The sequence below is a fragment of the Hydrogenophaga intermedia genome, assembly GCF_000723405.1.
GTDB classification, from domain to species: domain Bacteria; phylum Pseudomonadota; class Gammaproteobacteria; order Burkholderiales; family Burkholderiaceae_C; genus Hydrogenophaga; species Hydrogenophaga intermedia.
Window position 1 is genome coordinate 55,019 of record NZ_CCAE010000011.1, and the last position, 52,098, is coordinate 107,116.

68 protein-coding genes (1 of these 68 running past the window's edge) are annotated in these 52,098 nt (G+C 67.6%); 33 read left to right on the forward strand and 35 right to left on the reverse strand.

Annotated features, from left to right (window positions below):
- The 6 genes from BN948_RS09325 to BN948_RS09350 all read left to right on the forward strand — a co-directional run.
- Window positions 1-663 carry the 3' portion of an NADP-dependent oxidoreductase gene (locus tag BN948_RS09325; protein ID WP_009518616.1) on the forward strand. 354 nt of this gene lie to the left of the window's left edge, so 663 of the gene's 1,017 nt are visible here — the last part of the coding sequence; its start codon lies off the left edge, out of view; it ends in the stop codon at window positions 661-663.
- 16 nt (window positions 664-679) lie between these two features.
- Entirely contained in the window at window positions 680-2,332 is a 1,653-nt protein-coding gene (locus BN948_RS09330; RefSeq protein WP_009518615.1) for an isovaleryl-CoA dehydrogenase, read from the forward strand.
- A 413-nt stretch (window positions 2,333-2,745) separates the two neighbouring features.
- The gene (locus BN948_RS09335) at window positions 2,746-3,684 is read left to right on the forward strand and encodes a glutathione S-transferase family protein (RefSeq protein WP_035621426.1); all 939 of its coding nucleotides are present in this window, start codon (window positions 2,746-2,748) and stop codon (window positions 3,682-3,684) included.
- Complete coding sequence (locus BN948_RS09340) at window positions 3,681-4,124, forward strand: GNAT family N-acetyltransferase (RefSeq protein ID WP_009518613.1); 444 nt, start codon at window positions 3,681-3,683, stop codon at window positions 4,122-4,124. The genes BN948_RS09335 and BN948_RS09340 overlap by 4 nt, the downstream gene beginning before the upstream one ends.
- 53 nt (window positions 4,125-4,177) lie before the next feature.
- Window positions 4,178-5,083, forward strand: coding sequence for an SDR family oxidoreductase (locus BN948_RS09345; protein ID WP_009518612.1), 906 nt, complete (start codon window positions 4,178-4,180; stop codon window positions 5,081-5,083).
- A 6-nt stretch (window positions 5,084-5,089) separates the two neighbouring features.
- Window positions 5,090-5,647 carry a methylated-DNA--[protein]-cysteine S-methyltransferase gene (locus tag BN948_RS09350; protein WP_009518611.1) on the forward strand — a complete coding sequence of 186 codons (558 nt, stop codon included), beginning with the start codon at window positions 5,090-5,092 and terminating at the stop codon, window positions 5,645-5,647.
- Here the strand turns inward: BN948_RS09350 and BN948_RS09355 are convergent.
- The gene (locus tag BN948_RS09355) at window positions 5,644-6,705 is read right to left on the reverse strand and encodes a DUF72 domain-containing protein (protein WP_035621353.1); all 1,062 of its coding nucleotides are present in this window, start codon (window positions 6,703-6,705) and stop codon (window positions 5,644-5,646) included. The two genes, BN948_RS09350 and BN948_RS09355, sit on opposite strands and share 4 nt — an antisense overlap.
- A gap of 8 nt (window positions 6,706-6,713) precedes the next feature.
- A complete protein-coding gene (locus BN948_RS09360) occupies window positions 6,714-7,685 on the reverse strand; it encodes a GlxA family transcriptional regulator (protein WP_009518609.1) in 972 nt (323 codons plus the stop codon).
- A 114-nt stretch (window positions 7,686-7,799) separates the two neighbouring features.
- Between BN948_RS09360 and BN948_RS09365 the strand changes: the two genes are divergently transcribed.
- The 6 genes from BN948_RS09365 (at window position 7,800) to trhO (ending at window position 14,844) form a co-directional block, all read left to right on the forward strand.
- Window positions 7,800-8,345, forward strand: coding sequence for a cysteine hydrolase family protein (locus tag BN948_RS09365; protein WP_009518608.1), 546 nt, complete (start codon window positions 7,800-7,802; stop codon window positions 8,343-8,345).
- 76 nt (window positions 8,346-8,421) lie between these two features.
- Window positions 8,422-10,755, forward strand: a complete 2,334-nt coding sequence (locus BN948_RS09370) for a Tex family protein (protein WP_009518607.1) — start codon at window positions 8,422-8,424, stop codon at window positions 10,753-10,755.
- Between the two features lie 61 nt (window positions 10,756-10,816).
- Window positions 10,817-11,644, forward strand: coding sequence for an HDOD domain-containing protein (locus BN948_RS09375; RefSeq protein WP_009518606.1), 828 nt, complete (start codon window positions 10,817-10,819; stop codon window positions 11,642-11,644).
- 106 nt (window positions 11,645-11,750) lie between these two features.
- Window positions 11,751-12,614, forward strand: coding sequence for an HDOD domain-containing protein (locus BN948_RS09380; RefSeq protein ID WP_009518605.1), 864 nt, complete (start codon window positions 11,751-11,753; stop codon window positions 12,612-12,614).
- Window positions 12,615-12,649: 35 nt separating this feature from the next.
- Window positions 12,650-13,747, forward strand: coding sequence for a patatin-like phospholipase family protein (locus tag BN948_RS09385; protein ID WP_009518603.1), 1,098 nt, complete (start codon window positions 12,650-12,652; stop codon window positions 13,745-13,747).
- Between the two features lie 41 nt (window positions 13,748-13,788).
- A complete protein-coding gene (gene trhO, locus BN948_RS09390) occupies window positions 13,789-14,844 on the forward strand; it encodes an oxygen-dependent tRNA uridine(34) hydroxylase TrhO (RefSeq protein WP_009518602.1) in 1,056 nt (351 codons plus the stop codon).
- On the opposite strand, the gene BN948_RS09395 is transcribed toward trhO, so the two are convergent.
- Both BN948_RS09395 and BN948_RS09400 read right to left on the reverse strand, forming a co-directional pair.
- The gene (locus BN948_RS09395) at window positions 14,793-17,027 is read right to left on the reverse strand and encodes a winged helix-turn-helix domain-containing protein (protein WP_009518601.1); all 2,235 of its coding nucleotides are present in this window, start codon (window positions 17,025-17,027) and stop codon (window positions 14,793-14,795) included. The genes trhO and BN948_RS09395 overlap by 52 nt on opposite strands.
- Window positions 17,028-17,118: 91 nt before the next feature.
- On the reverse strand, window positions 17,119-18,261 hold the full coding sequence (locus BN948_RS09400) for an iron-containing alcohol dehydrogenase (protein WP_009518600.1): 1,143 nt from the start codon (window positions 18,259-18,261) through the stop codon (window positions 17,119-17,121).
- Between the two features lie 84 nt (window positions 18,262-18,345).
- On the opposite strand from BN948_RS09400, the gene BN948_RS09405 reads away from it, so the two are divergent.
- Both BN948_RS09405 and BN948_RS09410 read left to right on the forward strand, forming a co-directional pair.
- The gene (locus BN948_RS09405) at window positions 18,346-19,332 is read left to right on the forward strand and encodes an alpha/beta hydrolase (protein ID WP_009518599.1); all 987 of its coding nucleotides are present in this window, start codon (window positions 18,346-18,348) and stop codon (window positions 19,330-19,332) included.
- Between the two features lies 1 nt (window position 19,333).
- Window positions 19,334-20,203 (forward strand): YbgC/FadM family acyl-CoA thioesterase, encoded by an 870-nt coding sequence (locus BN948_RS09410; protein ID WP_009518598.1) that lies wholly within the window; start codon window positions 19,334-19,336, stop codon window positions 20,201-20,203.
- Here BN948_RS09410 and BN948_RS09415 read toward each other — a convergent pair.
- Window positions 20,190-21,011 (reverse strand): NRDE family protein, encoded by an 822-nt coding sequence (locus BN948_RS09415; RefSeq protein ID WP_009518597.1) that lies wholly within the window; start codon window positions 21,009-21,011, stop codon window positions 20,190-20,192. The genes BN948_RS09410 and BN948_RS09415 overlap by 14 nt on opposite strands.
- 1 nt (window position 21,012) lies before the next feature.
- Entirely contained in the window at window positions 21,013-21,927 is a 915-nt protein-coding gene (gene ygfZ / locus BN948_RS09420; protein ID WP_009518596.1) for a CAF17-like 4Fe-4S cluster assembly/insertion protein YgfZ, read from the reverse strand.
- Window positions 21,928-22,003: 76 nt separating this feature from the next.
- Here ygfZ and mltG point away from each other — a divergent pair, with 76 nt between their 5' ends.
- From mltG to BN948_RS09460, 8 genes are all read left to right on the forward strand, one after another.
- Entirely contained in the window at window positions 22,004-23,011 is a 1,008-nt protein-coding gene (gene mltG, locus BN948_RS09425) for an endolytic transglycosylase MltG (RefSeq protein WP_009518595.1), read from the forward strand.
- A 5-nt stretch (window positions 23,012-23,016) separates the two neighbouring features.
- A complete protein-coding gene (gene tmk / locus BN948_RS09430) occupies window positions 23,017-23,655 on the forward strand; it encodes a dTMP kinase (protein ID WP_035621428.1) in 639 nt (212 codons plus the stop codon).
- A gap of 166 nt (window positions 23,656-23,821) precedes the next feature.
- On the forward strand, window positions 23,822-24,829 hold the full coding sequence (locus BN948_RS09435) for a DNA polymerase III subunit delta' (protein ID WP_009518593.1): 1,008 nt from the start codon (window positions 23,822-23,824) through the stop codon (window positions 24,827-24,829).
- 95 nt (window positions 24,830-24,924) lie between these two features.
- Window positions 24,925-25,296, forward strand: a complete 372-nt coding sequence (locus tag BN948_RS09440; protein WP_009518592.1) for a PilZ domain-containing protein — start codon at window positions 24,925-24,927, stop codon at window positions 25,294-25,296.
- A 73-nt stretch (window positions 25,297-25,369) separates the two neighbouring features.
- On the forward strand, window positions 25,370-26,176 hold the full coding sequence (locus tag BN948_RS09445) for a TatD family hydrolase (protein WP_009518591.1): 807 nt from the start codon (window positions 25,370-25,372) through the stop codon (window positions 26,174-26,176).
- Window positions 26,177-26,199: 23 nt separating this feature from the next.
- Window positions 26,200-26,868: an ankyrin repeat domain-containing protein gene (locus BN948_RS09450; protein ID WP_009518590.1), complete on the forward strand. Its 669-nt coding sequence runs from the start codon at window positions 26,200-26,202 to the stop codon at window positions 26,866-26,868.
- A gap of 108 nt (window positions 26,869-26,976) precedes the next feature.
- Complete coding sequence (locus BN948_RS09455) at window positions 26,977-27,462, forward strand: tripartite tricarboxylate transporter TctB family protein (RefSeq protein WP_009518589.1); 486 nt, start codon at window positions 26,977-26,979, stop codon at window positions 27,460-27,462.
- 21 nt (window positions 27,463-27,483) lie between these two features.
- Window positions 27,484-28,995 carry a tripartite tricarboxylate transporter permease gene (locus BN948_RS09460; RefSeq protein WP_009518588.1) on the forward strand — a complete coding sequence of 504 codons (1,512 nt, stop codon included), beginning with the start codon at window positions 27,484-27,486 and terminating at the stop codon, window positions 28,993-28,995.
- A gap of 89 nt (window positions 28,996-29,084) precedes the next feature.
- Here BN948_RS09460 and BN948_RS26590 read toward each other — a convergent pair whose 3' ends face one another.
- Together BN948_RS26590 and BN948_RS09465 are read right to left on the reverse strand one after the other, a co-directional pair.
- Complete coding sequence (locus tag BN948_RS26590; RefSeq protein ID WP_138820236.1) at window positions 29,085-29,312, reverse strand: hypothetical protein; 228 nt, start codon at window positions 29,310-29,312, stop codon at window positions 29,085-29,087.
- Window positions 29,313-29,386: 74 nt separating this feature from the next.
- A complete protein-coding gene (locus BN948_RS09465; protein WP_009518587.1) occupies window positions 29,387-29,833 on the reverse strand; it encodes a hypothetical protein in 447 nt (148 codons plus the stop codon).
- Between the two features lie 328 nt (window positions 29,834-30,161).
- Between BN948_RS09465 and BN948_RS09470 the strand changes: the two genes are divergently transcribed.
- On the forward strand, window positions 30,162-30,515 hold the full coding sequence (locus BN948_RS09470; RefSeq protein WP_035621359.1) for a hypothetical protein: 354 nt from the start codon (window positions 30,162-30,164) through the stop codon (window positions 30,513-30,515).
- Between the two features lie 119 nt (window positions 30,516-30,634).
- Here BN948_RS09470 and BN948_RS26595 read toward each other — a convergent pair whose 3' ends face one another.
- From BN948_RS26595 to BN948_RS09560, 23 genes are all read right to left on the reverse strand, one after another.
- Window positions 30,635-30,799, reverse strand: a complete 165-nt coding sequence (locus BN948_RS26595) for a hypothetical protein (protein WP_156037834.1) — start codon at window positions 30,797-30,799, stop codon at window positions 30,635-30,637.
- Window positions 30,796-30,939 carry a hypothetical protein gene (locus BN948_RS26600; RefSeq protein ID WP_156037835.1) on the reverse strand — a complete coding sequence of 48 codons (144 nt, stop codon included), beginning with the start codon at window positions 30,937-30,939 and terminating at the stop codon, window positions 30,796-30,798. The genes BN948_RS26595 and BN948_RS26600 overlap by 4 nt, the downstream gene beginning before the upstream one ends.
- Window positions 30,936-31,103, reverse strand: coding sequence for a hypothetical protein (locus BN948_RS26605; RefSeq protein WP_156037836.1), 168 nt, complete (start codon window positions 31,101-31,103; stop codon window positions 30,936-30,938). Before BN948_RS26605 ends, BN948_RS26600 begins: the two co-directional genes overlap by 4 nt.
- Before the next feature lie 3 nt (window positions 31,104-31,106).
- Window positions 31,107-31,388 (reverse strand): hypothetical protein, encoded by a 282-nt coding sequence (locus BN948_RS09475; protein WP_138820234.1) that lies wholly within the window; start codon window positions 31,386-31,388, stop codon window positions 31,107-31,109.
- A 10-nt stretch (window positions 31,389-31,398) separates the two neighbouring features.
- The gene (locus BN948_RS09480) at window positions 31,399-31,665 is read right to left on the reverse strand and encodes a hypothetical protein (RefSeq protein WP_035621363.1); all 267 of its coding nucleotides are present in this window, start codon (window positions 31,663-31,665) and stop codon (window positions 31,399-31,401) included.
- Window positions 31,666-31,673: 8 nt separating this feature from the next.
- Window positions 31,674-32,339 carry a glycoside hydrolase family 24 protein gene (locus BN948_RS27260; RefSeq protein ID WP_238327229.1) on the reverse strand — a complete coding sequence of 222 codons (666 nt, stop codon included), beginning with the start codon at window positions 32,337-32,339 and terminating at the stop codon, window positions 31,674-31,676.
- Window positions 32,340-32,342: 3 nt separating this feature from the next.
- Window positions 32,343-33,026, reverse strand: coding sequence for a hypothetical protein (locus tag BN948_RS09490; protein WP_035621366.1), 684 nt, complete (start codon window positions 33,024-33,026; stop codon window positions 32,343-32,345).
- Between the two features lie 2 nt (window positions 33,027-33,028).
- Window positions 33,029-33,445: a hypothetical protein gene (locus tag BN948_RS09495; protein WP_035621369.1), complete on the reverse strand. Its 417-nt coding sequence runs from the start codon at window positions 33,443-33,445 to the stop codon at window positions 33,029-33,031.
- Window positions 33,442-33,819: a hypothetical protein gene (locus tag BN948_RS09500; RefSeq protein ID WP_035621370.1), complete on the reverse strand. Its 378-nt coding sequence runs from the start codon at window positions 33,817-33,819 to the stop codon at window positions 33,442-33,444. The genes BN948_RS09495 and BN948_RS09500 overlap by 4 nt, the downstream gene beginning before the upstream one ends.
- Window positions 33,816-34,016, reverse strand: coding sequence for a hypothetical protein (locus tag BN948_RS09505; protein WP_035621372.1), 201 nt, complete (start codon window positions 34,014-34,016; stop codon window positions 33,816-33,818). Before BN948_RS09505 ends, BN948_RS09500 begins: the two co-directional genes overlap by 4 nt.
- A gap of 4 nt (window positions 34,017-34,020) precedes the next feature.
- On the reverse strand, window positions 34,021-34,260 hold the full coding sequence (locus BN948_RS09510) for a hypothetical protein (RefSeq protein WP_035621374.1): 240 nt from the start codon (window positions 34,258-34,260) through the stop codon (window positions 34,021-34,023).
- 15 nt (window positions 34,261-34,275) lie between these two features.
- Window positions 34,276-35,103 carry a major capsid protein P2 gene (locus BN948_RS09515; RefSeq protein WP_035621377.1) on the reverse strand — a complete coding sequence of 276 codons (828 nt, stop codon included), beginning with the start codon at window positions 35,101-35,103 and terminating at the stop codon, window positions 34,276-34,278.
- 36 nt (window positions 35,104-35,139) lie between these two features.
- On the reverse strand, window positions 35,140-35,292 hold the full coding sequence (locus BN948_RS26610; protein ID WP_156037837.1) for a hypothetical protein: 153 nt from the start codon (window positions 35,290-35,292) through the stop codon (window positions 35,140-35,142).
- 150 nt (window positions 35,293-35,442) lie between these two features.
- A complete protein-coding gene (locus BN948_RS09520; RefSeq protein ID WP_035621379.1) occupies window positions 35,443-36,051 on the reverse strand; it encodes a hypothetical protein in 609 nt (202 codons plus the stop codon).
- Complete coding sequence (locus BN948_RS09525; RefSeq protein ID WP_035621381.1) at window positions 36,048-36,611, reverse strand: hypothetical protein; 564 nt, start codon at window positions 36,609-36,611, stop codon at window positions 36,048-36,050. Before BN948_RS09525 ends, BN948_RS09520 begins: the two co-directional genes overlap by 4 nt.
- Window positions 36,608-36,937, reverse strand: coding sequence for a hypothetical protein (locus BN948_RS09530; protein WP_035621384.1), 330 nt, complete (start codon window positions 36,935-36,937; stop codon window positions 36,608-36,610). Before BN948_RS09530 ends, BN948_RS09525 begins: the two co-directional genes overlap by 4 nt.
- Window positions 36,927-37,130, reverse strand: a complete 204-nt coding sequence (locus tag BN948_RS09535) for a hypothetical protein (RefSeq protein ID WP_035621386.1) — start codon at window positions 37,128-37,130, stop codon at window positions 36,927-36,929. Before BN948_RS09535 ends, BN948_RS09530 begins: the two co-directional genes overlap by 11 nt.
- Window positions 37,105-37,896: a DNA adenine methylase gene (locus tag BN948_RS09540; RefSeq protein WP_051756064.1), complete on the reverse strand. Its 792-nt coding sequence runs from the start codon at window positions 37,894-37,896 to the stop codon at window positions 37,105-37,107. The genes BN948_RS09535 and BN948_RS09540 overlap by 26 nt, the downstream gene beginning before the upstream one ends.
- A gap of 2 nt (window positions 37,897-37,898) precedes the next feature.
- Window positions 37,899-40,037, reverse strand: a complete 2,139-nt coding sequence (locus BN948_RS25610) for a replication endonuclease (RefSeq protein ID WP_051756067.1) — start codon at window positions 40,035-40,037, stop codon at window positions 37,899-37,901.
- Between the two features lie 178 nt (window positions 40,038-40,215).
- Complete coding sequence (locus BN948_RS26615; RefSeq protein WP_156037838.1) at window positions 40,216-40,386, reverse strand: hypothetical protein; 171 nt, start codon at window positions 40,384-40,386, stop codon at window positions 40,216-40,218.
- Window positions 40,383-40,727, reverse strand: a complete 345-nt coding sequence (locus tag BN948_RS09550) for a hypothetical protein (RefSeq protein WP_035621388.1) — start codon at window positions 40,725-40,727, stop codon at window positions 40,383-40,385. The genes BN948_RS26615 and BN948_RS09550 overlap by 4 nt, the downstream gene beginning before the upstream one ends.
- The gene (locus tag BN948_RS09555; RefSeq protein ID WP_035621390.1) at window positions 40,724-40,945 is read right to left on the reverse strand and encodes a hypothetical protein; all 222 of its coding nucleotides are present in this window, start codon (window positions 40,943-40,945) and stop codon (window positions 40,724-40,726) included. The genes BN948_RS09550 and BN948_RS09555 overlap by 4 nt, the downstream gene beginning before the upstream one ends.
- Before the next feature lie 2 nt (window positions 40,946-40,947).
- Complete coding sequence (locus BN948_RS09560) at window positions 40,948-41,184, reverse strand: hypothetical protein (protein WP_035621392.1); 237 nt, start codon at window positions 41,182-41,184, stop codon at window positions 40,948-40,950.
- A 228-nt stretch (window positions 41,185-41,412) separates the two neighbouring features.
- Between BN948_RS09560 and BN948_RS09565 the strand changes: the two genes are divergently transcribed.
- Entirely contained in the window at window positions 41,413-41,718 is a 306-nt protein-coding gene (locus BN948_RS09565; protein ID WP_035621394.1) for a hypothetical protein, read from the forward strand.
- 544 nt (window positions 41,719-42,262) lie between these two features.
- On the opposite strand, the gene BN948_RS26620 is transcribed toward BN948_RS09565, so the two are convergent.
- On the reverse strand, window positions 42,263-42,409 hold the full coding sequence (locus BN948_RS26620) for a hypothetical protein (protein ID WP_156037839.1): 147 nt from the start codon (window positions 42,407-42,409) through the stop codon (window positions 42,263-42,265).
- A 606-nt stretch (window positions 42,410-43,015) separates the two neighbouring features.
- Here BN948_RS26620 and BN948_RS09570 point away from each other — a divergent pair.
- A complete protein-coding gene (locus BN948_RS09570; RefSeq protein ID WP_009518536.1) occupies window positions 43,016-43,492 on the forward strand; it encodes a 3'-5' exoribonuclease in 477 nt (158 codons plus the stop codon).
- A 30-nt stretch (window positions 43,493-43,522) separates the two neighbouring features.
- Window positions 43,523-43,675 (forward strand): hypothetical protein, encoded by a 153-nt coding sequence (locus tag BN948_RS26625; RefSeq protein ID WP_009518535.1) that lies wholly within the window; start codon window positions 43,523-43,525, stop codon window positions 43,673-43,675.
- A gap of 230 nt (window positions 43,676-43,905) precedes the next feature.
- Here the strand turns inward: BN948_RS26625 and BN948_RS09575 are convergent, their stop codons facing one another.
- Window positions 43,906-44,295: a hypothetical protein gene (locus BN948_RS09575; protein ID WP_035621396.1), complete on the reverse strand. Its 390-nt coding sequence runs from the start codon at window positions 44,293-44,295 to the stop codon at window positions 43,906-43,908.
- A gap of 295 nt (window positions 44,296-44,590) precedes the next feature.
- Between BN948_RS09575 and BN948_RS25615 the strand changes: the two genes are divergently transcribed.
- From BN948_RS25615 to BN948_RS26630, 6 genes are all read left to right on the forward strand, one after another.
- Window positions 44,591-45,109, forward strand: coding sequence for an HAD domain-containing protein (locus tag BN948_RS25615; protein ID WP_051756070.1), 519 nt, complete (start codon window positions 44,591-44,593; stop codon window positions 45,107-45,109).
- 112 nt (window positions 45,110-45,221) lie between these two features.
- Window positions 45,222-45,629: a hypothetical protein gene (locus tag BN948_RS25620; RefSeq protein ID WP_051756073.1), complete on the forward strand. Its 408-nt coding sequence runs from the start codon at window positions 45,222-45,224 to the stop codon at window positions 45,627-45,629.
- Window positions 45,630-45,638: 9 nt separating this feature from the next.
- On the forward strand, window positions 45,639-46,376 hold the full coding sequence (locus tag BN948_RS09590; RefSeq protein ID WP_035621398.1) for a metallophosphoesterase family protein: 738 nt from the start codon (window positions 45,639-45,641) through the stop codon (window positions 46,374-46,376).
- A 3-nt stretch (window positions 46,377-46,379) separates the two neighbouring features.
- Entirely contained in the window at window positions 46,380-47,207 is an 828-nt protein-coding gene (locus BN948_RS09595) for a metallophosphoesterase (protein WP_035621400.1), read from the forward strand.
- Window positions 47,208-47,209: 2 nt separating this feature from the next.
- Complete coding sequence (locus BN948_RS09600) at window positions 47,210-47,476, forward strand: hypothetical protein (RefSeq protein WP_035621401.1); 267 nt, start codon at window positions 47,210-47,212, stop codon at window positions 47,474-47,476.
- A 649-nt stretch (window positions 47,477-48,125) separates the two neighbouring features.
- Window positions 48,126-48,746, forward strand: coding sequence for a class I SAM-dependent methyltransferase (locus BN948_RS26630; RefSeq protein WP_035621403.1), 621 nt, complete (start codon window positions 48,126-48,128; stop codon window positions 48,744-48,746).
- Window positions 48,747-48,755: 9 nt separating this feature from the next.
- Here the strand turns inward: BN948_RS26630 and BN948_RS09615 are convergent, their stop codons facing one another.
- Together BN948_RS09615 and BN948_RS09620 are read right to left on the reverse strand one after the other, a co-directional pair.
- Window positions 48,756-49,667 carry a hypothetical protein gene (locus BN948_RS09615; RefSeq protein WP_009518532.1) on the reverse strand — a complete coding sequence of 304 codons (912 nt, stop codon included), beginning with the start codon at window positions 49,665-49,667 and terminating at the stop codon, window positions 48,756-48,758.
- A gap of 56 nt (window positions 49,668-49,723) precedes the next feature.
- Window positions 49,724-50,776, reverse strand: coding sequence for a DNA-binding protein (locus tag BN948_RS09620; RefSeq protein ID WP_009518531.1), 1,053 nt, complete (start codon window positions 50,774-50,776; stop codon window positions 49,724-49,726).
- A 125-nt stretch (window positions 50,777-50,901) separates the two neighbouring features.
- Between BN948_RS09620 and BN948_RS09625 the strand changes: the two genes are divergently transcribed.
- On the forward strand, window positions 50,902-51,969 hold the full coding sequence (locus BN948_RS09625) for a site-specific integrase (protein ID WP_035621404.1): 1,068 nt from the start codon (window positions 50,902-50,904) through the stop codon (window positions 51,967-51,969).
- Window positions 51,970-52,098: the final 129 nt, after the last annotated feature.

Here is a 52,098-nt window from a genome sequence, read left to right on the forward strand (position 1 = left end):
CACGTGCCGCTGAGCCACTACCTGGGCGCCGTGGGCATGCCGGGGGTGACGGCCTGGTATGGCCTGGTGAAGATCATCAACCCCAAGGCCGGCGAAACCGTGGTGGTGAGCGCGGCCACGGGCGCCGTGGGCAGTGCCTTCGGCGCGCTGGCCAAGGCGCGCGGCTGCCGCGCGGTGGGCATCGCGGGCGGGCCCGAGAAGTGCAAGTACGCGGTGGAAGAGCTGGGCTTCGACGCCTGCATCGACTACCGCCTGCACAAGGACATGTACTCCCTGGCCAAGGCACTGAAGGAAGCCTGCCCGAACGGCATCGACGGCTATTTCGAGAACGTGGGCGGGATGATTCTGGACGCCGTGCTGCTGCGCATGAACGCCTTCGGCCGCATCGCCGTGTGCGGCATGATCGCCGGCTACGACGGCCAGCCGCTGCCCCTGGCCAACCCGGCGCTGATCCTGGTGAACCGGCTCAAGGTGGAAGGCTTCATCGTGAGCGAACACATGGAGGTGTGGCCCGAGGCGCTGAAGGAGCTGGGCACGCTGGTGGGCACCGGCAAGCTGCGTCCGCGCGAGACGGTGGCGCAGGGCATCGCGTCGGCGCCCGAGGCTTTCCTGGGTCTGCTCAAGGGCAAGAACTTCGGCAAGCAGCTCGTCAAGCTGATCTGAGCGCAAGGAGGTTCACATGCAGGCGACGCACGAGGTCTTCAACCAGCCCGCGCCGCTGGTGGATGTGAACCTCTTCGAGACCAACCGCGCCCTGCAGGCCGCGCTGGCCTTCAACGCGCCGGGGCTGGACACGGCCGGCCTGCGCGCCCTGGGCGCCACCGTGGGCAGCGCGGAGATGCAGACCCACGCGCGCCTGGCCAACGTGTTCACGCCGCAGCTCAAGACGCACAGCCGCGTGGGCGAGCGCATCGACCAGGTGGAGTTCCACCCCAGCTACCACGCGCTGATGCGCGAGGCCGTGGGCGCCGGGCTGCACGGCCATGCATTCGCGCCCGAGGAGACCGCGAGCGGCACCGCCCACCTGCGCCGTGCCGCCGGCTTCATGCTCTTCACCGAGCTCGAGCCCTCGGTGCTGTGCCCCATCTCCATGAGCTACGCGGTCACGCCCGCGCTGCAGGGCAACGCGGCCATCTACCGCGACTGGGCGCCGCAGCTCACCAGCCGCGCGTACGATCCCACGCTGAAGGTCTGGCGCGACAAGCCCGGTGCCACCATGGGCATGGGCATGACGGAGAAGCAGGGCGGCTCGGACGTGCGCGCCAACACCACGCGCGCCGAACCCGCCGGCAGCGACGGCTGGGGCCAGCGCTTCAGCGTCACCGGCCACAAGTGGTTCTTCTCGGCGCCCATGTGCGACGCCTTCCTCATCCTGGCGCAGACGGCTAGCGGGCTGAGTTGTCTGTTCCTGCCGCGTGTGTTGCCCGATGGGAGCGTCAACGCCATCCGCATCCAGCGCCTGAAGGACAAGCTGGGCAACAAAGCCAACGCCAGTTCCGAGGTGGAGTTCCACGGCGCCAGCGCCTGGCTGGTGGGCGAAGAAGGCCGCGGCGTGCCGCAGATCCTGGCCATGGGGACCATGACGCGCCTGGACTGCGCCCTGGGCACCAGCGGCCTGATGCGCCAGGCCCTGTCCATCGCGCTCAACCACACCACGCAGCGCAAGGCCTTTGGCAAGGTCCTCATCGACCAGCCGCTGATGAAGAACGTGCTGGCCGACCTCGCGCTCGAATCCGAAGCGGCCACCGCGCTCGCTTTGCGCCTGGCGCGCGCCTTCGACCGCCAGCACGACCCGCATGAGCAGGTGATGGCGCGCCTGCTGACGCCCGTGGCCAAGTTCTGGATCTGCAAGCGCGGCAGCCACTTCGCGCAGGAGGCCATGGAGTGCCTGGGCGGCAATGGCTACGTGGAGGAGGGTGGCGAGGGCATCATGGCCCGCATCTACCGCGAGATGCCGCTCAACTCCATCTGGGAAGGCGCGGGCAACATCATGGCGCTTGACTTGCTGCGTGCGATCCGCAAAGCCGACGCCGCCGCCGCGCTGGCCCACGAGTTGGCGCCCGCCAAAGGCATGCACGCCGCGCTGGACCACCTGGCCGCGCGATTGCCGCTGCGTGTGGAGGAGATGGCCACCGAGATGGAGGCCCGACGCCTGGCGCAGGACGTGGCGCTGGCCGTGCAGGCCGCGCTGCTGGCGCAGACCGCGCCGGCCGAGGTGTTCAACGCCTTCTGCGATTCGCGTCTGGGGGGGCATTGGGGGTACAGCTTCGGTTCGCTGTCGTCCGGTGCCGATGTGGACACCATCATCTCGCGTGCCATGCCGCGGGCTTGAGCTTGGTCTTCGATGAACATGCTTGACGTTCGGTGCGCTCGCAGGCGGCTGCCTCGCAGGATCGGGCGCCAGGGCGCTCTGTTCCGCGAATGTCCCCCGGACCGGCTGCGCCGGTCCTCCTCCTTTATTTCGCTACACAGAGCGCCCTGTCACCCGACCCACCCACACAGCGATGGAGTGCCCACCGTTCGTGTGCCGGCATGGTTGCAGGCCGAGGACACTGGGTGCCCTGCGCAGCAAAATAAAGGAGGAGCCAAGGGCGAAGCCCTTGGCGGGGGACATTTGCGGAGCAGGGCACCCAGTGGCCTCGGCCATCGCCAACCCGCCCGCGAGAAGCCCCCAACAAACTTCATCCCCAGCAGGCAGCAAGGCCAAGCATGATTGCCGAGACACCAGCCATGCACGCCACCACCATGCACGACCTGATCCTTCATCACTACCCCATGTCGCCCTTCGCCGAGAAGGCGCGCCTCATGCTGGGCCACAAGGGCCTCGTCTGGCACAGCGTGTACATCCCCACGGTGATGCCCAAGCCCGACGTGGTGGCGCTCACCGGCGGCTACCGCAAGACGCCGCTGCTGCAGATCGGCGCCGACATCTACTGCGACACCGCGCTCATCGCCGATGTGCTGGAACACCGCGAGCCCGAGCCGCCGCTGTTTCCGGTGCATGCGCGCGGCCTGTCGCGCGCTGTCGCGCAGTGGGCCGACTCCTCATTGTTCTGGGCTTCCATGGGCTACACGCTCAGTCCCAAGGGAGCGGCCAAGATGTTCGCCGGCCTGCCACCCGGCGAGGGACAGGCCTTTGCCGCCGACCGCGCCACCATGCGTCAGAACATGACCCTGCTGCGCCCCGCCGACGCCACCTGCGCCTACCGCAGCTACCTGCGCCGCCTGGCCAACATGCTCGACGAGCAGCCCTATCTGTTGGGCGAGGTGCCCTGCATCGCCGACTTCGCGGCCTACCACCCGCTGTGGTTCACGCGCAAGCTCAACCCGGGCCTGGCCGACATCCTGGACGCCACGCCCGACGTGCTGGAGTGGATGGACCGCCTGGCCGCCATCGGCCACGGCCGCAGCGATCGAATGAGCAGCGCCGACGCCGTGGGCATCGCGCGCGCGGCCACGCCCGAGCCGATCAAGGCCGAGGAGGTGTTCCAGGACGACCACGGCATTCCCCTGGGCAGCCGCGTGACGATCGCCGCCGAGGCTTTCGGCACCGAGACCAGTGAAGGCGTGCTGCTCGCTGCCACGCGCACGCGCTACACCATCGAACGGCACGACGATCGCGCCGGCACGGTGCACGTGCACTTTCCGCGCGTCGGGTACGTGCTGCGCGAGGTGAAGGCTTGATCGCCTGGCGTTGCGCGCGCTTCGACGAGTTGTCCGCGCGCGAGGTGTACGAGCTGATGCGCCTGCGCAGCGAGGTCTTCGTGGTCGAGCAGCGCTGCGTCTATCTGGATGCGGACGGTGCCGACCCCGGCTGCTGGCACCTGATGGGCGAGGACGGTGATGAACTGCAGGCCTACGCGCGCCTGGTGCCGGCGGGCCTGAAGTTCGCCGAGGCCAGCATCGGCCGCGTGGTCTGCGACCCGTCGACGCGCGGCACCGGCCTGGGCCATGCGTTGATGCGCGAGGCCGTGGAGCGCGTGCGCGCGCTGTGGGGGCCGGGGCCCATCCGCATCGGCGCGCAGGCGCATCTGGAAGGCTTCTACCGGCAGCACGGCTTCCTGCCTGACGGCGCGCCCTACGACGAGGACGGCATTCCCCACATCGAGATGCTGCGCCCCTGAGGCGTTGGGCCATCGAGCAAGACAAGCGAATACACACAGAAGGAGACGACACCATGATTCAGGATTTCGAGGGCACCACGGCCGTGCTCACCGGCGCGGGCTCGGGCTTTGGCCTCGAGTGCGCGCGCATCGGCGCGCAGCGCGGCATGAAGCTTGTGCTGGTGGACGTGCAGGCCGACGCGCTGGAGCGCGCCGAAGCCGAGATGAAGGCGGCTGGCGCGACCGTGATGGCGCGGCGCGTGGACGTGTCCGACGCTTCGCAGATGGAGTCGCTGGCCGAGGAGGTGTACCGCCTGTTCGGCGCGCCGCACTTCGTCTTCAACAACGCGGGCGTGGGCTCGTCGGGGCTGATCTGGGAGAACTCCGTGCGCGACTGGCAGTGGGTGCTGGGCGTGAACGTCTGGGGCGTGGTGCACGGCGTGCGCCTGTTCACGCCCATGATGCTGGACGCCGCCAAGGCCGACCCGAACTGGCGCGGCCACATCGTCAACACCGCCAGCATGGCGGGCCTGCTCACGCCGCCCAACATGGGCATCTACAACGTGAGCAAGCACGCGGTGGTGGCCTTCACCGAAACGCTCTACCAGGACCTGCGCCTGGTCACCGACCAGATCGGCGCCAGCGTGCTGTGCCCGTACTTCGTGCCCACCGGCATCAACCAGAGCCACCGCAACAAGCCGGCCGAGATGGCCGACGAACAGCTGACCCGGGCCCAGGTCATCGGCCAGGCCATGAGCGACAAGGCCGTGGGCTCGGGCAAGGTGACGGCGGCGGAGGTGGCGCACAAGGTGTTCGAGTCCATCGAGGCCGACCGCTTCTATGTGTTCAGCCACCCCAAGGCGCTGGGCAATGTGCGCTCGCGCATGGAGGCCATCGTGAACGTGCAGAACCCGCCGGACCCCTTCATGGAGCGGCCCGAGGTGGGCGAGCAATTGCGCGCGGCCCTGCGGGGCGCTTGAGGCGCCATGGACTCGCCGGCCGAGCGCGGGCACTGCCTGTTCACCACCGCCATCGGCACCTGCGGCATCGCCTGGGGGCCGGCGGGCATCGTGGCCGTGCAGTTGCCCGACGCGGGCCACGAGGCCACGCGGCAGCGCCTGCTTCGCAACGCAGGCGAGGAGCTGGCGGCCGCCGAGCCACCGCTTCCGGTGCAGGCGGCCATCGCGGGCGTGCAGGCGCTCATGGCCGGCGAACGGCGCGACCTGCTGGAGGTGGCGCTGGACATGGACCGCGTGAGCGACTTCCACCAGCGCGTCTATCACTTCGCGCGCCGCATTCCGCCCGGCCAGACGCGTACCTACGGCGAGGTGGCGCAGGCCCTGGGCGACCCGCAACTGGCGCGCGCGGTGGGGCAGGCCATGGGGTCCAACCCCTTCGCACCCATCGTGCCCTGCCACCGTGTGATGGCGGCGGGCGGCAAGCCCGGCGGCTTCTCCGCGCGCGGCGGCGCGGTGACCAAACTGCGGATGCTGGGGATCGAGGGCGCGCTGGAGCCGGACCTGTTCGGGCCGGACGGCGGTTAGGCGCTCGCCAGCCGCTCCGCCAACGCCCGCGCCGACAACGGCGCGCAACCCTCCGCCTTGTTGCTGATGGTCACGTAGGCGTTCTGCCCCGCGCCGGTGACGCCGCGCACCGTGCGAACGATGAGTTCGCGCGTGTCCTCGTCCACGTCGTGGATGCGGTCGTACGGCGCGTACTCGCGCTGCGCGTCTTCGTAGCCGTAGGCGCCGTGCAGGGGGTTGAGGTTCCAGCGGCACACCAGCGGGCCGGGCCACAGGGCGCGCAGCAGCGGTAACTGGTCCGCCATGCGCGGCATCTTGGCGTGCAGGCCCAGGCAGTAAGTGGCGCCAGCCTCGCGCAGCACCTCGGCCAGCGCGGGGGCGATGCCCGGGGCGAGCCATTCGGGATCGCGCACCTCCACCGCCACCACGCCATCGGGCGTGGCGCCGCGCACGTCCGGCAGGGCCTTGAGCATCGCGCGCAGGCGGTCCAGCAACAGCGGCAGGCGCTGCAACTGCATGAAGGGCAGGGGGCTCAACTGGAAGACGAGTGCGCCGACCTTGTGGCCCATGCCGGCGAGCGCGGGCTCGATGAATTCCTTCACGGCGACGTCGGGGTCCAGGAACAGCGGGTTGGGCTGGCGGCCCTTGCCGTCCTCGCTGCGGATCTGCGCGTCGCACACCAGCGCGGGCGCCTTCACGACGAAGCGGAAGTCGGCCGGCACCTGCTCGGCGTAGCGGCGGAACTGCACGTCGGTGAGGGCGCGGTAGAAGCTGCGGTCGATGCACACCGTGCGCAACAAGGGGTGCTGGCCATAGGCGGTGAGGCCTTGTTTGGACAGCGTGGCGTCGGGGTACTCGCGGTCCCACACCAGGCCGGTCCAGCCAGGGTATGTCCACGACGAGGTGCCCAGGCGCAGGCGCGGCGGCAGGGCGGCGGCGAGGGCACGCAGGGTGTCGTCGCGCGGGGCGGGTTGCACGCCCGTGCGCGGGCGGCTGCGCGGCGCCGGGGTGGCGGACGGTGGTGGTGCGGGTGAAGGTGAAGGAGGAGGCGGTGGTCCGCCGAACAGGTCGTCCTGCATCGTGCGCGTCAGCCCGCGTGGAAGCGCCGGCGGTACTCGCCGGGCGTGAGGCCCACGATGCGGGCGAAGACCTTGCGGAAGGCGCCAGCGTCGCTGTAGCCCACGTCCCAGGCGATGCGGTCCACCGGCAGGCGGCCGAACTGCAGCATCTCGCGCGCCTTGCCCACGCGCAGGCGCTGGCAGTACTCGGTGGTGGTCATGCCGGTGGCCTTCTGGAAGCGGCGCAGGAAGGTGCGCTCCTCCAGCCCGGCGCGCGCCGCGAGTGTGGGCAGGGCGATGTCCTTCGCGTCGGTGGCCTGCAGCCAGTGCTGCACCTTGAGCACGGCCGCGTCGCCGTGCCGCAACCGGGGCGAAAAGGCGCTGTAGTAGCGCTGCTCGCGCCCGGGCGGGTCGACCAGCAGCGAGCGCGCCGTCTCCACCATCACGGTGGCGCCCAGGGTGCGGTCGATCAGTCGCATGCCCAGGTCCGTCCAGGCCATGGCGCCGCCGGCGGTGAGGATGTCGCCGTCGTCGACGATGAGCTGGTCGGTGTCGAGCTGCACGCCGGGGAAGCGGTCCTGGAAGGGCTCGGCGTAGCGCCAGTGCGTGGTGATGGTGCGCCCGGCAAGCAGGCCGGTTTCGCCGAGCACGAAGGCGCCGGCGCACACGGACGCCAGGGCCACGCCGGCCGTGTGCTGCTTGCGCAGCCAGGCGCCGAGGGGCGCCGCTGCCTCGCGTGGCAGGGGCGGGTTCAGGCTGGGGGGCAGCACCAGCACGGCGGGTGTGCGGTCGGGGCCGGGGGCGCTGTCGAACACACGCGTGGGCGGGCCCTTGTCTTGCGGCTGCCAGTGGGTGATGCGCAGCGTGGCGGCGCTTTGCCCCACCCGGCGCGCGGCGGTGCGAGAGGCGAAGTCGAACAGGTCGCTCATGCCCAGCACGGCGGCCAACTGCGCGCCGGGGTAGAGCACCAGGCCGATTTCCATGGGGTCGGGGGCAGGCATGTGTCGATTCTGCCCTCTGGAATGTCGATGCCGCCACTTTCCCGGGTGCGCGACGGTGCGGATCATTGCCGTCGTCCCGAACCGGGATGCGAACCCTGACCCATGGAGAACCGAATGCCCCAGCGCGCCCTGCTCGTGATCGACCTGCAGAACGAGTACTTCCCCACCGGCAAACTGCCCCTCGTCGGCATCGAAACCGCCACCGCCAACGCGGCGCGCGTGATCGCCGACGCGCGCGCCAACGGCGTGCCGGTGATCCACGTGCGGCACGAAGCCGCCAAGGCCGATGCCCCGGTGTTCACCCCCGGCACGCCGAACACGCAGATCCACGCCTCGGTGGCGCCGGTTGAAGGGGAGGCGGTGATCGTCAAGCACTTTCCCAATTCGTTTCGCGAGACGCCGCTGAAGGCGCTGCTGGACGAGGAGGGCGTGCGCGAACTGGTGATCGTGGGCGCGATGAGCCACATGTGCATCGACGCCGGCGCGCGTGCCGCCGCCGACCTGGGCTACACCGTGACGGTGGTGCACGACGCCTGCGCCACGCGTGATCTGGTGTTCGGCGGCCAGACGGTGCCGGCCGCGCAGGTGCACGCGGCGTTCATGTCGGCGCTGGGGACTTACGCCACGTTGAGCACGACGGAGCAGGTGCTGGCGCGCTGAAAATTCGCCCCAACAGCCTGTGGCAAACTCCCGCGCTTCGTGAAAGAGCAGCCCCTGATCCGGGCCCGGGAGACCCATGCAGAAGATCGTTGCGCGCCTCGCGCAAGACCTGAAGATTCGTGAACAGCAGGTGCAGGCCGCAATGGACCTGCTGGACGGTGGGGCCACGGTGCCCTTCATCGCCCGCTACCGCAAAGAGGTGACGGGCAACCTCGACGACATCCAGCTCCGTGAACTCGACGCCCGCCTGGCCTACCTGCGCGAGCTGGAAGACCGCCGCGCCACGGTGCTCAAGAGCATCGACGAGCAGGGCAAGCTGAGCGACACGCTGCGCGCGGCCATCGAGGCGGCCGACACCAAGCAGGACCTGGAAGACCTGTACCTGCCCTACAAGCAGAAGCGCCGCACCAAGGGCACCATCGCGCGCGAGGCGGGCATCGAGCCCCTGGCCGACGCGCTGTGGGCCGACCCGACGCTGGACCCGCAGACCGCCGCCGCGCCCTATGTGAAGACCGAGAAGGGCGAGGACGGCAGCGACTTCACCACCACCGCGGCCGTGCTCGACGGCGTGCGCGACATCCTGTCCGAGCGGTGGGCTGAGGATGCGGCACTGGTGCAATCGCTGCGCGAGTGGTTGTGGGCCGAGGGCGAGATCACCAGCAAGCTGGTGGCCGGCAAGGACGAGAACGCGCCCGAGGTGGCCAAGTTCCGCGACTACTTCGACCAGCGCGAGGCCATAGGCAAGGTGCCGTCGCACCGGGCGCTGGCCATGTTCCGTGGCCGGGGGCTTGAGATCCTGGACGTGAAGCTGGCGCTCCCGGAAGAGCCGCAGCCCGGCCAGCCCAGCCTGGCCGAGGGCCGCATCGCGCGCCACCTGGGCTGGAGCCACCAGGGCCGCAAGGCCGACGACCTGCTGCGCAAGTGCGTGGCCTGGACCTGGCGCGTGAAGCTGAGCCTCTCCAGCGAGCGCGACCTGTTCGCCCGCCTGCGCGAAGGCGCCGAGGGCGTGGCGATCCAGGTGTTTGGCGCCAACCTGCGCGACCTGCTGCTGGCCGCGCCGGCCGGCCCCCAGGTGGTGATGGGGCTGGACCCGGGCATCCGCACCGGTGTGAAGGTGGCCGTGGTGGACGCCACCGGCAAGCTCGTCGACACCGCCACGGTGTACCCGCACGAGCCTAAGCGCGACTGGGACGGTGCCCTGCACACCCTGGGCCGCCTGTGCGAGAAGCACGGCGTCTCGCTCATCGCCATCGGCAACGGCACCGCCAGCCGCGAGACGGACAAGCTCGCGGCCGACCTGCTCAAGCGCCACCCGGGCGCGCAGAAGGTGGTGGTGAGCGAGGCCGGTGCCTCGGTTTATTCCGCCAGCGAGTACGCCAGCCAGGAAATGCCGGACGTGGACGTGAGCCTGCGCGGCGCCGCCAGCATCGCGCGCCGCCTGCAGGACCCGCTGGCCGAACTGGTGAAGATCGACCCCAAGAGCATCGGCGTGGGCCAGTACCAGCACGACGTGAACCAGAGCGAGCTCGCGCGCACGCTGGACGCCGTGGTGGAGGACTGCGTGAACGGCGTGGGCGTGGACCTGAACACCGCCAGCGCGCCGCTGCTGTCGCGCGTGTCGGGCCTGTCGGCCTCGCAGGCCAAGGCGGTGGTGCGCTGGCGCGAGTCGAACGGTGCCTTCCGCAGCCGCAAACAGTTGCTGGACGTGGCCGGCCTGGGCGCCAAGACCTTCGAGCAGGCGGCCGGTTTCCTGCGCATCCGCGGCGGCGACAACCCGCTGGACATGACCGGCGTGCACCCGGAGAGCTACGCGGTGGTGGAGAAGATCATCGCCAGCGTGGGCGAACCGGTGGACAAGCTCATGGGCCGCGCCGACTGGCAGGGCCGCCTGAAGCCCGAGCAGTTCGCGGTGGACGGCGTGGGCGCCATCACGGTCAAGGACATCCTGAAGGAGCTGGAAAAGCCCGGCCGCGACCCGCGTCCTGACTTCAAGGTGGCGCGATTCAACGACGGCGTGGAAGACATCAAGGACCTGCGCGAGGGCATGATTCTGGAAGGCACGGTGAGCAACGTGGCCCAGTTCGGCGCCTTCGTGGACCTGGGCGTGCACCAGGACGGCCTGGTGCACGTGAGCCAGTTAAGCCACAAGTTCGTCAACGACGCGCGCGAGGTGGTGAAGACCGGTGACATCGTCAAGGTGAAGGTGCTGGAGGTCGACACGGCGCGCAAGCGCATCTCGCTGACCATGAAGCTGGACGCCGCGCCGGCGCGGCGCGAGGGCGGTGGTGCGGGGGCACCACGCGCGGGGCGCGACGGTTTCGCGCGCCACATGGGCGGCGGCCGCGACGCGGCCCAGGCGCCCTCGGCCATGGCCTCGGCCTTCGAAAAGCTTCGCTCGGGCAAGCGCTGAGCGGCGCATCAAGTTCCGCCGCGGCCTGCCGATAGGGCAGGAAAGGACAACTCCGCCCACCATGGAACTTGAAGCGCTCCTGAACTACCCCGGTGCCCTGCCGGCGATGTCCCGCACCGTCGCCGACCTGATGTCGGAGATGAACAAGGACGACCCGAGCCCCAAGCGGGTGGCCGAACTCGTGGGGCAGGACCCCTCGCTCACCACCCGGGTGCTGCGGCTGTCCAACTCGTCCTTCTTCCGCGCCAGCCGCAAGATCGGCAGCGCCGAGGAGGCCGTGGCCATGCTGGGCATGACGCACGTGCGCTCCCTCGTCATGGCCGCCGCGCTCGGATCCAGCTTCAAGAATGTGCCCGGCGTGAACCTGCCGCAGTTCTGGCGCTACAGCCTGCGCGTGGCCGACATCTCCAAATCCCTGGCGGCCGTGTTGCGCCAGCAGGAGGCCAACGCCTACACAGCCGGTCTGATCCACGCCATCGGGGACCTGGTGATGCACATCGCCATGCCCGACGACATCGGCCCGCTGGACATGGGCACGCCGCCGCTGGACCTGCAGCGCGCCCAGGCCGAGCGCAACCGTTTCGGCTACACGTATGCCGAGGTCGGCGCGGGCATGGTGGAGCGCTGGAACTTCCCCACCGCCATCGTCAGCGCCCTCAAGCACCAGACGGCGCCGTTCGACGGCGACGTGTACGACCCGCTGGCGGGCATCCTGCACCTGGCCTCCTGGCGCGCGCGGGCCGAGGAAATCCAGCTCGACGACGGCGGCCTGGCCGCCACTTTCCCTGACATGGTGGGTTTGACGCTGGGCCTGGACCTGGGCAGCGTGCTGGGCAAGGACCCGGCCGAATGGGAGTTCACCGACGTGCTGTCCGCCTTCCTGGACTGAGTCCGGCGCAGGCCAGTTACATATGCCCCCGATAGTTCTAAAGAATCGCAGCCAGGGAACGATAAACAAGACAAACCACCGACGCACCACACGCAAGAGGATCGCCATGCACCTCGACAAACTGCTCAAGCAACCCCAGGCCCTGCCGTCCGTTCCCAAGGTCGTGCGGCGCCTGATCGACACCTTCGAGCAAGCCGAGGTGGACCCCATGCTGGTGGCCTCGCTGATCGAGGAGGACCCGGTCCTCACGGCCAAGCTGCTCAAGACCGCCAACTCGGCCTTCTTTGGCCTGTCGCGCAACGTCACGAACGCGCGCGAGGCGATGAACATCCTGGGCCTGATCAAGGTGCGCGCCCTGGTGGTGGCCAGCGCCCTGGGCGAAGGCTTTCACACGGTGGGTGGCGTCAACCTCAACCAGTTCTGGCGCTACAGCCTGAACACGGCCAACCTGTCGCGCTACATCGCGCTGCCCATCCGCATCGACGAGAACACCGCCTTTACTGCCGGCCTGATCCACGCCATCGGCGAGCTGGTGATGCACGTGGGCATGCCCGAGGCCATGATCGAACTCGATCGCAACGTGCCCATGCTCGACCTCAAGCGCGCCAAGGCCGAGCGCAGCCTGTTCGGCTACAGCTACGCCGAGGTGGGCGCAGCGCTGGCGCGCGAGTGGAAGTTCCCGCGTCGCATGATCAACGCCATCGAGCACCAGTCGGCGCCCTTCGACAACGACGTGTACGAACCCATCGCGGGCGTCATCCACGTCGGCTCCTGGCGCGCCCGCGCCGAGGAGGCGGACCTGCGCGGCGAGCTGCTGATCAACACCTACCCGGACCCGGTGGGCGTGGTGCTGGGCATCGACCCGGACACCGTGGTGGCCGAGCGGATCCCGTCGATCTCGCGGCACCCGGTGGAAGCGGACGAGCCGCAGGTCGAGTCGTTCAAGGATTCCGTGCCCCACGGAACTTGAGCCTACCCGACGGCGCTCGGTGACAATCCGGGCCCATGCGAGCGCTGCGACTGTATGCCGGCCCTTCGGCCCTGGCCCACCTGACCGAACGGGGTCTGCGTCCCTCGGACGTCGGTGTCGTTCCGGCGGCGGCGGGTGGCCCCAAGGGCTTGATCCTCGGCCCCATCGACCGCCTGCTGTTCGGCCACTGGCTGGCCGACGCACCACAAACCATCCACCTGGTGGGCTCTTCCATCGGCGCCTGGCGCATGGCCACGGCCTGCCTGCCCGACGCGCGGGGCAGCTTCGAGCGGCTCGAGCACGACTACATCCACCAGCACTTCGAGCTGCCGGCCGGGCAGCGGCGGCCCACGCCTCAGCAACTGAGCGAGCAGTTCTCGCTCAATCTGCGCACGTTCTACGGCGGGCGCGTGGAGCCGGTGCTGCAGCACCCGCGCTGGCGGTTGCACGTCGTCACCGCGCGCGGGCGCCGCCTGCTGGCCAGCGACGGCCGCTGGCGCACGCCGCTGGGCTACCTGGGCGCGTTCGCGGCCAACGCGGTTCACCGTCCGGCGCTGGGCGGCTGGCTGGAGCGCGTGGTGTTCTCCGGGCCAGACGCCACGGCCGGCACCACCAGCGCCTTGCCCTTCGCCACGCACGACCTGCGCACGCGCCAGATTCCCATGGGGCCGCACAACTTCATGCAGGCCCTGCAGGCCAGTTGCTCCATTCCGTTCATGCTGCGTCCGGTGGTGGACATCCCGGGCGCGCCGCACGGCCCGTACTGGGACGGCGGCATCACCGACTACCACCTGCACCTGCACTACCGGCATGAGGCCTCGGCGCCGATCGTGCTGTATCCGCATTTTCAGAAAGCGGTGGTACCGGGCTGGCTCGACAAGGCCTGGAAGCGCCGCCACCGCAGCAGCACCGCGCTGGACCACATGCTGGTGGTGGCGCCCGACCCCGATTGGGTGAGAAAGACCCTGCCCGACGGCAAGCTGCCCGACCGCAACGACTTCGTGCGCTACGGCCAGGATCTGGCGGCGCGGGTGAAGGCCTGGGGTGAGGCGGTGACGGCGGCCCGGCAACTGGGCGATGAGCTGGGGGAGTGGCTGGCGAAGCCGGACGTCGGGCGGGTGGAGCCGCTCTGAGCGCTTGCGAGGCCAGACAGAGCGCGCGGGATAATCCCCCGGTGACCGCGCCCTACCTCACCGCCGCTCTCTACAAGTTCGTCGACCTGCACGACCACGCCGACTGGCGCGAGCCGCTCATCGAGCGGTGCCGCGAACACCAGGTCAAGGGCACCTTGCTGCTGGCGCCCGAGGGCATCAATGGCACCATCGCCGGCCCCGAGGCGGGCGTGCAGGCCGTGCTGGCCTGGCTGCGGCGCGATGCGCGACTGGCCGACCTGGAGCACAAGGCCTCGTGGTCCGACCGCCCGCCGTTCCACCGCCTCAAGGTGCGGCTCAAGCGCGAGATCGTCACCCTGCGCGTGCCCGGCCTGCGGCCGCAGGAGCACGCGGGCCACTACGTGAAGCCCGAGGACTGGAACGCGCTGATCGCGCAGCCGGACGTGCTGCTCATCGACACCCGCAACGACTACGAAGTGAAGATCGGCAGCTTCGACGGCGCGATCAATCCAGGCATCGGCGCCTTCACCGATCTGCCCGGCTGGTTGGCGCGCCAGCCAGCCTTGCAAGGCGCCACCAAACCGCGCGTGGCCATGTTCTGCACGGGTGGCATCCGCTGCGAGAAGTCCACGGCCTTGCTGCGCATGCAGGGCTTCGAGGAGGTCTACCACCTCGAAGGCGGCATCCTGAAGTACCTGGAGCAAGTGCCCGAAAGCGAGAGCCGCTGGCAAGGCGAGTGCTTCGTGTTCGACGAGCGTGTGAGCGTGGGCCACGGCCTGCGCCCGGGCGCGCACGCGCTGTGCCGTTCGTGCCGCTGGCCGCTCAGCCAGGCCGATCGCGCCTCTCCGCTGTTCCAGGAAGGCGTGAGCTGCCCCCACTGCCATGCCCAGCGCGACGACGGCGACCGCGAGCGTCTGGCCGAGCGCCAGCGGCAGGTGGTGCTGGCGCGCGAACGGGGCGTTGCGCACATCGGCGCCGACGCCATGCCCCCGGCCAACTCGGCCACATTGGCCACATCGGAGGGTGGCGAGCGGGCCGGCCAAGGCAAGCCAGACGCCACGCAGGCTCAGGGCGCCCAGAGCCAGCCGAGGTCCGCCTCGGGTTCGGCCACGCGGTAGGGCTCGGGCGACGACGCCGAGAGTACGCCGTACGGGCGCCGATGCAACTGGCTCAGTCGCTGGCCGTTGGATGAGCGCTGCAGCCAGGCGCCGGCCTGAGACAGTGCCTGATCGAGTGCCTGCGCGCTGGGCGGGCGGCGCCACAGCATGGCGGTGGCCGCCGCCATCGCCAGTTGGCGTTTGACGCTCGAGGATGGCGCGGTCTGCCAGGCGCGCAGCATGAACTGGGTGGCCTGCGGCATGTCGCGATCGAGCAGTGCGAGGGTGGCGTCGGCGGCCAGGGCAATGGCCGCGATGCTGCGGTTGTGCTGCCGCGTGTGGCCGCTGATGGTGTCGCGCAGTGCCGACAGCGCGGTGCGCGATCGCGTTTGCCAGGCCGTGTCGATGGCGAACAGCCAGGCCTCGTCGCGAAACCACAGGCTGCAGTGCGACAGCACAGGCAGGGCTTTTTCCACCAGCCCCCAGGCCATTTGGGGCTGCGCGTTCAGCCGCAGACGGCGCGCCTGAAGCCAGTCGTTCACGGCACGCCAGCGGGGCAGGCCGGCGATGGCCAGGTGGTCCAGGCCCTGCAGGCAGGCGTCGAGCCGGATGCGGTCATCCAGACGGGCGGCCAGGTCGCCCAGCGCGAGCCGGCTGAGCAGGCGCGGGGTGAGCCACGGCGAGCGCTCGGCGAGGTCATGGGCGCGTGTCCATTCGTTCAGGGCGGTGTCCAGGTCGCCATCGGCGTGACGCATCTGACCCGACAGGGCGTGCAGCAGGGCCTGCAGGCCCTCGCAGCCCGGTGCGACGTTGCTGCCCGCGTCGCTGGTGCGGTGAAACGCCAGCCCGCTCGGTGCGTCCCGTGCGATCTGGCGGTGCAGGTTGGCCAACCGGTGCCAGCGGCGAATTCCGGCGGAGCCATCGACGATCGGCGCGTCGCGCAGATGGCGCCACCAGACCGGCGCCGCCCAGTCGGCGCCCACGGCAACCATCAGGTGTTCGGCGATGGCACCGGCGCGCACCGCCAGAGAGGTGGTGGTGGCGTGGTCGAAGTGGGTGAGCGCGCGGTCCACAAGGTGGGCTACGCGACGTGGATCACCAGCGGTCCATTCGTAGACAGCCAGGCACAGGTCGGACCAGCCTTCGAGGCGGCTGGCGTCCACCCGGGAGGCACGCCGTCGAAGTTCGTTCGACTCCTGGGGCGTGCGCGGGTCGCCTCGCCAGGCGCCTTCCATGAGGATGTCGGCCTCGGCGTCCAGGCTGCGCTCGACCAGGGAGCGGCACCACAGGGCGGGCAGGTGCTGGCTGCACGACGCCATTTGCGGTGGCGGGTGGCCGACCAGGGCCGCCAGGCGTTCCCAACGGCGTTCCACTTCGCCGGGGGACGTGGACAGCAGGATCTGGCGCAGACGCAGCGCCAGGGCGGTCGAACCTGCGGCCCGCCACGCCGCTTCGAATGGCGAGCCGGCGCTGGCGGTGACGCGGGTGCGCCAGTCGGGTGCAGCGAGATCGACCTCCAGCACGAAGACCGGCGGACCATCGCCTCCGTCGGACTCCGTGTCCGCCAGACGCAGCAACCCGCTGGCCTGCACCGTGTCGTCGTGCAGGTTCGTCGCACGTTCCGTGTCGATGGGCTGCACGCCGTGCGCCTGCAGCGAGAGGACGCTGAAGCCGGCGAGGGCGCCGGGGAGCCACGGCGGCAGGTCGAGTCCGTGGGCGAGACGGGGCGCCAGCCAAAGCACCGCGAGCAGCGCCGGGCCACGACCGTTGAGCCCCGGGGCCACACGGCGGTGGCGCACTTCACCCACCACGCGGTAGCCCACGCGGTGCACGGTCTGAACGGGGCAATCGAAGCCGGGGACGTCGCTCAGCGACTTGCGCACCTTGAGTACGGCCTGGGCGATGACCGAGTCCGTCACGCAGCGGCGCTGCCACACCTGCTCCAGCAGTTCTTCCTTGCTGACGACCCGACCGTGGTGCTTGAGCAGGTAGTGCAACAGGTCGAAAGCCCGCCGCTCCATCGGGCGCAGCACGCCGTCGCACATGAGTTCGCGGTGGTCCGAGCGCAGCACGAAGGGGCCGAACGTGAATTCGTCTCCGCCGGCCGGTGCCTGTCCGGCGGGCGGGATGGCAGCAACGACCGGGGCCTTCGCGGGCAATTCGGGGGCGGCTTTGACACGCCCCGCTGCGCTGTGCTTTCGCATGACGGCTCTTCCTCACCTGAAAAGGCGATTACAGCACTGCGAAAGTCATCAATTTTTCGTGAACATAAATACAAAAGAACTACAAAAGTTCTCAAGCCATCATGGAGGCCTCCAGCATCGCCTCGTAGTCCTGCGGCGAGGCGAGGCGGGGGTTGGTCTTGTGGCAGTGGTCGGCCAGCGCGCCGTCAATGATTCGATCGAAGAGGGCGCGGTCCACGCCCATGGCCGCCAGGCCTTTGGGCAGGCCCAGACGGGCGCTCATCTCGGCCACGGCGGCCGGCACCTCCTGACCGGCGTTCAGCCCCATGGCCTGGGCCATCCGGTCGAGGCGTTGCTCGCGCTGCATGCTGTCGGCCTCGGCGTTGAAGCGGATGACGGCCGGCAGGAACACGGCGTTGAGCGTGCCGTGGTGCAGGCGCGGGTTGAGCCCGCCCAGGCTGTGGCTGAGGCTGTGCACGCATCCCAGGCCTTTCTGGAAGGCCATGGCGCCCTGCATGCTGGCGCTCATCATGTTCAGGCGGGCCTCGCGGTCGCTGCCGTCGCGCGTGGCGCGCTCGATGTGGAACCAGCCGCGGCGCAGGCCGTCGAGCGCGATGCCATCCGCTGGCGGATTGAAGGCCGCACTCATGAAGGTTTCCATGCAGTGGGCGATGGCGTCCATGCCGGTGGCGGCGGTGAGCAGCGGTGGCAGGCCCAGGGTGAGCTCGGGGTCGAGCAGGGCGGTGCGCGGCACCAGGTGCCAGCTGTGAAAGCCCAGCTTGCGGCCGTCGTCGACGATGAGGATGGCGCCGCGCGCGACCTCGCTGCCGGTGCCGGCGGTGGTGGGCACGGCGATCAGGGGCGGCACGGCGGCGGTGATTTTCGGCGAGCCGCCTTCAATGGTGGCGTAGGTCTTGAGCGGGCCTTCGTGCGCGGCGGCGATGGCCACGCCCTTGGCGCAGTCGATGGCGCTGCCACCGCCCAGCGCGATCAGGCCGTCGCAGCGTTCCTGGCGGTAGATCTCGACGGCCGCGCGCACGGCGGCCTCGGTGGGGTTGGAGGGGGTCTGGTCGAACACGGCGGCGGGCGTGCCCTGAAGGGCCGCTTGCAGCTTGTCGAGCAGGCCCGCGTTGCGCACCCCGGCGTCGGTCACGATCAGCGGGTGGCGCATGCCGATGCGCTCGCACTCGGCGGGCAACTGCGACAAGGCCCCGTAGTCGATGAGGATGTTTGTCACGTAAAGGATCTGGGCCATGTCGGTCTCCGGTTATGGTTCGGGGCAGCGAAAACTATACGGACGCGCCGCGTTTGCGCGGTCGCCGAGCCGACAAGCCCACCCATGTCCCACCACCCCGATCCGCGCGCGCGGCTGACGCCGGCGATGCGCGGCGTGATCGACCGCATCGCGCGCGCCGGCCACCCCCCGTTCCATGCGCTCACCCCCGAGCAGGCGCGCCAGGCCTATGCGGCCGGTGCGGGCGTGCTGGAAGTGTCGCCCCCTGCGATGGCCCGCACGCAGGACCTGCGCATTCGCACGCGCGATGGCGCCGAACTGCCCGCGCGCCTGTACCTGCCGATCGAGGCGGACGGCCTGCCGGTGCTGCTCTACTTCCACGGCGGCGGTTTCACCATCGGCAGCATCGCCACGCACGAGCCGCTGTGCCGAACGCTGGCGCGCCTGGCGGGCTGCGCGGTGCTGTCGGTGGACTACCGGCTGGCGCCCGAGCGCAAGTTCCCCGGCGCGGTGCACGACGCCTGGGACAGCCTGGCCTGGCTGCGCGCCGAAGCCAGCGCCCTCGGCCTGGACGCCGCGCGCATTGCCGTGGGTGGCGACAGCGCGGGTGGCACGCTGGCCATCGCGACCGCGCTGCAGGCGCGCGACGCGGGCTGGCCGCTGGCGCTGCAACTGCTGTTCTACCCGGGTTGCGCGGGCCACCAGGACACGCCCTCGCACCGCACCTACGCGCACGGTTTCATCCTGGACGAGCCGAGCATCAGCTACTTCTTCGGCCACTACTTGCGCAGCCCGGCAGACCGCGACGACTGGCGCTTTGCGCCACTGGACGGGCGCGACGAGCAGGGTGAACTGAAAGACCTGGACGGCGCGGCCCCGGTGTGGATGGGTTTGGCCGAGTGCGACCCGCTGGTGGACGAGGGCGTGGCCTTCGGCGACCGCTTGCGCCTGGCGGGCGTGCCGGTGGATCTGGAAATCTACGCCGGCGTGGTGCACAACTTCGTGCAGTTCGGCCGCGCCATACCCGAGGCGCGCACCGCGCACCAGCACGCCGCGAAGGCCTTGAAGAACGCTTTTGGAGGAGATGACTGACATGACCACCCGACTGACCCGCGACGACTTCCGCTTCTTCCACCGCCTGCGCGTGCGCTGGGCCGAGGTGGACATGCAGAAGATCGTGTTCAACGCGCACTACCTGATGTACTTCGACACCGCCATCAGCGACTACTGGCGCGCGCTGGCGTTGCCGTACGAGGAGTCCATGCACTCGCTGGACGGCGACCTGTACGTGGTGAAGGCCACGGTGGAGTACCACGCCTCGGCCCGCGCCGACGAGCAGATCGACGTGGCGATGAAGTGCAGCCGCGTGGGCACCAGCTCCATGGCCTTCACGGGCGCCATCTTCCGGGGCGACGAGCACCTGATCACCGGCGAGATCGTCTACGTGTTCGCCGACCCGGCGACGCAGCGCTCGCGCCCCGTGCCGCAGGCGCTGCGCGACATCCTGCTGGGCCACGAGGCGGGCGAGGACATGTTGGACCTGCGCGTGGGCGGCTGGGACGAGTTGGGCGAGGGCGCCCGGCAACTGCGCGCCGAGGTTTTCGTGCAGGAGCAGGGCATTCCGCTGGAACTGGAGATGGACGAGGCCGACGCGACGGCGGTGCACGCGGTAGCGCGCAACCGCCTGGGCCGCGTGGTGGCCACGGGCCGGCTGCTGCGCGGCGAGCCCGGCGTGGGCAAGATCGGCCGCATGGCGGTGCACCGCGTGTTGCGGGGCGGCAGCCTGGGCCGGCGGGTGCTGTTCGCGCTGATGGACGCGGCCCGCGCGCGCGGCGACCGCGAGGTGGTGCTGAACGCGCAGCGCAGCGCGGTGGGCTTCTACGCCCGCCTGGGGTTTGCCACGCGCGGAGAGCCGTACGAGGAGGCCGGCATCCCGCACCAGACCATGGTCAAGGCACTCTGATCCGCTCTTGCCGGTGCGCGTGCGCGGACAGCGCGGGCGTGCCAGCGGCACCGTCGTGCGTCCACTCGTCGATGCGCAGCTCGCCGTCGGCGCCCAGGCGCAGCAGGGTGGAGCTGCGCGTGCCGTAGGCGTGGTCGGGCCAGCGCACGAAGGGGCTGGAGAGCACGCGCTCCACCTCGTCGGGCACGCCGGTGCGCGGCAGGTCGGCGTCGGCCGCGAGCGTGGTGTCGATGAGCGCGCCGGTGAGCGATGCGGGCTGTTCGTCACTGCTTTTCAGCGCATCGCCCAGGGCTTGGGCGAGCCGGCGCGCCTTGGGCCAGGGCGTGTTCAGGGTGGCGTTGGACAGGGTGTGCACGCCGGGCGCAATGGCCCGCCAGTGCCGCTCGGGCGCCTGCTCGGCGTGCGGCGCGTCGGGGCGGCGGTTGCCGATCCAGGCCCATTCGCCCCGGCGCAGGTCGCCCACCACCAGGTTGAAGCCGGCGTAGGCGGCGGGATCCAGGGTGTCGACGAAGCCGGTGCTGTCGGTGTCGCTCTGCAGCCAGCGCGAGACCAGTTCGCCCCGGCTGCGGCCACGGTGCTCGGCGCCGGGCTGGCGCACATTGGTGAGCCAGGCGATGCGCCCGGTCGGGCCCAGGCCCAGCCAGGTGCCGCCGTCGCGCAGGTCACGCCCGCCGATGACGGGGGTGCCGTCGTCCAGCGCCCAGCGGTGCAGCGCGGCCGTGGGGCGGGCCCAGTACTCGTCGCGGTTGGCGGCCACCAGCAGGGGCACGCCGGGCGCGGCGTCGATCGCGAAGGCGATCAGGCACATCTCAGATGTCGTCGAGCAGGGGGTAGGGCAGCGGCAGCAGGTGCAGCGTGGCCTCGCCCGCGCGCAACGGGGCGCCGTCGGCCGAGCCGGTCTGCATGGAGACGATGGCGTCCCAGCCAGCTTGCGGGTTGGGCGCGGCCTGCACCACGGTGCCGGTGGGTTGCTCGGCGTCGCTGGCGTGGAAGACTTCCTGGCCGGCCTGCAGGGGCGCGTCGGCGTGCGCCAGGTAGGCGCGGCGCTTGAGCGTGCCGCGGAACTGGCTGCGCGCCACCACCTCTTGGCCGGGGTAGCAGCCCTTCTTGAAGTTCACGCCGCCCACCGATTCGTAGTTGAGCATCTGCGGCACGAAGGCCTCGACCACGGGCTGGCTCAGGGTGGCCACGCCGCTGATCACCTCCAGCCAGTCCCATTGCGCTTCGGTGAGCGCGGGGGCAGCGGGCGCCGCGTCGGGCGGCCCCACCCACAGGGCGCGCGGGGTGGCCCCGGCGGGGTACAGGCGGACCACGCTGACGTCGCCTTCGGCCAGGTGGCTCCAGGGCGTGGTGCCGAGCCCGGCGGGCACCGCGTCGCCGGCCAGGCCACGCAGCGCGAACTCGTCGCTGGCGTCGCGCAGTTTCACCTTGGCGCGCAGCACGAACATCTGCAGGCGCTTGAGCGTGGCGGGCAGCAGGTCGCGGCGGCAGACGAGCAGGATGCGGTCGTGCGCGCGCTTGAAGGCGACGAAGCTGGCCAGCATGCGCCCCTTGGCGGTGCACAAGGCGGCCAGGCGCGCCTCGCTCACGCCGAGCAGGGCGAAGTCCTGCGTGAGCTGGCTGTGGAGGAAGGACGCGGCCTCGTCACCTTCGGCGGCGATCACGCCGAGCGAGGGCAGGGGGGCCGCACCGTGCAGGGAGGTGGGGGAAGTGTCTTGGGACATGCGCGCTGAATTATCATGGTCCGTCTGTCGCGCCGTCGCCGCCCGGCGCCTTCTCCCTGTCCCTAGCAAGCCTTCAATGCGCCTGTTCAAGAACCTGGTGGTCGTCCCCCTGCTGCTCCTGGGCCTGGCCTATATGGCCGCCCACTGGTGGGTCCACCATCCCCTGAGCCTGCCGGCCACGGCCAGCGACAGCGCGCCGCTCGAATTCGAGATCCCGGCGGGCACGTCCGCGCGCGGCGCGGCCAACCGCATCGAAGCCGCTGGCGTGCGGGCGCCTGCCGCGCTGCTGTACGCCTGGTTCCGCCTCTCCGGCGAGTCGCGGGGCATCAAGGCCGGGGTCTACGAAATCGCCCCGGGCACCACGCCGCGCGGCCTGCTGAGCAAGCTGGTGCGCGGTGAGCAGGCCATGGTCAATGCCCAGATCATCGAGGGCTGGACCGCGCGCCAGGCCATCGACGCGCTGCGACGCTCGCCCGACCTGACGCAGGACCTGGAAGGCCTCAGCCTGGAGCAGACCATGGAGCGCATCGGCTACCCGGGCCAGCACATCGAAGGCCGCTTCTTCCCCGACACCTACCGCGTCACCAAGCGCACGCCCGTGTCCACCGTGCTGCGCCAGGCCGCTCGCGCCATGGACGAGCGCCTGGCCGAGGCCTGGGCGCAGCGCGACCCTGGCGTGCCGCTGCAGTCACCCGAAGAGGCGCTGATCCTCGCCAGCATCGTCGAGAAGGAAACCGGCCAGCCGGCAGACCGCGGGCGCATTGCCGGCGTGTTCGCCAACCGGCTGCGCATCGGCATGCGGCTGCAGACCGACCCGAGCGTGATCTATGGCCTGGGCGACGCCTTCAACGGCAACTTGCGCCGTACGCACCTTGACACCGACACGCCCTACAACACCTACACGCGCGCCGGCCTGCCGCCCACGCCCATCGCGCTGCCGGGCATGGCGTCCATCATGGCGGCCGTGCAGCCGGCCCGCACCAACGCCATGTACTTCGTCTCGCGCGGCGACGGCTCCAGCCATTTCAGCGCCACGCTCAACGAGCACAACGCCGCCGTGCGCCGCTTCATCCTGCGCCGCTGATGCCCATGTCGTCCACCGGTCTGTTCATCAGCTTCGAAGGCATCGACGGTGCGGGCAAGTCCACGCACATCGACATGCTGGCCAAGGCCTTCGACGCCGCCGGCCGGCGCGTGGTGCTCACGCGCGAGCCGGGCGGCACGCCACTGGCCGAGAAGCTGCGCAGCCTGGTGCTCAACGACCCGATGGACCCGCTGAGCGAGTCGCTGCTGATGTTCGCCGCGCGGCGCGATCACCTGCAGCGGGTGATCGAGCCCGCATTGGCGCGAGGCGATGTGGTGCTGTGCGACCGATTCACGGACGCCACTTTCGCCTACCAGGGCCACGGGCGCGGTTTCGACCTGGCCGTGCTCGGTCAGCTCGAGCGCTGGGTGCAGGCCAGCACCGACGGCGGCCTGCGCCAGCCCGACCTGACCCTGTGGTTCGACCTGCCGGCGGCGGTGGCGGCCGAGCGCCTGGCCGGCGCCCGCGTGCCCGACCGCTTCGAGGCGCAACCGCAGGCCTTCTTCGAGCGCGTGAGCGAAGGTTACGCGGCGCGTGCCCAGGCCGAGCCCGCGCGCTTCGTGCGCATCGACGCGAACCAGCCGCGCGAGCGCGTGGCGGCGATGGTTCGCCAGGCCTTCGAGCAACGCGGTTGGCTGGCATGAAGGCCCCCACGCTCCACCGCTGCGCGGGTCGCGAGGCCTTGCAGGCCGCGACGCTGCCGGAGTCAGCGTCTCTTCGCCCGACCAAGCCTGCGCAGGCAGGCTTGGAGCCGCGGGGCTCAGCCCCGAAGGGGCTGATTCGCCTTGGGGCGGCCGTGCGCCGAATCCCATGAGCGACACCGCGCTGGCCCCCTGGCTGCAACGCCAGTTGCAATCGCTGCTGACCTGGCGTACCCACGCCGTGCTGCTGGCCGGTCCTTCGGGTCTGGGTCAGTACGAACTGGGCCTGGCCCTGGCGCGTGCCTGGCTGTGCGAACGCCCCCAACCCACCGGCGCCTGCGGCCAATGCCCCAGTTGCCACGCCATCGACGTGCGCACGCACGCCGACCTGTGCGTGCTGATGCCCGAGACCCTGAGCCTGGAGCTGGCCTGGCCGCTGGACGAATCGACCCAGCGCGAACTCGACGACAAGAAGCGCAAGCCCAGCAAGGCCATCCGTGTGGAGGCCGCGCGCCAGGCCGTGGCATTCACCCAGACCACCAGCGCTCGCGGCGGCACGCAAGTGGTGCTGGTCTATCCGGCCGAGCGGCTCAACGTCGAGTCCGCGAACACCCTGCTGAAGACGCTGGAAGAACCCAGCCCGAGCGTGCGCTTCGTGCTCGCCACCGAGGCCGCGCACCTGCTCCTGCCCACCATCCGCAGCCGCTGCCAGACGCACACCCTGCAGTGGCCCGACGAGGCCGAGGCCTTGCCCTGGCTGCAGGCGGCCGCCGAGACGACGCCCGCCGCCGCCCAGGCTTGGTGGCGCGCCTCCGGTGGCCGGCCCGACGAAGCCCTGGCCCTGTCGCGTCGCGGGTTCACCCCGGAGCAATGGGCCGGTTTGCCGCAGGCTCTGGCGCGCGGCGACTGGAAGGTGCTGGGCGAACAGGCGCCGGCGCAGCAACTCGACGTGTTGCAAAAGCTCTGCCACGACCTCATGGCCCGAGCGGCCGGTGCGGCGCCGCGCTTCTTCCCGGCCGAGCAGTTGCCACCGTCGCCACCCTGGCGCGTGCTGGCGCGCTGGTCGGACGAACTCACGCAGGCGGCCCGCAGCGTGGAGCACCCCTACCAGGCCGGGCTGCTGCAGGAGGCCTGGGCGGCGCGGGCGCGTCAGGCCCTGGCGACCGCTGGTCGCTGAAGTGCAACCGGCTGCATCGCCACGCTGAAAACTGCACGACCGCCGCGCTCTGTTATCGGCCTTTCGGCCGTGCCCCTGCCCCTACACTCGACCGCATGAGCACCAACCCGTCCACCACCGGCGCCGCCGCGCGGCCCAGCGTCATCCAGCTCTCGATCAAGGAAAAGGCCGCGCTCTATGCCGCCTACGTGCCCCTGTTCGCCGACGGTGGCATCTTCATTCCCTCTTCGCGCGAGTACCGCCTGGGCGACGACGTCTACGTGCTGCTGAGCCTGCCCGACGACCCGCAGCGCTACCCGGTGGCGGGCAAGGTCGCTTGGGTCACCCCGGCCAAGGCCCAGGGTGGTCGCACGCAAGGCGTGGGCATCCGCTTCCCGGCCGACGAGAAATCGAAACAGCTCAAGCTCAAGATCGAGGAGATCCTGGGCGCCAACGTGAACTCCGAGCGCCAGACGCAGACGCTCTGATCCGGTTCGCCCCGCGAAACGCCTCACCGCCGCCCGGCCGTGGGGCGTTGTGTTTTTGGGGGATCATTGGCGGATGTTCACCGACTCGCATTGCCACCTGAATTTCCCCGAGCTGCGCGAGCAGTTCCCCGCCATCCTGCAGGCCATGGCCGACGCCCAGGTGGACCGCGCGCTGTGCATTTGCACCACGATGGAAGAGTTTGACGATGTCCACGCCCTGGCGCGTGACCATGCCCACCTGTGGGCCACCGTGGGCGTGCACCCCGACAGCGAAGACGTGATCGAGCCCTCTCTGCAGGACTTGCTCGACGGCGCGGCGCGGCCCAAGGTGGTGGGCATCGGCGAAACCGGCCTGGACTACTACCGCTTGGGTGATCGCAGCCTGGCCGACATGGAGTGGCAGCGCGAGCGCTTTCGCGTGCACATTCGCGCCGCGCGCCAGACGGGGCTGCCGTTGGTGATCCATACGCGCAGCGCCTCGGACGACACGCTGGACATCCTGCGCGAGGAGGGCGGTTTCGGCACGGGTGACGGGCGTGCGCCAGCCCGGGGCGTGTTCCACTGCTTCACCGAGACTGCGGAGGTCGCGCGCGCCGCGCTCGACCTGAATTTCTACATCTCGTTCTCGGGCATCCTGACCTTCCGCAACGCCGCCGACCTGCGCGAGACCGCGCGCCTCGTGCCGCTGGAGCGGCTGCTGATCGAAACCGACAGCCCCTACCTGGCGCCCGTTCCGCACCGGGGCAAGGTCAACACCCCGGCCCTGGTGCCGCACGTGGCCGCGCAGGTGGCCGAACTCAAGGGGCTGCCCGTCGAGGCCGTGGCCGAGGCCACCAGCCGCAACTTCGAGCGACTCTTCGATCGCGTGATGGTCGCCTGAATTTCGGGTTTTACATTAACAACATGAAAAAGCGCCTTGTTCTGAAATGCCTTCTGGCCTTGGGCGTGTGCAGCCCTGGCGCCTGGGCCAGTTCGTACGACGACTTCTTTTCCGCCATCAAGCGCAACGACCCGGACACCCTTGCCAGCCTGGCCCAACGCGGCTTCGACCTCAACACCCTGGACCCCGGCGGCCAGCACCCGCTGTACCTGGCGCTGCGCGATGAGTCCGACCGCGTGGCCATGTTCCTGCTGAGCCGGCCCGAGGTGAAGGTCGAGCACCGCAACGCCAAGGGCGAATCGCCCCTGATGATGGCCGCGCTCAAGGGCAAGCTGGAGCTCGTGCGCCGGCTCATCGATCGCAAGGCCGAGGTGAACAAGCCCGGCTGGGCACCGTTGCACTACGCCGCCACCCAGCCCGGCGAGGCCAGTCTGCCTGTGGTGCGCCTGCTGCTGGAGCACCACGCCTTCATCGACGCCCAATCGCCCAACGGCAGCACGCCGCTGATGATGGCCGCGCTCTACGGCAACCCGAAGGTGGTGCGACTCTTGCTCGACGAGGGCGCCGACACGGCGATGAAAAACGAGCAGGGGCTCAGTGCCATCGATTTCGCGCACCGGGCGGGCCGCAAGGAAACCGCTGACGCCATCGCCGCCGCCATCCGCGCCAAGCAGTCGACCGGCCGCTGGTAGACCCATGCCGCGTCAGGCTGGTGTCAGCGTAGGTGTATCCCACATGCCCGCCGCTCGGCCATGCGCGGACAATGCGCAGGTTTTTTGCATCCCCAGGAGACAGACGTCGTGAAAATAGCGAGCCAGAAGGACTTCGCGTCCGGCCTCATGTTCACCATCGTAGGCATAGCCTTCGGGGTGGGCGCCACCAACTTCGATATCGGCAGCGCGGCCCGCATGGGGCCGGGCTATTTCCCCTTGTTGCTGGGCATCCTGCTGGCCGTTCTGGGCGTCGTCATCACGCTCCAGTCGTTCGGCAGCCACATCGGCGACCAATCGCTGGGGGGCATCGCCTGGCGACCGCTGATCTTCATCCTCGGCGCCAACCTGGCCTTCGGCGCACTGCTGGTGGGCATTCCTTCCTGGGGCATTCCACACTTCGGGCTCATCGTGGCCATCTATGGCCTGGTGCTGATTTCCGGCTACGCGCGCCCGGGCCACAAGCTCAAGGAATCGGTCATTCTGGCCACGGCGCTGGCCATTGGCAGCTACGGCGCCTTCGTCTACGCCCTCAATCTGCAGTTCCCGGTTCTGCCGTGGTTCCTGGGCCACTGATCACGGAGACAAGAGAACACCATGGAATTGCTTGAACACCTCTCACTGGGCTTCAGCGTCGCCTTCACCGGGCAGAACCTGCTGTACGCCTTCGTCGGCTGCCTGCTGGGCACCCTCATCGGCGTGCTGCCGGGCCTGGGCCCGCTGGCCACCATCGCCATGCTGCTGCCCGTCACCTACGGGCTGGAGCCCGTGTCGGCGCTGATCATGTTGGCCGGCATCTACTACGGCGCCCAGTACGGTGGCTCCACCACCGCCATTCTGGTCAACCTGCCGGGCGAATCGTCCTCGGTGGTGACCGTGATCGACGGCTACCAGATGGCGCGCAAGGGCAGGGCGGGTCCCGCGCTGGCGGCCGCCGGCCTGGGCTCCTTCTTTGCAGGCTGCGTGGCCACGCTGGTGCTGGCCGCTTTCGCGCCGCCGCTCACCGAAATCGCCCTGAGCTTCGGCCCCGCCGAATACTTCTCGCTCATGGTGGTGGGCCTGATCGGCGCCGTGGTGCTGGCCTCGGGTTCGCTGATCAAGGCGCTGGCCATGATCGTGCTGGGCCTGCTCATCGGTCTCATCGGCACCGACATCAACTCGGGCGTGGCGCGTTTCTCGTTCGACATTCCCGAACTCACCGACGGCGTGAGCTTCGTGGTCATCGCCATGGGTCTGTTCGGCTACGGCGAGATCATCAGCAACCTTTCGCACGACGAGTCCAAGCGCGAGGTCTTCACCGCCAAAGTCACCGGCATCATGCCGACCGCCGAGGACTTCAAGCGCATGTTCCCCGCCGTGCTGCGTGGCACGGCCCTCGGTTCGGCCCTGGGCATCCTGCCGGGCGGCGGTTCGTTGCTGTCGGCGTTTGCTGCCTACACCATCGAGAAGAAGACCAAGCTCAAGCCGGGCGAAGTGCCGTTCGGCCAGGGCAACATCCGCGGCGTGGCCGCGCCCGAGTCGGCCAACAACGCCGGTTCGCAGACGTCGTTCATCCCGCTGCTCACGCTGGGCATTCCGCCCAACGCCGTGATGGCGCTGATGGTGGGTGCCATGACCATCCACAACATCCAGCCCGGCCCGCAGGTGATGACCAGCAACCCGGACCTGTTCTGGGGCCTGATCGCCTCGATGTGGATCGGCAACGCCATGCTGATCATCCTGAACCTGCCCCTGATCGGCATGTGGATCAAGCTGCTGACGGTGCCTTACAAATGGCTGTACCCGGCCATCGTGCTGTTCTGCGCCATTGGCGTGTACTCCACCAACAACAACAGCTTCGACATCTGGATGGTCGCGCTGTTCGGCCTCATCGGCTACATCTTCATCAAGCTCGGCTGCGAACCCGCGCCGCTGCTGCTGGGCTTGATTCTTGGCCCGATGATGGAGGAGTACCTGCGCCGCGCGCTGCTCATCTCGCGCGGTGATTGGGCCGTGTTCGTCACGCGCCCGATCTCGGCCTCGCTGCTGGTGGTCGCCGTGCTGCTCTTGATCATCGTGCTCTTGCCATCGGTGAAGAAGAAGCGGGAAGAGGCGTTCGTGGAGGAGTGATCCACCGCTACACGCGCTCTGCGTCCAAGTAAAAAAGAGCCCCCGATCGACAGATCGGGGGCTCTTTGCTTGGGCTGTGCCGAAGGCGATCAGTGATTCGGCGTGGGCTGGGCCGGGCGCAGCGGGACAGCTCGCCCACGCAGATCGATGCCAAGCTGCCTCGACAAATTGGCGACCGATTGAATGCCGGCCTCGCGGCGTTGCAACGGACTCGGCCGACTCGGCCGGCCCATCACGGCGGCCTGAACGGCGGCCTGCTGATCGACCTTGATCAATGCCGTCTTCGTCGATGCGTTCGCGGCGGGCGAGGCGGCCATTCCGATGGCCGAAGGCGGTGTATTGGGACGGTGGATTCTCATGGCGCGTGTGTTTTCGGGGCAAACAGGCAAGGTCAGGCAAAAAGGCCCAGTTCGGGAATGACGTCGCCGCATGTGCCCGACGCCGTGGGTTGGTTCACGACTTCTCGCCACAGGGTGATCTGGCTGGCCACGTCATCCAGGTAGACGGCCAGCGGCTGCGGCGCATCGGGGTCCATGGGCCAACTGGCCAGCAGTTCGTAGCGCTGATCCTGGGTCAGCGTGATGGTGGGCACAGGGATCACGCCGTGGCAGCGAAGGATGAGATCGTTGATCGAGCTGCGCTGAATGGCGTCTTTCACAAGGCCGAGTTCGGCGCGAAACAGGAACTCGGCGTGGGCAGCGTCGTACTCGACGTCGACGATGGACTCATCGGCCAATACGATCATCCAGGTCGCGTCGGTGGCTTCCCGAATGACCGCCCATACGCTTGACTGCTCAGCGGCGCGGTGAAGGCAATGCTCGACGGCTTCCAGGTTCATGCGCGGCTCCGTGGGTTCGATGTCTGACCTTCGGTGTCCTTGGGGGTATGGACAGGCGGCGTTGGGTAACGGCGTTTTGATCGAGGGTTCACGATCTGCACATCTCAAATAGTTCTACGATGTATATTATGTTAACCAGGCTGCGCGGCCGGTTGACGCTCATGCCGGTGGCCGCCTGATGCTGCGCGCGCTGCTGCACCTGGCCCGCGCCCTGGCCCTCACCCCCCTGGGCTGGTCCATCCTGGCGCTGTGCTGGGTTCTCGTCTTCGTGCTGGCGGCCGTGGCCGCCTTGTCCTAAAGCCGCGGCTCAGCCGGCCGACATCCTGTCATGTTCCGCGCGCCTTCGGCTGCTGGTCTGCCGCCCTTCGCCTGGCTGCTGCACGACCAGCAGGCGGCCCGCCCGCATGTCGCCCGGCATCTTGGCCTGTCCACACGCACGCTCGCGCGCTACGAGGCCACGCAGCAGGCGCCGCGCGCCGTCATGCTGGCGCTGTACTGGGAAAGCCGCTGGGGGCGCTCTGCGGCCGACGCCGAGGCCGCGACAGCCGCCGACGTGCACCGGGGCCATGCGCAGGCCCTGGCCAACGAAAACGCCGCCCTGCGGCGGCGTATCGCGGTGCTGGAGCGGGAATTGACCCAGGCCCAGCCCGAGGCTGCGAACTTGCCTTTCTGGCGCGCCTGATCAGCGCTTGGCCTTCGCCTTCACGATGCGCCCGCCCTTGGCGTAGCGAAAGCCCTTCTTCAAGCGGCCTTTGCCCTTGGTGGCGGCGGACTTGCTCACCGCGCGTTTCTTCGTTGCCATCACGTTGCTCCAGGTGGTTGCGCACCGTCCCACTGCCGCTTGATCCAGGCGCGCACGCCGGGCAGTTGACCGATGACGAGGGCGGCCAGCAAAGCGCCGGCCAGGACGATGACGGCCTCGCGGCCGACCTCGGGGACTGAGGGGATGATCTTGCGCACGCTCACGGCTTGCGCTCCAGATGGGCCACGCGCGTTTCCAGGCGGTCCACGTCCGCGCGCAACCAATCGAGCTTGGTGGACACCACGCCCCACATGACGGCCCCGTTCACCAGGGCCGTGACCGCGATGCTCACCAACTGGCTCACGGCTGCTTTTTCTCAGGCAGCGCGATGGCGGCCAGGCCGGTGACGCCCAGCACGACTTGCGCGATCAGGTCCATGGTGCCGGGCGGCAGGCCGAAGACGATGCCCAGGGCCGACAGGCCGGCCCAGGTCGAAGGTTCCTTGATGCGGTTCAGAAAGGCGTGCATGCGCTAGCTCCAGAGGTAGTTGAGGAAGTCCTTCGCAGGACAGGAGAACGACGCCGCCCAGGTGTTGCCCGCCTCGCGGTCAAGCTGGCATTGCGTCTTGTTGGTGGCCGGGATGCCCACCAGTTCACCGATGCCGACGACAGCGCCCGAGGCGGTGCCGTCGATGAAATCGACCGCGGCTTCACCGAGGCTTGCGCCCACGCCGCGCGCGCCGCCCTCGCGCGTCATGGCCCACACCAGCGCGAGCAGCACGGCGCCGGCACCCACGATGTAGACGGGAGACACGCGCACCACGTCAGGCCCCCGCGCCCGGCGCCTGCCAGACCATCTGCCCGTTTTGGTAGTAGTTTCCGCTGGGGTCGATGGCGACACCGTTTTCGAAGTAGCGCCACCCGTTGTTAAAGGCCTTGCCCGCCGAGTCGAAGATTTCATCGACCCAATCGAGCGGCTTGCCGGTGTCGCGCGGCGCGTTCACGCGCGGCGTGGTCTGGCTGCGCCAGATCATGTACACGGCGATGCCGGCCAGGCCGAGAACGAGCATTTCGGTGGTTTGCAGCTTCATGGTTTTCCTCAGGCGAAGGTGCCACCGGCCGAGGCGAACACGCCTCGGGCCGTGGCAAGGGAAATGACGGGTTGACCGTAGGGCGAGCCGGGCATGCTGGCCCACTCGCGGGCGATCTTCTGCAACGCCAGATCGACGCGCCCGGCCTTGGCGTCATCGAGTGCGCCGCGCGCTGCGATGCGGCCGACGATGGCGCGATCCTGGCTTGCAGGGGTGAAGTCGGTCAGACCCATGATGCGGGCCGTCTCGTCCCACGTGGACGCCAGGAACTGGCCGGCGCCGGCAGCCGTGCTGGTGATGGGCTTGCCGCCCAGCATGCGCGTGATGCGCTGGCGCGGGTGGTCGGCGAAGCTGGTGAACAGGCCACCGCCGAACAGGGTTCGATAGCCGTCTTCGCCCGCCGTGCCCTCGCCGCGGCGGATCACAGCCACCAGCGCGCGCACGTTGGGGTGCGCCACGTCGGCCGCCGTGACGGTGCGCATCTTGGAGAGGTCAAGCCGCATGGTGATGGTGTCGATGATGGTTTCGGCCGCCTCGGTCACTTCCTCGGCGATGCCCTCGCCCGCTTGCACAGCGGACGCCCACAGGTCGGCCGCCTCCTGCTCGCGGCGCATGAGCAGCCAGGCGCCGGCCGCGAGCAGGCCCGCCGACGCGATGAGGAACGCAGGTCGCATGGATCACAGCAGGGTGTACCGTGCATGGCGGAACCAGGCGCCGCCGCCCGCCGTGCTGCTGATGAAGAACAGTCCCAAGCCCGGCGCGATGCGGCGCGGCTGCTGAAGATCGATGTTGGCGATCTGCACGGACCCCGATTGAGAGAACACCGATTGCGCGATGACATCGCCGTCACCCACCCCGGTCGGCGCGGTCGCTTTCGCTACGAAGGCCTGCACGATGGTGGCGGACGACGTTGCGTCGCTTGCGCCCGCGCTCCACAGAATGGCCCCGTTGGGGTTGGCGGCGGCATTGAACACCGTCAGCGGCGTGACGGCCGCGACCGTGGCACCGGTTGACCAGTTGTGAGTCGGCAGCACGGGGCGCATGCTCTCGTCTGCCAGCAGCACCGATCCCACCACCTGAACATCCCCCACTGGCGCCTTGTCGTAGGCCACCGTGTTGCCCAGGCGCGTGACGAACTGCACCACCTGAGTCGATGCGCTGTGCAGGCGCACGCGATCAAAGGTGCCGACCTCGAATTTCTCGGCGTAGCCCTCGCCCACGTCCACGGCTTCGGCGACCTCGCGCCCTCCGCTGTAGAACTCCAGCGTCAGCGGCCCGGCCGCCTCCAAGATGCGCAGGAAGTTGCACACGCCATAGAACTCTTGCGGCACGCCGGCTTGCAGGGTGATGGTCATCGACATGGTCAGCCCTTGCGATTCACGAAGTAGAAGCCGGCCACCACCGCCACGACGACGGCCAGCACGATGATGGTTCGCTGATCGAGCGCCCCCGACTTGTCGGCCTCGGCCTGCGCGTAGGCATCGGCCACCGACTTCTGCGTTTGGCCGATGAGGCTCTGCCCCTGCGTGAAGATGTTGTGCGCCGCATCGATCAGGTCGGCGTAGCCCTCGCCCAGGTTGGCAATGGACAGGTCCACCGTATCGAGGCCGCGCGACACCAGCCCGCCGTCGGTGATCTGCACCGCGTTGCCCGCGCCGCTGATCCCCACGGAGCCCGCCGTGACGCGGTTGTCTTCGCTGGTGTTCGCGCTCTTGGAACTGCCCCCGATGCAGGGGCAGTGATGGCCCAAGGCCTTGCGCTTCAACTCGTAGACGTTCATGGCTTGATGGCCTTCACCAAAACGAACCCCGCGCCCACGGTGCGCGTGATCCGGTATCCGTGTTTCTTCGCTCGGCGCACCAGGCCACGGCGCACCGTCTGAAAGCCCACCAGGCGACAGCCGCGCGCCAGCGCCTGGCACTCCACCGCATGCAGGCCCTCGGCCGTCATGCCCTGCCCCTGCCCCGCAGCCGCGTGAATCCAGCCCACGCCGTCAACGAAGGACACCGACAGGAACAGCCGGCCGCAGGCGGTGCACAGTTCGAAGCACTCGCCGGCCGCCGCCGCGCCTTCGGGGGTTTCGACGCCCTCGGGGTCCAGGCCCGCGCAAAGCGCGAAGGCCTGCGCAGCCTGGTCCCGGGTGGTCGGCGTCATTTCTTGCGCTTGAAGTAGCTGACCGCGATCAACGCGCCGACCAGCAGCACCGCATAGGGCAGGTACTGCGCCATGTCGCCGCTGCCGCCCGTGTTCACGCCGCCAGAGCCGAAATTCACGACCCAGCCGCTGGAGTTGGCCGCCGACGAGGCGTTCGAAGGACCGCCGCCGCCTGCGCTGCCGCTGATGGGCATCATGGGCTCAGTCCTTCAGCGCGAAGACCGCCACGACGGCGCCCAGGGCCAGCAGCACCACCACGCCCGGGCTCATGCCGAACATGGTCTGCGGTGCCACCGTCTGCGGCTGTCCTTCGTTGTAGAGGCCGAGTTCACCCAGCGCCTGGAGCCGCAGTTTCTGCAACTCATAGGGCTGGGTGAACTTGGCGTCAGCCGCCTTGTTCAGCAGCGAACTGCTGACGTTTTGGAACCACTCTTCCCACATGGGGCGGCCCTCGCTTTACAGGTTGCCCAGCGGGTCGAGGTACTCCACCAGCACCGTGCCGGAGCCCGCGCCCGAGAAGTCGAGCAGGAATTCCAGCGACTTCGCGTTGCGGGTGTCGAGCGCCTTCTTGATGTTGCCATCGAGCACGAAATCGATGGTGTAGACGTTGGCCTGCGGCACGCGCTTGGCCTTGGTCTGGTCGAAGCTGTTTTCAGCGGCCACCGATTCGTGGATCACCAGGCCGTCTTCCTTCATGGTCGCGCCGGTCACGGTGCCGGTGTGGAACACGTGGATGCGCTTGATGATGGAACCGGTGTTGCCGAAGGGCAGGTTCACTGCCAGGCGGCCACCGGTGGACTGACTGAACGGGTAGCTCAGCAGTTTGCTGATGAGCGCAGCGAACGGGGCCGCCGCGCCGTCGCGGGTCTTCTGCTGCGCGCTCTCGATCAGGATCGGCGTGATCACCGGGGCGGTGGCGCCCGCAATGGTGACTTCGCTGGTGATGTTGGCGATGCCCTGCGAGGTGTCGAAGGCGCCGACCATGCGGTCAAGCTCCGCGATCATGGAGTAGTCCGCGAACTGGATGTCGAGGAAGGCGGCGGCGGTGGACTCGCCGCGATAGGCGTTGATCGCGTCCAGTTGGGCGCCCGTGGCCTCAAGAATCACCTTGCCATTGGCCTTGAGCTTGAGCAGCGAAATCATGGCCTTGGTGAGGGCCGTGCCGCCCAGCTTCAGGCGCAGGTTTTCCAGCGTGCGCCCGGGCGTGACCTGGTTGGTGGCGGTGCCGCTGGGCACCACGTTGGAGAAGGGCAGGCCGTAGCGCGTGAGTTTTCCGACGGACATGGTTGTTCCTTGGTGGTCAGAGGGTGGCGGCAGCGCTTACAGCACTTCGCGGATGTAGGGCGTGCGGCGCGCGACGGCCACAGCCGCGACGGCCACGGCACCGGCCTTGCCGTAGGTGCCGCCGTACTTCCAGGCGGCAAAGGCGATGGCGGCGGCAATGCCGTACTTCATGAGGGTGGCTTGGTCCATTGCGAACGATCCTTGAGGGTTGGTGCAGGTACACATGGGGTTGGTCGCCGCGCTCGGTGACGCCCTGCGCTTGCGTGGCCTCAATTGCAGGCGAAAAAAAACCGCCCGTGGGCGGCTGTAACCGGTACGGGGACCGGATGGCTTCTGCGATCAGAAACGGAGCTTGCCGGTGGTGATTTGCTTGGTGAGCCGGTCAGCAATGACGAACTCCAGGGGCTTCAAGGCGCCCAGCTTTTCCACCGGGATCATGGTCTTGCGGTTCATGTAGAACACGTCCTCGCCGCCCATGGCAAAGCACACGTAGCGGGTGGCGTTGCCGATCGCCGTCTTGTCGGCCTCGGCCCAGCGCTGCGAGATGGCATAGATGGTGATCCCGCGCTTGAGCCCGCGGCGGATCAGGATGCCCCAATTGCCCGGGGCCTTGCTCGGCGTCGTCACGTCGGCCAGTTCCTCGGCGATGGCGTCGAGCGGTTCCACGTAGCGGCCCGCGTACATCACGCACCCGCACCAGAAATCGAACTCGGCCTTCAGGTCGCCCCCGGCCACGTAGGCGATGCGCTGCGCCCCGCCCTTCTTCGCCCACTCCAGAAGCTGCGCGCGCGTCGTCACCTTGCGCCAGCCGGGCAGCGCCGCCCACTGGTCTTCAGGGTCCCATGCCCACACTCGTCGCCTCGCCTTGACCTGGCGCGCGGTCCACGCGGTTTTGCCAGAGCGCGAGGCGCCGCTGATGACGTTCAGTTCGCCGTCGATGGTCTTCATTGGACCGGCCCGCTTCCGAAGGTCACGGCCGGCCCCGTGCGCTCGGGCGCGGGCGGCGGCGCTGGCACGGGCGCCGCGATGTCGATGCCCTGTTCCTTCGCCGTCGCTTCAATCGGCCGGCGCTTCTTCCACTCGGCCAGGTCCGCGCTAACGCCGTTGTAGGTGGCCCAGGCCAGCGGCCCGACGACGGCCACGCAGGCGATTTCCGCGCCGTACTGGCCCATTAGCCCATCGCCCAGCCATCCATGCTTCTCGCACAGCGCGCCGATGGCCCCGGACGCGGCGCCGATGGCCTCGGGGGTGTAGATGGTCTTCAAGCTGGGCAGCGCGGGCGACAGCACCGCGACCACCATGCCCATGAGGCCCGCGATTTCCTCTTGCAGGGTCGGCCCCTTCGGTTCCTGTTCCTGCGTGGCGAGCGCCTGACCTGGCGCCCCGCCCTGCCCCGCCGCCGCTTCCAGCGCCGCCAGGTCGGCCGCCTGTTCGTCGCTGGCCGGCGCCTCGCCGTTGGCCGCAATGTCACGCTCCACGGCCTGCGTGTTGGTATTGCTCGGCCTCATCGCGCACCCCCTGCCATGAAGTGCAACGCGTCGGCCAGGCCGGTGCGCTTGGGTGCTGCGGGCGGCGGCGGGGGCTCCGCGACCGGGGCCGGCGCAGCAACGGGCGCGGCCGGCGCGGGCGCAGGCGCCGCAGTGGCCAGCCGCTTCGCGTGGTTGGCTTCGAACAGCGCCACGCGCTCGGGGTCCGGCCCGACGCGCAACTGCTGGCGGCACGTTGCGGTGCAGAAGCCGAACGGGTCGCCGTTCTTGTCGCTGGTGATCCGCATGCCTCCCGGCGTGCCGCAGGAGGGGCAATCGATGTAGCCCCGCACGACCTTATCGGACATGGTTGCGCTCCAACTCGGACACCTTGAACTTGCGCGTCTCGTCCACGGGCGCGTCGTCCTTCACGCCCTGCACGCGCACCGTGGCCCAGCCGCCCGCCACGCCCGGGTGGCGCTCCTGCACCACGCCCACCATGCCGGCCAGGTCGCCCGCTTTCACGCGCGCCACGTCATGCACCTTGAAATCGTCCTTCATGCTCTACCCCTTCCGTTGGCCCCCCGGCCCTCTGAAGCACTTCACCGTCGCCCTCGGCGGTGGGATCCCACCGCCGGGCGTGCAGGTGCTGCAGCACCTGCAAAACTGCCGTCTGTTCGTGGGGCCCCATCGCCGAAAACTTCGCGGCCCAGCGCTGCGCCTTGCGCTTGATGCGCTCGCGGTCGCGGTAGTCGTTGCCGGCGAACTGCACGTCATGCAGCGCCACGGCGGCGGGGTCATAGTTCATCCACAGCGTCTCCGTTGCCACGCCGCGCCGCGTCATGGCCTGGAAATCGTGCTGGTGCGCCTCGCGCAAGCTGCTCGCATCGTCATAGAGCGCGCAGCGGTAGCCACTGAGCATCCAGCGCACACCTCGATCTGTCATCGCCGGAAGCAGCGAGCCCACCAGGTGCCCATGGTCGGCATCGCTCATTTCGAACCGGTACAGGTCCACGTCCTTTCGCGCCTGGTGCACGTAGGGCGGGTCCAGATACACGAACCAGCCATCACCCATCGCCGGCAGCAGCGATGCGAGCTCAGCCAGCGCATCGACGTTGCGGACGATGGTCGACGGCCTGGCCAGCACCGCCAGCTTTGCCGCCTGCTCGGGATCTCGCTCCATCAGGATTGACGATGCCGCCGGCTTGAGGCGCCGGTAGATGGCCGCGCTGCCCGCGAACGCTTCAACAAAGGTGGTGCACGCCGGCGCGCGGTTGATGATGGTCTGAAAGACCCCTGCCCCGTTCTTGCCGCCCTGGTACCGCATCGTCAGACCTCCACCGCCGTCGGCGGCGATGCCCAGTTGAAGAACCGCCCCAACTTGCGCCGATGGGTGTTCACAACCCCGAACAGGCGCGGCCCCGTATCCATGTGCCGCCGATCCAACGTGTCGAGCGTTGGCGTCGGCGTGCAGTTATTGACACGGGTCCAAGGCGGCAGCGCTTCGCGCAGCCGCGATGCGGCCTCCCGCTCTTGCTGTAGCCGTTCCAGGCGCGCGGCCGTCTCCTGCGCGGCCCTGGCGTCATGCGCGTGAATGAGCCCTTGCAGGCGCGCGCAGTGGGCCTCCACCGCGTCCAGCGCCCCGCCCTTGCTGATGACGATCCACTCGGCCCGCTCGGACTCAATGACCGTCTGCGCCGGGCTGCGGAAGTGCCCGCCCAGGCCGCGCGCCGCGATGTGGGCCGGTGCGGGTACGGATACGGAGCCCAGGCCCTGCACGCCCAGCACGCGCGCGGGCGACGGCTCCCCGTAACTGTTGGCCGCCTCGCGCTCCACCCGGTACAGGCGCACGGCCTGCCGCGCGCGCCGGCACGTTGGGCCGCCCTGCGCCATGGTGTAGCGCTGCCAGGCCAGGGCCTTGCGCTCACCCGGCTCCACCAGTTGCAGGTTTACCGCCCGGGTGGCCTGGCGCAGGTTGTCCGCCGTCTGCTCGGCCTCCATGTGCTCGGGGTGCAGCCGGCGCAGTTCGCGCCACACCGTCACGGGCGGCCCGCCGATCTGCTGAAACTGGCGGATGCCCCACACGCGCGCCCAGGTGACGACGGCGGCCGTCGCCTCCACGATCGGGTTGCCATACAGGTCGTATTGCATCGCGAAGCCGTCCACGCCCTTGGCTATGTACTTCGCGATGTAGCCGGCCGCGCTGCCCTTCTCCCCGTCGATGGCCTTGATCTTGACGCGCCGCTCCCGGGCGCCCTTCTCGTCCGGGCTGTCGTTCTCTAGGAAGTAGCGGCGCAAGCCGTCATCGAACACCGGCACCGCATCGGTGGGCACCTTGCACAGCTTGCGCATCTCCACGCGCTCCGTCATCGGCGCGAAGAAACACAGAATGTTCCAGTGCGGGGTGCCATCGTGGTGCGGCTCCGTGGTGCGAAAGCCATAGACCCGCAGGCCCTCGCGCTCCCAATGGGCGCACAGCCGGCGCCACTGCGCTGCCAGGTACTGCTGCGCCTCGCGCGGCCGGGTGCCGTCGTACTTCCGGTTTTCCACCACCTTGCCGCTGTCCAGGTGGGTGAACCTGTGCATGCGGCTGGGGCAGGTGAGCACGGCCCAGCGCTTCACGTGGCCCAGGGCATCGGCGCAGGCTTCGAAGCCAGCAACCCGCGTCATCAACTCGCCGCGTCGGATCACCGGATTGGCGACGGACTTCTCTGCGACGGCCGCCAGGGTCATTTCCTGGCCGTGGTCGTTGACGGCCAGGGTGTGCGCCAGCATGGCCGCGTTCGCGCGCTGGCGCTCGGCGTGCACCTTGCGCGACTCGGCCGACACGTAGCAGTCGGCGCGCGCGTGGACCAGGCCCAGGCCGATTGCGCAGACCTCCACGGTGCGCGCGTGCACGCGGCGGAAGACCTTGCGCCAAAACTTCTCGTCGCGCAGGCGCGCCAGGCGCCCCGCGTCCGTCATCGTGGGGCCGTCGGGCCACAGGTCCAGCAAGCCGCGCCCGGCCATCACCGTGCGCGAGAGGCGCCGCTTCAACTCGGCCAGGCAGCGGGCCAGGTACTCAGCGGGCATGTGCGCCCAGCGCTGGCGGTACTGGCCGTCTGCGCTGGCCTGCATGTCGCCATGGTCGCGGGCCTCCTGCCTCGCCAGCTTGCACAGGTCGGAGTCGCCCATGCTGGGCGCGATGCCCACGCGGCGGCCCGCCTCCAACTCCGACAGGCGACGACTGAGCCACATGTCGGCCGGCCCGTGGGTGGCGCCCCTGTCGGCCAGGGTCTGCGCGTGCTTTCGCCACTCGCCCACCATGCGCGCGGCCCACCTCGGCGGCAGCAGCTCCAGGCGCGGCGCGGCCCAATGCGGGGTGCGCGCGCTGTAGTCCTCCACGACCGGCGCGCGCGCGGCTCCGGTGTAGCCGGCGACGTTGGCGAAGGGGCCGATGTGGGCGGCCTTGGCGCGGGGCTTTTTCACTGCGCGCCTCGGTGGCAGTGGTGTGTCCGCCCGGCTACTTTCCGCATTTTCCGGGCTGCATTCCTTGGTCGCTCACTCCCCGATGCCGGGGTTTCGCCGCACCGCATCAGTCTGTCTGCCGCCGGCCGTTCATGACGGACGGGCCTCCAGTCATGGGGCGGCCACACCGCTGCCACTGTCACCGCGCCCCCTGGCCCTGCTCGGCCACGCGGCGCCACTGCGCATCCCACGCGGCGCGGATGTCGGCCGGCAGCTTGTCCCAGCCGGCCGGGCGCGGCCAGGCCATCAGACGCGGCCGATGCTCGGCGGGGATCAGCACCCCCGTGGCTGACTGGCGCCAGGCCGTCATGCTGCCCGCCTGCAACCGATACAGCCGCCCAGGGCGCCGGAACACTCGCCCTCGGGGTAGTTGCAGCCCGAGGCGGCGCAGGCCGTGCGCTTCACCACGGCCAGCGGCGCCGCCTTGATGCGCAAGGCGCTGGCGATGCCCTCGGACACGCGGTCCGCCGCGATGCCGGCCGCCTCGGCGGCTTGCTCCAGGCCGAACAGCAGCGCGCCGGTCTGGTCGGGCGTGAGCACGTCGCCCGCGACGACGACGCCGGCCAGCGTCACGTCCACGCGCACGCCCTTGCCGGGCGCCGGTTGCACGACCAGCGCGCGGCCGGCCGTGAGCTTGATGGTGGTTTTCATGCCGGCACCCCGCGCGGTGTGCCGATGCGGCGCTCGGCCGCCATGCGGCGCAGCTTGTCGCCGGCCCGCCCGGGCTTGCCCGGGACGCGCGAGCGGCCGAGGCCGCGATGGTCGTAGCCCTTGAACGGCGCCGGCTGCGCCAGCCGCACCGACTCGGCGAACGGCACCGCGCTGGCGGCCACCAGGCCAGCGAGTGCCGCGAGGAATCCGCCCCTCATGGTCAGATCGCCGCCGTAAGGATTTCGGCCTTGCCCTCGGCCTCTTCCAGCGCCGCGCGCAGGCGGCGCGACTGGTCGGGCGTGAGGTGGAAATCGAAACTCATCGGCCCGCTGTTGTGCGACAGGACGACGACGAACGGGTCATCCTTCTTTTCGCTGCACTGGCCGACGGCCGCGACCCTGAGTTGCCCTTGGTGCTCGAAATGGCCCGTGAGCCGGGCAATCGTGAAACTCGACATGGAACCCACCTTCACCCCCCCTGCCCTCTGAAATCGAAGGCGCCGGGCACGGTCCAGAAGGTGGGGGGATGATGAGAAACCGCCCCGGCGCGGGACGGATGGTATGGCAAGCCATTGCCACAGGCAATCGGATTGCCATAGGGCAACCGTTTACACATACGGCGTACCCTTACCGTTACAGGCCCTCGGAGGCCCTCTCAACCCCTATCCGAAACGGAGGTTATCCACATGGCCGCAAGCATCGCCGCTCTACTGGACAAGGCAAAGGTTATCCACAAGCTGCCCAGCGACTACAAGCTGGCGCTCGTAATGGGCGTCAGCCACCGGTCGGTTGCCAACTACAGGGACGGCAAGACCCTTCCCGACGCTCGGGTAATCCGGTTGATTTGCGACCTGACTGGTGATGACCCCGCGATTCTGGCGGCCGAGGTCGAGGAACAACGCGCCACCACGGACGAGGCGAGAGCCCTCTGGCACCAAGTTGCACAGCGCCTTCAGCAAGCCCGGGCGACGAACGGTCTGTATATTATGTAAATATAAGAATGTGGTGGCCCACGCTTGACCTTGACACCGCCGAGACAAGCAAAGTTGTAATGCTCAAGACCAGTAAAGTTGTTAACGGGTCGACTGAAGCTTTCACGATACTCCGCTGCTGAAGTCATTGCTAAGCACTTGACAAGTGGCACCAGAGGCCGCCGGCACCCGCTGCCCCATTGGCAGACCAGCCTCAACTTCCGAGCCGACGGTCCTTGGAACGGCCTGGATGGCTACCGAGGGTAAATCTGTTCACTTTTCATCCCAAAATCAGTTCCACGGCGCGCGTCGTCGAGCGAATGGCCACCATAGGAATAGATTTCGATGAGGTAGCGTCTCTCTGAACGGAATGGCGTTTGGTGGCCATACCGAGAACAAGATCCAAGCGCTTGGCGAGCATGGGCACGGTGTCTCTCTCATACCGCCGCCAAAAACTGACGGTATTGCTGGTGCTATCGCTGTTCGACAACGTGCGCATCCTGTAATGCGCTCGAGCTGTCGAGTGCTTCGTACGGTGGCTACCGAGGGTAAATCTGTTCACTTTTCATCCCAAAATCAGTTCCACGGCGCGCGTCGTCGAGCGAATGGCCACCATAGGAATAGATTTTGATGAGGTAGCGACTCTCTGAACGGAATGGCGTTTGGCGGCCATACCGAGAACAAGATCCAAGCGCTTGGCGAGCATGGGCACGGTGTCTCTCTCATATCGCCGCAAAAACTGACGGCATGGCTGGTGCTATCGCTGTTCGACAACGTGCGCATCCTGTAATGCGCTCGTGCTCTCGAGTGTTGGTACAGTTTGAGCCAGATGATCACGGCCGCCATGATCGCCACGCAGACCGCTTGCACGACCCACTTGACGCACCAGGCGGCAAACTTCCAGCGAACAGGCTAACGGGCCCAGTCAAAAGTGCTCCATACTGCGCATCCGTTCATGCGCAAATTCTTGCGTCACGACTCGCGCAACAGGCACATTTGTCGGCCGCGTCAGCTGAGTCGAAGCCGAGCCGCAGGCTGCTGAATGGGTGGTGTCCAGTCCCGCGGCCCCGACGCGCCCTCTTCCTAGTGTTGCTGGTTCGACCATCGCGCTGGCGGTGGCGTTGCTGGGCCTGAAGGCGCTGGAGGCGACACCGGAATCTTTTTCCAAGGGCGCTCCTGCGAAAGTATTGGACGCGGCCCATTCTTTGTGAGCGTGCACAGCTCGAGAGGACCCAGAAGAGGCGCCTCGATTGCGCGTGTGGGGCTAACATGCAGACCCAAGGCCGATTCCGAGATCCTGCCGACTTTCCTGGTAGCAATGGTCCTTTTCTTCGACACCGAATTCACGGACTTCCTCGACATCGATCTCATCTCGATCGGGCTTGTAAGTGAGGATGGCCACCATACCTTCTACGCCGAGCGCAGTGACTATCGCGCTGCAGCCTGCAGCGAGTTCGTTCGACAGGTCGTAGTACCACTGCTCGGCAAGTGGCCGGATCGGATTTTCACGAGGGAAGCACTTTCGCGCGAGCTCTACTCTTGGCTCGCAAGTCTGCACGGCAGGGTCCTATTGGCATGCGACTCGGCACATGATCGGGATTTGCTCCTGGACGCGCTGGAAGGTGAGCTGCCCACGAACGTCCTGGCCAGGCCTCTCTCCCTAGCTAACTACCACGCTGATCCGGTCTTCAATGCGGCTGAAAGCAAATACTTTCAGGACAACGGTGTCACTCGGCACCACGCCCTGCACGACGCGCTGGGACTGAGGGCTGGTTGGCTGGGTCAGCGCGGCTGACCGACGGGCGCGAAGGTCTCGAGCTTCACCATGCTCATCGTCAATGTCGACAACCACGAGCTGTTCAAGCTGTTTCACAAGCCCAGCGATGAGAAGTGCATGGTCGTGATCCTTCGCGAGGATCAGTACGACGAGTGGCTGGATGAATCGGCCGCCAAATCCATGAAGTTCATGCGCCAGTAGCGGCCTCGTCGGTCTCCTCCAGCGCGCACGTCACTGGCTCCTCAAACAGGCCCCGGATTGCTGTCACCCTCTCTTGGTCCAGAGACAGACCTCGGGCGATGCGATGGGCTGCGACGACATCCAGCGCCAGACGCATGCTGGCTCTGAGTTCTTCAGGGTTTCAGGCGATCGACGTTCATCCTCGTCGTTCTCGGCTGGAATGGGCCGCAGAAAGGGTGTTGGAGAACGGGTCAAGGCTTCATTGCCACCCAGGTGGTCGACTTCGCGTGGATTGCGAACTCCTTCTTCGTGGCGCCTGCCTTGCTCCGTCGGATCCAGGTCTCACCGGACGGCAACTGGTACGTGACACCTACCTCGGGAGGACAGCCGGCACTGTCGAGATCATTGCGCTCCTTGGGACGTGCGCCGGACGGGCCGCCGACCAGCTCCTGGAGCGTCGCCTCCGCCTCGAAAGACTTCATCATCTTGATCAAGTGGATGACAGCATCCTTCTTGGTCTTTCCCATGTGAGCGAGCTTGTCAGATAGGAAGTTCATCGTGGATTCGAACTCCTTTGTCGACTGCTCTTCTGCCTGCTTCATCAATTGCTCCGCGTATTCGCGGAGTTCGGTGGCGCTCATGCGGGATGTATCTCGTTCAGTGTTGGTCACCAAGGGCGCTCCTGAGAAGGTATTGGACGTAGAGAAATTGGCCTGACAGGCGAATGGCGATGCGAAAGGCGAAGCGCACCCACCCGGGCCAGATGCAGATTTCGGCAAGGAATGAATGAGTCTATTCCACCGGACCGGGTCAACTCCCATCACGACATTCCCATAGACGGTCACCTGTCTGCGTCCCATAATTGGTCACCATTGTTTTTGTAGGCTCGATTCGATAGTCTTTGTTGTTCTGAACGGATCAACGACCGAGTCGCACGTGGGCAAGACATTGTCAATTTCAAGTTCGCCGAGGGGCGACGTCACGCTGTTCCTGGATGTTGATGGCGTGCTGCATCGCCGTGAACTAGGCGCCGAGAAGTTCACTGCCTTGCCGCAGCTACAAGAATCGATCCGCCGACACCCTCGGCTGGAAGTAGTCATCTCCAGTTCCTGGCGCGAGGTCTTCGATTTCGAGGACCTCGTCGAGCTCTTCGATGAAGATCTGCGCCAGCAGATCGTCGGCACTACGCCTGTGCTGGATCTGGACACGGAGTTCGTCCGCCAGCGCGAGTGCGAGCAATGGATGGACACTCATCGACCCTCGGACCAAGAGTGGCTTGCCGTCGAAGACGAGCAAGCATTGTTCGAGCCTGGTTGCCCCCAGTTGCTACTCGTCGACGGCAGCAAAGGGCTGCAGGTCGAGGACCTGAGGCGCCTGGATGAGCGCATCTCGGAGGCCTTGGCACGAGTGCCCGAACTCAAGCTGGCGCGATGGCGCTGCTGGCGCGCGGCATGAAGCCTGAGGATGTAAGTTCCCCGGACTGGAAAGAGGCAGACCACGGCATGGGCGCAGGGCAACGTGTCGCCCTCTTCGGCGCAATGCGCACGGGGCGCAAACAGAGGACCACATGAACCACGAACACAACCAACAGCTGTTCGAGCGCTATCCGAAGATCTTCGAACATCGCGAGCGACTCTGGTGTCGAGACGGCTGGTTCGATTTGATCCACGCCCTGTGCGGGAAGCTTCAGGAGATCTCTGATCGCACCGGGTCTCAGGTCGTGGCTCGCCAGGCTAAGGAGAAATTCGGCGGTTTGCGCTTCTATGTGGATGGAGCCACGACGGAGCACGACAAGGCCATTGCAGAGGCTGAAACCGCCTCGCATCACACATGTGAAGTCTGTGGGAAGCCGGGAGAGATCAAAGTCGCATCTGGGTATGTGCAATGCCGCTGCCCTGCCCATATGCCCGAAGGGGCTATCACCCTGGAGGAGCAAAGGCAAGCTCTTCGAAAGGCCCACGATGATCTGGCCTAGGACGGGGCAATGATTCTGTTCTGCGGTGACCCTCATGGTCGCTTTGACCACATCCTGGAGGCCGCCGACAGGCACCAGGTTTGGGCAGTCGTCTTGCTCGGTGATCTGGAGGCGCCGGCGCCGCTGAGCCAGGTGCTGGCCCCGATCAAGGAGATCACCTGGCTCATCCATGGCAACCATGACACCGACTCTGATCTCAGCTTCGCGCACCTGTGGGACGACGAGCTGGGGCAGAGGAGGAGCCTGCACGGCCAGGTGGTGGAGCTACCTGGTGGTGTGCGTGTGGCGGGCCTGGGCGGGGTTTTTCGGGAGTCGGTGTGGCACCCGGATCCTGGCTCGAAGAACCGCGGTCAGCCGTTCTTTCACAGCCCGCAGGAGCACGCCGCGCGTACGCCGCGGCAGGACCGCTGCAGGGGGATGCAGCACCGAAAACACTGGAGCTCGATCTATCCTGAAGTCATCGACAAGATGGCTGATCTCAGGGCGGACGTGCTGGTGACCCACGAGGCACCTGGCTACCACCCGCACGGCTTCGAAATTCTGGACACGCTGGCGCGATCGATGCGCGCGCGTACGACTGTACATGGCCATCAACACGATCGCCTGGACAGCTCAGCACGCTGGCCGGCACAGGGGTTCCAGAGTCACGGTGTGGGGCTGCGAGGGATCACGGCATTGACCCCAGAGGGCGAGATGGTTGTCATTCAGCCAGGCGAGCTGGACGAGGCCAGGACCTGGAGGGTTTGAGGAATGCGCGCACTGGTTCTTTCCGATCTTCACCTCGAGTTCCACGGCTTCGAGACGGTGCACAACGGCCGCCGGATTGATGACGGGGTTGACGTGGTCGTCTTGGCGGGGGATATCGCTGCGGGGAACGACGGCATCGGGTGGGCCCGCAGGGCGTTCCCAAGCAAAGAAATCGTCTACGTGGTGGGCAACCACGAGTTCTATGGGGCGGTCTACGAGCTGCGAATGGAGGACCTGCGCGCCGCGGCGGAGATCGAAGGCGTGCATTTCCTCGAGCGCGACCGAGCGACGATCTCGGGCATCACCTTTCTCGGCGCAACCCTGTGGACCGACTTCAAGCTGTTCGACGAGCTGGAGTTTTCGATGGAGGAGGCGTACTACGGTCTGAACGACTTCGGTGCCATCAAGACCCACCTGCCCCGTGGCGAAGAAGAGGCGTACCAGATTGGCGTCTACCCGGGTCAGTCACCCTCTCGCTCGCGCAACTTCTTGCCGATCGATTCCGCGAAGATCCATGCGACGACTGTCGACTGGTTGAACGACGAGCTGGCCGCTGTAGAGTCAGCGAGGACGATTGTGGTGACCCACCACGCACCGCACAGAATGTCGATCCATCCGAGGTACCAGGCCGATGGGCTGACGCCTGCCTTCGCTTCAGATTTGGAACACTTGATGGGCCGCAGCCGGTACTGGATCCATGGCCATATGCACGACAGCCAGCGCTACGTCGTCAACGGAACCGAGGTCGTTCTTAATCCGCGCGGCTACCCCATGTTCAGCGGCGGCTTTGAGAACAAGAACTTCGATCCAACGCTGGCGATCGAGATCTGAACATGGCCAAGCTACCTGACCCGCTGCCGACTGCCAACGTCGCCGGATTCGTGGCAGAACTTGCACGCGAGCATGGCGTGGTCGTTATTCGAACAAAACTCGATCAGGTCGCAGAGAAACTGACTGAGCTTTCAGGCGATGACGTCAGGCTCGATGCCACTGAGCTCGCCCTGTTGAACCTCACGGAGCGCGGAATCATCACCGCCCGGGAGATGAACGTGCTCATTCTGAACCACATTCGCGAGCAGCGCCGATCTGGGTTGTCGTGACGTCCGCCAGGCGACTACTTGCTTATGCCACTACCAAAATCCTTCTCCAATCTCACGGCTGGATTCCCCGACCAGATTCCACCCATGTATCAGGCAATGCACCGTGCCGCGATCTCAATGTACCAATCGCGAGGCGTGGACTTGGTGCTATATCAGGACTTTCTGCGCACGAGGCAAGAGGTCTTCGGTGGAAGTACCGGGGCCGAGTTCTTGCTCGGCCGTGCTGCCAACCCTGCGTTGCGAGATCTCGGACCGGAAGAACTGGCCGCGCTATTCCTGGAGATTGCTGAAGAAGATCTGCACAGAGCGACGTCATGAGGTGCCAGCTGGCAGACCAACCTTAATTTCCGAGCGGACAGGCCCGGAACGTCCTGGACACCGCGGTTTTCAAGCTCCCGGCAGTTCCCACCGTCAGTTAGCCCTGTCGCCGGCAACCTCCAACCAGTTTTGACCCCTGCTTGGGCCTGTCCGAACCAAATTGACCGGTACTTGGCGTAGCGCACCCAGACCCAGTTAACCCAGTCGCCGGCGGGCGTTGACCAGCTTTTACCCCTCTTGGGCTTGTCCGAATCGAATTGACCAGGCTCTGCCACCATGACTCTGGGCAGGAGTGCTGGCTAGATATACAGCCCATGAGATGATGCGGCGTATGAATGATGTCGTGACGCCGTTGATCCCGGTGGCTTATGACGGGCGCGAGCAGGCGCTGGTCAAGCACCGACTGCTCGAGGACTATCTCGAGAAGCTCTTCTTGATCATTGGCATGGGGTCGAAGAACGGAGGCGGCAGCATTGAGCTCTGCTACGTCGATTGCTTCGCCGGCCCCTGGGGCGATCCGTCCGAGGATATGCAATCCACCTCGATCGCGATCTCGCTTACCACGCTCGACACCTGCCGCCAAAAGCTGGCGAGCATGGGCGTGTACGTCAAGATTCGGGCGCTCTATGTGGAAGCCAGGCGTGTCGAACAGCGGCAGCTCAAAAAAGCGGGCTGTCGGCACCAGCTTCCCACCGGGGGCAGGCTGCAGGAAACCGGCGATCGAGAGTCGCTCTGCAAGCTTCACCGCCGCAGTCTTGGCTCGAAAACCCAATACCTTGCCCATGCCGGCATAGGACGGCAGAACGCCGTACCTTGCGTAATGGTCTCGCAGCCGGCTCAGGTGCGTTGCGTCGGTGTTAGGGTGTCCCATGCGGGCATTTTGGTGTACGAACGTACACCTTGCAAGGCGCATGTGGCGTGGCTGCGACTTCCTGCGGACTCAAAGGCGTAACCTGAGGAGTCAGTTCATACCCACCAGCTCAAGGTGTCGGACCTTGAGCTTCCTCGAGCTGGGCAAAACGTCGATTGAGAGCACCAGTCGTCGCAACGATGTGGCGTCGTTCGAGAACCAGCCCAAAAGCCTATCTACTTTTGGCGGAGCACCAGGTGGCGGTGGGACAACAAGGCCAGGCACCGAAGACAGCCCGGTTGCACCGTACGCATTGAGGCTGTGGCAGATGGCGCCTGCTGCGAGATCTGCTATGGCGACAAAGTCCTCAAGGTCACGCTTGCCGGTGTCGGATGCCGTCGTGGCAACCCGCAGGTGGCCCAATCGGTGTTGCAAGTAGTGGCTAGCAATGTTCCCGAAGGCATTGGTGAAGAGCGTGTGGCGCTCGACGTTCGCTGCGATTTCGTCTTCATCGGTGATCCACAGGACGTCCTGCAGTTCACGAGAAAGGCCAGCGAGAACAAGGGCCATGACATGGCAAATTCGCAGCACCCGCTCCTGCGTGCGCGCCGGCCACTCGATGAGTTTTTTGAACTCGTCAGGCACCTCTGGCTGCACCTCATCTGCGTCGAATATCGAGCCGATTTGCTTGTCGAAGAGCACGACCAATAGCAGGCCGGGGATCAGGTCAGCGGCGGATAGGAAGTCAGGAAGTGCTGCCACGCGCAGTTTGTCGTTCAACGACTTGAAGGACATCCGGCGCCCGTCGGGAAGATGTGCTTTCCGGCACCGCACCCGAGCTTCGTCCCATGGTCTGAGCTTCATTGCGTCGGCAATAACGAAGGCCAGCGATTCGTACTGAGAGGAAGGATGCTGCCCACCGTAGTCGGAGCCGACGAGGATCTGCGTTGCAGTGTCGAAACTTGGCAGCGCCCCGTGCCTATGCATGTCGAGCGTCTTGAACACCCGGTTCAGGACGTTCATGGACCGCAGGTCAGGCCGATCGCCTAGGCGCCAGTTGTGCGCCAAGGGTGAGGCGATCACGCGGCGTCCCTCTTGCGCTTCGAGCCTCGCCGACTTGCATGGGCGACCTCGACTTCGCTGGAGCCTGCTTGCTTCCTAGAGGGGCCCAGCTTGGCCGCGAGCTCAGACAGCAGTACTTCCTGCGCGGTGCGTCCAACCAACTCCCGTTGCGCGGCGACAAGCTCAGCCTCGAGCTGCCGGATACGGACATCCCGTTCATCTACGAGTGCTTGCAAGCTCAGCTCTTGTTGCCGCGAGTCGACCTTGAGCTGCGCCAGCCGGTCCGCCACGGCGGTCAGTTGCTCGGACGCTGAGATTTGGGCCTTGAGGGCCTCCTCGAAGCGCTTGGCAACGGATTCGGTCGATTTCTCGGCCTTTACTCGTAGTTGCCGCTCGCGTTCAATCTCCCGGGCAGCGCGCCGCTCGGCGCCTTGCGCTCGCTCATCCGCCGCGCCGACGGTGGCCGCGAGTCGTTGGTTGAGTTCTGCCATCTGCTCGGCGGCGCGCTGGCGCTCTTCGATCAGCCGCACTTTCTCGTGCGCTAGCGCCTCACGAACCTCCTGGAGCCGGGCGCGCTCGGCCGCCAGTTCTTCGTGCGCCTGCCGCAGCACCTGAGCCTGTTCGGCCAGCTCGCCCTGTAGCTTGCTCGCCTTGGCACTCGCTTCGAATGCAGCTGCACCAGCAATCTCGGCACGCTCCTTCTCGGATTCGACGTTGGCCACGGCATCCGCCAGGCCTTGGCGCAGTCGCTCTTCGAAATCCCCCCTCGTCTGGGCGAGGGCCGTCTCCCAGAAGTGTCGGGCGGCTTGCAGCACGGGGTCGGGCACGCCGGCGGGAGCCGCGAAAGCCCCAGGATCCTGGATGCGCCGCCCCAGGTGCTTGAACCACTGCTCCAGCAGCGGCCCCACGGTGTTGGGTGAGCCGCTGCCCAGGTGCTGGCGCACCCGCTCGATCGTGGGTTTTTCGCCCGCAAGCAGCACGGCGTCGGCCGCGGCCCAGACGTCTTCACGCTGCACGCCGCGGCGTGGGCGGATCTCGTCTGCGCTGACGCTCGAACTTTTGATTTGCATCGCCCTGCTCCGGTGGTTAAATTACCCACGATAAGAGATTGTTATCGTGCCTTATCGGCTTGATTTGTACGATTTCACACTTAGTACATATCAAATATCTCACCACACCGGCCTGAGCACAACACATGGCGCTGCCCGCCCTCCTCAAGACCCCCGCCCTGGCGCCGCATGAGCTGAGCGCCGTGGCCGAGCAAGCCGTCGCGGAGCTGCTGCGCGAGGGCGAGTCCGCCAACACCCAGCGCAGTTATCAGGGCGCGCTGCGCTACTGGGCCGCCTGGTATGCGATGCGCTATGGCGATCAGATCGCGTTGCCGCTGCCCGCAGCCTGCGTGCTGCAGTTCATCGTCGACCACGCCCAGCGCACGACCCCCAAAGGCCTGGTGCACGAGCTGCCGCTCGAGATCGACCAGGCGCTTGTCAGCAGCGGCTTCAAGGGAAAACTCGGGCCCCTGGCCAACAATACGCTCGTGCACCGCGTCGCCGTGCTGTCAAAAGCCCACCAGGTCAAGGAGCTCAAAAATCCGTGCCGCGACCCCAAGGTGCGCGAGTTGCTCTCGCGCACGCGCAAGGCCTACGCCAAGCGCGGCGAGCTGCCCAAGAAAAAGGACGCGCTCACTAAGGATCCTTTGAAACTGCTGCTGTCCACCTGCGACGATTCGCTGCGCGGAAAACGCGACCGCGCCCTCCTCCTCTTCGCCTGGGCGAGCGGCGGGCGGCGGCGCTCCGAAGTCGCGGCCGCGGACATGAAGTTCTTGAAGAAGCTGGGGCCAGGAGAGTTTTCTTACGAGCTCGCATACTCGAAGACCAACCAGAGCGGAGCCGATCGGCCCGAGAACCACAAGCCGGTGCGGGGTGCGGCCGGCGCGGCGCTGCAGGAGTGGCTTGCAGCAGCACGGATCCGCGAGGGCGCCCTCTTCCGCCGCGTGCTCAAGGGCGGCAAGCTGGGGGCGCCGCTGTCCGCCGCGGCTGTGCGCGACATCGTCAACGAGCGCTGTCGGCTGGCCGGCGCCGAGGGCCAGTACTCAGCTCACTCCTTGCGCTCAGGCTTTGTCACCGAAGCGGTGTCGCAGCAGGTGCCACTGCCCGAGACGATGGCGATGACGGGTCACCGCAGTGTCGCCAGCGTGGTGGCGTACGCTCGTCAACTTGCCATGGACCACTCGAAAGTTGGCACCCTCTTCGGCGACTCGTAAGCCAGGAGACGACCAATAGCGGCCTGATTGCGGTTGCGCCAAGAAATGAACTCGAGGCATGCTTCACTTCACGATCGTGAGCCGTGACATCGTTGCGTGATTTCTCGCATTCTCGGTATGCTCTGAGGT

What these genes read in the sequence shown, in the direction of transcription:
- BN948_RS09330 (WP_009518615.1), top strand. Translation starts at nt 680, where the DNA reads ATGCAGGCGACGCACGAGGTCTTCAACCAGCCCGCGCCGCTGGTGGAT.
- BN948_RS09335 (WP_035621426.1), top strand. Translation starts at nt 2,746, where the DNA reads ATGCACGACCTGATCCTTCATCACTACCCCATGTCGCCCTTCGCCGAG.
- BN948_RS09345 (WP_009518612.1), top strand. Translation starts at nt 4,178, where the DNA reads ATGATTCAGGATTTCGAGGGCACCACGGCCGTGCTCACCGGCGCGGGC.
- BN948_RS09350 (WP_009518611.1), top strand. Translation starts at nt 5,090, where the DNA reads ATGGACTCGCCGGCCGAGCGCGGGCACTGCCTGTTCACCACCGCCATC.
- BN948_RS09355 (WP_035621353.1), bottom strand. Translation starts at nt 6,705, where the DNA reads ATGCAGGACGACCTGTTCGGCGGACCACCGCCTCCTCCTTCACCTTCA.
- BN948_RS09360 (WP_009518609.1), bottom strand. Translation starts at nt 7,685, where the DNA reads ATGCCTGCCCCCGACCCCATGGAAATCGGCCTGGTGCTCTACCCCGGC.
- BN948_RS09365 (WP_009518608.1), top strand. Translation starts at nt 7,800, where the DNA reads ATGCCCCAGCGCGCCCTGCTCGTGATCGACCTGCAGAACGAGTACTTC.
- BN948_RS09370 (WP_009518607.1), top strand. Translation starts at nt 8,422, where the DNA reads ATGCAGAAGATCGTTGCGCGCCTCGCGCAAGACCTGAAGATTCGTGAA.
- BN948_RS09375 (WP_009518606.1), top strand. Translation starts at nt 10,817, where the DNA reads ATGGAACTTGAAGCGCTCCTGAACTACCCCGGTGCCCTGCCGGCGATG.
- BN948_RS09380 (WP_009518605.1), top strand. Translation starts at nt 11,751, where the DNA reads ATGCACCTCGACAAACTGCTCAAGCAACCCCAGGCCCTGCCGTCCGTT.
- BN948_RS09385 (WP_009518603.1), top strand. Translation starts at nt 12,650, where the DNA reads ATGCGAGCGCTGCGACTGTATGCCGGCCCTTCGGCCCTGGCCCACCTG.
- BN948_RS09395 (WP_009518601.1), bottom strand. Translation starts at nt 17,027, where the DNA reads ATGCGAAAGCACAGCGCAGCGGGGCGTGTCAAAGCCGCCCCCGAATTG.
- BN948_RS09400 (WP_009518600.1), bottom strand. Translation starts at nt 18,261, where the DNA reads ATGGCCCAGATCCTTTACGTGACAAACATCCTCATCGACTACGGGGCC.
- BN948_RS09405 (WP_009518599.1), top strand. Translation starts at nt 18,346, where the DNA reads ATGTCCCACCACCCCGATCCGCGCGCGCGGCTGACGCCGGCGATGCGC.
- BN948_RS09410 (WP_009518598.1), top strand. Translation starts at nt 19,334, where the DNA reads ATGACCACCCGACTGACCCGCGACGACTTCCGCTTCTTCCACCGCCTG.
- BN948_RS09415 (WP_009518597.1), bottom strand. Translation starts at nt 21,011, where the DNA reads ATGTGCCTGATCGCCTTCGCGATCGACGCCGCGCCCGGCGTGCCCCTG.
- ygfZ (WP_009518596.1), bottom strand. Translation starts at nt 21,927, where the DNA reads ATGTCCCAAGACACTTCCCCCACCTCCCTGCACGGTGCGGCCCCCCTG.
- mltG (WP_009518595.1), top strand. Translation starts at nt 22,004, where the DNA reads ATGCGCCTGTTCAAGAACCTGGTGGTCGTCCCCCTGCTGCTCCTGGGC.
- tmk (WP_035621428.1), top strand. Translation starts at nt 23,017, where the DNA reads ATGTCGTCCACCGGTCTGTTCATCAGCTTCGAAGGCATCGACGGTGCG.
- BN948_RS09435 (WP_009518593.1), top strand. Translation starts at nt 23,822, where the DNA reads ATGAGCGACACCGCGCTGGCCCCCTGGCTGCAACGCCAGTTGCAATCG.
- BN948_RS09440 (WP_009518592.1), top strand. Translation starts at nt 24,925, where the DNA reads ATGAGCACCAACCCGTCCACCACCGGCGCCGCCGCGCGGCCCAGCGTC.
- BN948_RS09445 (WP_009518591.1), top strand. Translation starts at nt 25,370, where the DNA reads ATGTTCACCGACTCGCATTGCCACCTGAATTTCCCCGAGCTGCGCGAG.
- BN948_RS09450 (WP_009518590.1), top strand. Translation starts at nt 26,200, where the DNA reads ATGAAAAAGCGCCTTGTTCTGAAATGCCTTCTGGCCTTGGGCGTGTGC.
- BN948_RS09460 (WP_009518588.1), top strand. Translation starts at nt 27,484, where the DNA reads ATGGAATTGCTTGAACACCTCTCACTGGGCTTCAGCGTCGCCTTCACC.
- BN948_RS26590 (WP_138820236.1), bottom strand. Translation starts at nt 29,312, where the DNA reads ATGGCCGCCTCGCCCGCCGCGAACGCATCGACGAAGACGGCATTGATC.
- BN948_RS09465 (WP_009518587.1), bottom strand. Translation starts at nt 29,833, where the DNA reads ATGAACCTGGAAGCCGTCGAGCATTGCCTTCACCGCGCCGCTGAGCAG.
- BN948_RS09470 (WP_035621359.1), top strand. Translation starts at nt 30,162, where the DNA reads ATGTTCCGCGCGCCTTCGGCTGCTGGTCTGCCGCCCTTCGCCTGGCTG.
- BN948_RS26605 (WP_156037836.1), bottom strand. Translation starts at nt 31,103, where the DNA reads ATGCACGCCTTTCTGAACCGCATCAAGGAACCTTCGACCTGGGCCGGC.
- BN948_RS09480 (WP_035621363.1), bottom strand. Translation starts at nt 31,665, where the DNA reads ATGAAGCTGCAAACCACCGAAATGCTCGTTCTCGGCCTGGCCGGCATC.
- BN948_RS27260 (WP_238327229.1), bottom strand. Translation starts at nt 32,339, where the DNA reads ATGCGACCTGCGTTCCTCATCGCGTCGGCGGGCCTGCTCGCGGCCGGC.
- BN948_RS09490 (WP_035621366.1), bottom strand. Translation starts at nt 33,026, where the DNA reads ATGTCGATGACCATCACCCTGCAAGCCGGCGTGCCGCAAGAGTTCTAT.
- BN948_RS09495 (WP_035621369.1), bottom strand. Translation starts at nt 33,445, where the DNA reads ATGAACGTCTACGAGTTGAAGCGCAAGGCCTTGGGCCATCACTGCCCC.
- BN948_RS09500 (WP_035621370.1), bottom strand. Translation starts at nt 33,819, where the DNA reads ATGACGCCGACCACCCGGGACCAGGCTGCGCAGGCCTTCGCGCTTTGC.
- BN948_RS09505 (WP_035621372.1), bottom strand. Translation starts at nt 34,016, where the DNA reads ATGATGCCCATCAGCGGCAGCGCAGGCGGCGGCGGTCCTTCGAACGCC.
- BN948_RS09510 (WP_035621374.1), bottom strand. Translation starts at nt 34,260, where the DNA reads ATGTGGGAAGAGTGGTTCCAAAACGTCAGCAGTTCGCTGCTGAACAAG.
- BN948_RS09515 (WP_035621377.1), bottom strand. Translation starts at nt 35,103, where the DNA reads ATGTCCGTCGGAAAACTCACGCGCTACGGCCTGCCCTTCTCCAACGTG.
- BN948_RS26610 (WP_156037837.1), bottom strand. Translation starts at nt 35,292, where the DNA reads ATGGACCAAGCCACCCTCATGAAGTACGGCATTGCCGCCGCCATCGCC.
- BN948_RS09520 (WP_035621379.1), bottom strand. Translation starts at nt 36,051, where the DNA reads ATGAAGACCATCGACGGCGAACTGAACGTCATCAGCGGCGCCTCGCGC.
- BN948_RS09525 (WP_035621381.1), bottom strand. Translation starts at nt 36,611, where the DNA reads ATGAGGCCGAGCAATACCAACACGCAGGCCGTGGAGCGTGACATTGCG.
- BN948_RS09530 (WP_035621384.1), bottom strand. Translation starts at nt 36,937, where the DNA reads ATGTCCGATAAGGTCGTGCGGGGCTACATCGATTGCCCCTCCTGCGGC.
- BN948_RS09535 (WP_035621386.1), bottom strand. Translation starts at nt 37,130, where the DNA reads ATGAAGGACGATTTCAAGGTGCATGACGTGGCGCGCGTGAAAGCGGGC.
- BN948_RS09540 (WP_051756064.1), bottom strand. Translation starts at nt 37,896, where the DNA reads ATGCGGTACCAGGGCGGCAAGAACGGGGCAGGGGTCTTTCAGACCATC.
- BN948_RS26615 (WP_156037838.1), bottom strand. Translation starts at nt 40,386, where the DNA reads ATGACGGCCTGGCGCCAGTCAGCCACGGGGGTGCTGATCCCCGCCGAG.
- BN948_RS09550 (WP_035621388.1), bottom strand. Translation starts at nt 40,727, where the DNA reads ATGAAAACCACCATCAAGCTCACGGCCGGCCGCGCGCTGGTCGTGCAA.
- BN948_RS09555 (WP_035621390.1), bottom strand. Translation starts at nt 40,945, where the DNA reads ATGAGGGGCGGATTCCTCGCGGCACTCGCTGGCCTGGTGGCCGCCAGC.
- BN948_RS09560 (WP_035621392.1), bottom strand. Translation starts at nt 41,184, where the DNA reads ATGTCGAGTTTCACGATTGCCCGGCTCACGGGCCATTTCGAGCACCAA.
- BN948_RS09565 (WP_035621394.1), top strand. Translation starts at nt 41,413, where the DNA reads ATGGCCGCAAGCATCGCCGCTCTACTGGACAAGGCAAAGGTTATCCAC.
- BN948_RS09570 (WP_009518536.1), top strand. Translation starts at nt 43,016, where the DNA reads ATGGTCCTTTTCTTCGACACCGAATTCACGGACTTCCTCGACATCGAT.
- BN948_RS26625 (WP_009518535.1), top strand. Translation starts at nt 43,523, where the DNA reads ATGCTCATCGTCAATGTCGACAACCACGAGCTGTTCAAGCTGTTTCAC.
- BN948_RS09575 (WP_035621396.1), bottom strand. Translation starts at nt 44,295, where the DNA reads ATGAGCGCCACCGAACTCCGCGAATACGCGGAGCAATTGATGAAGCAG.
- BN948_RS25620 (WP_051756073.1), top strand. Translation starts at nt 45,222, where the DNA reads ATGAACCACGAACACAACCAACAGCTGTTCGAGCGCTATCCGAAGATC.
- BN948_RS09590 (WP_035621398.1), top strand. Translation starts at nt 45,639, where the DNA reads ATGATTCTGTTCTGCGGTGACCCTCATGGTCGCTTTGACCACATCCTG.
- BN948_RS09595 (WP_035621400.1), top strand. Translation starts at nt 46,380, where the DNA reads ATGCGCGCACTGGTTCTTTCCGATCTTCACCTCGAGTTCCACGGCTTC.
- BN948_RS09600 (WP_035621401.1), top strand. Translation starts at nt 47,210, where the DNA reads ATGGCCAAGCTACCTGACCCGCTGCCGACTGCCAACGTCGCCGGATTC.
- BN948_RS26630 (WP_035621403.1), top strand. Translation starts at nt 48,126, where the DNA reads ATGAATGATGTCGTGACGCCGTTGATCCCGGTGGCTTATGACGGGCGC.
- BN948_RS09615 (WP_009518532.1), bottom strand. Translation starts at nt 49,667, where the DNA reads ATGAACGTCCTGAACCGGGTGTTCAAGACGCTCGACATGCATAGGCAC.
- BN948_RS09620 (WP_009518531.1), bottom strand. Translation starts at nt 50,776, where the DNA reads ATGCAAATCAAAAGTTCGAGCGTCAGCGCAGACGAGATCCGCCCACGC.
- BN948_RS09625 (WP_035621404.1), top strand. Translation starts at nt 50,902, where the DNA reads ATGGCGCTGCCCGCCCTCCTCAAGACCCCCGCCCTGGCGCCGCATGAG.